The 57427-nt window shown below is 72.1% G+C and carries 50 protein-coding genes, 2 tRNA genes and 1 riboswitch (2 of these 53 only partly in view); of the genes, 32 read left to right on the top strand and 20 right to left on the bottom strand.

Annotation, left to right across the window (positions count from 1 at the left end):
- A protein-coding gene (locus B086_RS41920) for a protein kinase domain-containing protein (protein WP_051115805.1) crosses the window boundary here: on the top strand, positions 1-611 show its final stretch. Its footprint begins 664 nt before the window's first position; the window shows 611 of its 1275 coding nt (coding positions 665-1275); its start codon lies beyond the left edge, outside the window; it ends in the stop codon at positions 609-611.
- Positions 612-762: 151 nt separating this feature from the next.
- Here B086_RS41920 and B086_RS0110110 read toward each other — a convergent pair.
- A tRNA-Ser gene (locus B086_RS0110110) sits at positions 763-847 on the bottom strand.
- Between the two features lie 210 nt (positions 848-1057).
- On the opposite strand from B086_RS0110110, the gene B086_RS0110105 reads away from it, so the two are divergent.
- Positions 1058-2575: an MFS transporter gene (locus B086_RS0110105; protein WP_234029286.1), complete on the top strand. Its 1518-nt coding sequence runs from the start codon at positions 1058-1060 to the stop codon at positions 2573-2575.
- 99 nt (positions 2576-2674) lie between these two features.
- Here B086_RS0110105 and B086_RS0110100 read toward each other — a convergent pair whose 3' ends face one another.
- Positions 2675-4270 carry a S1C family serine protease gene (locus B086_RS0110100; RefSeq protein ID WP_018566298.1) on the bottom strand — a complete coding sequence of 532 codons (1596 nt, stop codon included), beginning with the start codon at positions 4268-4270 and terminating at the stop codon, positions 2675-2677.
- 257 nt (positions 4271-4527) lie between these two features.
- On the opposite strand from B086_RS0110100, the gene B086_RS0110095 reads away from it, so the two are divergent.
- From B086_RS0110095 to B086_RS0110085, 3 genes are all read left to right on the top strand, one after another.
- The gene (locus B086_RS0110095) at positions 4528-5355 is read left to right on the top strand and encodes a glycerophosphodiester phosphodiesterase (RefSeq protein ID WP_018566297.1); all 828 of its coding nucleotides are present in this window, start codon (positions 4528-4530) and stop codon (positions 5353-5355) included.
- A gap of 278 nt (positions 5356-5633) precedes the next feature.
- Positions 5634-6188, top strand: a complete 555-nt coding sequence (locus B086_RS39675; protein WP_234029285.1) for an ATP-binding protein — start codon at positions 5634-5636, stop codon at positions 6186-6188.
- Positions 6189-6714: 526 nt separating this feature from the next.
- Complete coding sequence (locus B086_RS0110085; RefSeq protein ID WP_018566295.1) at positions 6715-7680, top strand: DUF5926 family protein; 966 nt, start codon at positions 6715-6717, stop codon at positions 7678-7680.
- Between the two features lie 264 nt (positions 7681-7944).
- Here B086_RS0110085 and B086_RS0110080 read toward each other — a convergent pair whose 3' ends face one another.
- Together B086_RS0110080 and B086_RS0110075 are read right to left on the bottom strand one after the other, a co-directional pair.
- Positions 7945-8646 carry a hypothetical protein gene (locus tag B086_RS0110080; protein WP_018566294.1) on the bottom strand — a complete coding sequence of 234 codons (702 nt, stop codon included), beginning with the start codon at positions 8644-8646 and terminating at the stop codon, positions 7945-7947.
- A gap of 53 nt (positions 8647-8699) precedes the next feature.
- Positions 8700-9365, bottom strand: a complete 666-nt coding sequence (locus B086_RS0110075) for a bifunctional DNA primase/polymerase (RefSeq protein ID WP_018566293.1) — start codon at positions 9363-9365, stop codon at positions 8700-8702.
- A gap of 502 nt (positions 9366-9867) precedes the next feature.
- Between B086_RS0110075 and B086_RS0110070 the strand changes: the two genes are divergently transcribed.
- From B086_RS0110070 to B086_RS0110060, 3 genes are all read left to right on the top strand, one after another.
- On the top strand, positions 9868-11415 hold the full coding sequence (locus B086_RS0110070; protein ID WP_199790733.1) for a PP2C family protein-serine/threonine phosphatase: 1548 nt from the start codon (positions 9868-9870) through the stop codon (positions 11413-11415).
- A gap of 111 nt (positions 11416-11526) precedes the next feature.
- Positions 11527-12984, top strand: coding sequence for an aminopeptidase P family protein (locus B086_RS0110065; protein WP_018566291.1), 1458 nt, complete (start codon positions 11527-11529; stop codon positions 12982-12984).
- 71 nt (positions 12985-13055) lie between these two features.
- Positions 13056-14423: a PLP-dependent aminotransferase family protein gene (locus B086_RS0110060; protein WP_018566290.1), complete on the top strand. Its 1368-nt coding sequence runs from the start codon at positions 13056-13058 to the stop codon at positions 14421-14423.
- A 67-nt stretch (positions 14424-14490) separates the two neighbouring features.
- On the opposite strand, the gene B086_RS0110055 is transcribed toward B086_RS0110060, so the two are convergent.
- Positions 14491-14937, bottom strand: a complete 447-nt coding sequence (locus tag B086_RS0110055) for an ATP-binding protein (RefSeq protein ID WP_018566289.1) — start codon at positions 14935-14937, stop codon at positions 14491-14493.
- 225 nt (positions 14938-15162) lie between these two features.
- Here B086_RS0110055 and B086_RS0110050 point away from each other — a divergent pair, with 225 nt between their 5' ends.
- The 9 genes from B086_RS0110050 to B086_RS0110010 all read left to right on the top strand — a co-directional run bounded on the left by B086_RS0110050 (position 15163) and on the right by B086_RS0110010 (position 25440).
- Positions 15163-16089: a hypothetical protein gene (locus B086_RS0110050; RefSeq protein ID WP_018566288.1), complete on the top strand. Its 927-nt coding sequence runs from the start codon at positions 15163-15165 to the stop codon at positions 16087-16089.
- 223 nt (positions 16090-16312) lie between these two features.
- On the top strand, positions 16313-17056 hold the full coding sequence (locus tag B086_RS0110045) for a YcnI family protein (RefSeq protein ID WP_018566287.1): 744 nt from the start codon (positions 16313-16315) through the stop codon (positions 17054-17056).
- 116 nt (positions 17057-17172) lie between these two features.
- Positions 17173-17823, top strand: a complete 651-nt coding sequence (locus B086_RS0110040; RefSeq protein WP_018566286.1) for an SCO family protein — start codon at positions 17173-17175, stop codon at positions 17821-17823.
- The gene (locus B086_RS0110035) at positions 17820-18296 is read left to right on the top strand and encodes a copper chaperone PCu(A)C (RefSeq protein WP_018566285.1); all 477 of its coding nucleotides are present in this window, start codon (positions 17820-17822) and stop codon (positions 18294-18296) included. Before B086_RS0110040 ends, B086_RS0110035 begins: the two co-directional genes overlap by 4 nt.
- 13 nt (positions 18297-18309) lie before the next feature.
- Positions 18310-20364 (top strand): copper resistance protein CopC, encoded by a 2055-nt coding sequence (locus tag B086_RS0110030; RefSeq protein ID WP_018566284.1) that lies wholly within the window; start codon positions 18310-18312, stop codon positions 20362-20364.
- A 6-nt stretch (positions 20365-20370) separates the two neighbouring features.
- The gene (gene efeB / locus B086_RS0110025) at positions 20371-21744 is read left to right on the top strand and encodes an iron uptake transporter deferrochelatase/peroxidase subunit (RefSeq protein ID WP_018566283.1); all 1374 of its coding nucleotides are present in this window, start codon (positions 20371-20373) and stop codon (positions 21742-21744) included.
- Positions 21745-21824: 80 nt separating this feature from the next.
- Positions 21825-22757 (top strand): prephenate dehydratase, encoded by a 933-nt coding sequence (gene pheA, locus B086_RS0110020; protein ID WP_018566282.1) that lies wholly within the window; start codon positions 21825-21827, stop codon positions 22755-22757.
- Between the two features lie 572 nt (positions 22758-23329).
- A complete protein-coding gene (serS, locus tag B086_RS0110015; protein ID WP_018566281.1) occupies positions 23330-24607 on the top strand; it encodes a serine--tRNA ligase in 1278 nt (425 codons plus the stop codon).
- The gene (locus B086_RS0110010; RefSeq protein WP_018566280.1) at positions 24604-25440 is read left to right on the top strand and encodes an HAD family hydrolase; all 837 of its coding nucleotides are present in this window, start codon (positions 24604-24606) and stop codon (positions 25438-25440) included. The genes serS and B086_RS0110010 overlap by 4 nt, the downstream gene beginning before the upstream one ends.
- A gap of 115 nt (positions 25441-25555) precedes the next feature.
- On the opposite strand, the gene B086_RS0110005 is transcribed toward B086_RS0110010, so the two are convergent.
- From B086_RS0110005 to B086_RS0109985, 5 genes are all read right to left on the bottom strand, one after another.
- Positions 25556-25640 (bottom strand) — tRNA-Ser (locus B086_RS0110005).
- A gap of 415 nt (positions 25641-26055) precedes the next feature.
- Entirely contained in the window at positions 26056-26775 is a 720-nt protein-coding gene (locus B086_RS0110000; RefSeq protein WP_018566279.1) for an ABC transporter permease, read from the bottom strand.
- Positions 26776-26786: 11 nt separating this feature from the next.
- Complete coding sequence (locus tag B086_RS0109995; protein WP_018566278.1) at positions 26787-27698, bottom strand: ABC transporter ATP-binding protein; 912 nt, start codon at positions 27696-27698, stop codon at positions 26787-26789.
- A complete protein-coding gene (locus B086_RS0109990; RefSeq protein WP_026252276.1) occupies positions 27695-28612 on the bottom strand; it encodes an ABC transporter permease subunit in 918 nt (305 codons plus the stop codon). The genes B086_RS0109995 and B086_RS0109990 overlap by 4 nt, the downstream gene beginning before the upstream one ends.
- Positions 28602-29573: an ABC transporter ATP-binding protein gene (locus tag B086_RS0109985; protein WP_026252275.1), complete on the bottom strand. Its 972-nt coding sequence runs from the start codon at positions 29571-29573 to the stop codon at positions 28602-28604. The genes B086_RS0109990 and B086_RS0109985 overlap by 11 nt, the downstream gene beginning before the upstream one ends.
- A gap of 275 nt (positions 29574-29848) precedes the next feature.
- On the opposite strand from B086_RS0109985, the gene B086_RS0109980 reads away from it, so the two are divergent.
- From B086_RS0109980 to B086_RS0109960, 5 genes are all read left to right on the top strand, one after another.
- Positions 29849-31612: an SDR family oxidoreductase gene (locus tag B086_RS0109980; RefSeq protein ID WP_018566275.1), complete on the top strand. Its 1764-nt coding sequence runs from the start codon at positions 29849-29851 to the stop codon at positions 31610-31612.
- A gap of 174 nt (positions 31613-31786) precedes the next feature.
- Positions 31787-32335, top strand: a complete 549-nt coding sequence (locus tag B086_RS0109975) for an RNA 2'-phosphotransferase (RefSeq protein WP_018566274.1) — start codon at positions 31787-31789, stop codon at positions 32333-32335.
- Positions 32336-32346: 11 nt separating this feature from the next.
- Positions 32347-32808 carry a hypothetical protein gene (locus B086_RS0109970; RefSeq protein WP_018566273.1) on the top strand — a complete coding sequence of 154 codons (462 nt, stop codon included), beginning with the start codon at positions 32347-32349 and terminating at the stop codon, positions 32806-32808.
- A gap of 41 nt (positions 32809-32849) precedes the next feature.
- Complete coding sequence (locus tag B086_RS0109965) at positions 32850-33752, top strand: LLM class flavin-dependent oxidoreductase (protein WP_018566272.1); 903 nt, start codon at positions 32850-32852, stop codon at positions 33750-33752.
- Between the two features lie 91 nt (positions 33753-33843).
- The gene (locus B086_RS0109960; protein ID WP_026252273.1) at positions 33844-34752 is read left to right on the top strand and encodes a Cof-type HAD-IIB family hydrolase; all 909 of its coding nucleotides are present in this window, start codon (positions 33844-33846) and stop codon (positions 34750-34752) included.
- A 46-nt stretch (positions 34753-34798) separates the two neighbouring features.
- On the opposite strand, the gene cydD is transcribed toward B086_RS0109960, so the two are convergent.
- From cydD to B086_RS0109945, 3 genes are read right to left on the bottom strand one after another with little or no spacing between them, the layout of a single operon-like run.
- Complete coding sequence (gene cydD, locus B086_RS0109955; RefSeq protein ID WP_078531041.1) at positions 34799-38335, bottom strand: thiol reductant ABC exporter subunit CydD; 3537 nt, start codon at positions 38333-38335, stop codon at positions 34799-34801.
- Positions 38336-38387: 52 nt separating this feature from the next.
- The gene (cydB, locus tag B086_RS0109950) at positions 38388-39392 is read right to left on the bottom strand and encodes a cytochrome d ubiquinol oxidase subunit II (protein ID WP_018566269.1); all 1005 of its coding nucleotides are present in this window, start codon (positions 39390-39392) and stop codon (positions 38388-38390) included.
- A gap of 18 nt (positions 39393-39410) precedes the next feature.
- Complete coding sequence (locus tag B086_RS0109945; RefSeq protein ID WP_026252272.1) at positions 39411-40919, bottom strand: cytochrome ubiquinol oxidase subunit I; 1509 nt, start codon at positions 40917-40919, stop codon at positions 39411-39413.
- A gap of 203 nt (positions 40920-41122) precedes the next feature.
- Here B086_RS0109945 and B086_RS0109940 point away from each other — a divergent pair, with 203 nt between their 5' ends.
- Positions 41123-41551 carry a cyclophilin-like fold protein gene (locus tag B086_RS0109940; protein WP_018566267.1) on the top strand — a complete coding sequence of 143 codons (429 nt, stop codon included), beginning with the start codon at positions 41123-41125 and terminating at the stop codon, positions 41549-41551.
- Between the two features lie 81 nt (positions 41552-41632).
- Here the strand turns inward: B086_RS0109940 and hisC are convergent, their stop codons facing one another.
- Positions 41633-42712, bottom strand: a complete 1080-nt coding sequence (hisC, locus tag B086_RS0109935) for a histidinol-phosphate transaminase (protein ID WP_018566266.1) — start codon at positions 42710-42712, stop codon at positions 41633-41635.
- 446 nt (positions 42713-43158) lie between these two features.
- Here hisC and B086_RS0109930 point away from each other — a divergent pair, with 446 nt between their 5' ends.
- From B086_RS0109930 to B086_RS0109920, 3 genes are all read left to right on the top strand, one after another.
- A complete protein-coding gene (locus B086_RS0109930; protein WP_078510031.1) occupies positions 43159-44271 on the top strand; it encodes a LacI family DNA-binding transcriptional regulator in 1113 nt (370 codons plus the stop codon).
- Positions 44272-44454: 183 nt separating this feature from the next.
- Entirely contained in the window at positions 44455-45558 is a 1104-nt protein-coding gene (locus B086_RS0109925) for a metallophosphoesterase (protein ID WP_267880884.1), read from the top strand.
- Positions 45559-45740: 182 nt separating this feature from the next.
- On the top strand, positions 45741-46607 hold the full coding sequence (locus B086_RS0109920; RefSeq protein WP_018566263.1) for a hypothetical protein: 867 nt from the start codon (positions 45741-45743) through the stop codon (positions 46605-46607).
- Between the two features lie 78 nt (positions 46608-46685).
- Here B086_RS0109920 and thiC read toward each other — a convergent pair whose 3' ends face one another.
- On the bottom strand, positions 46686-48476 hold the full coding sequence (gene thiC, locus B086_RS0109915; protein ID WP_018566262.1) for a phosphomethylpyrimidine synthase ThiC: 1791 nt from the start codon (positions 48474-48476) through the stop codon (positions 46686-46688).
- A riboswitch (TPP riboswitch) is annotated at positions 48469-48646 on the bottom strand. Its footprint overlaps the gene before it by 8 nt.
- Before the next feature lie 71 nt (positions 48647-48717).
- Between thiC and B086_RS0109910 the strand changes: the two genes are divergently transcribed.
- Complete coding sequence (locus tag B086_RS0109910) at positions 48718-50109, top strand: YibE/F family protein (protein ID WP_026252270.1); 1392 nt, start codon at positions 48718-48720, stop codon at positions 50107-50109.
- A gap of 99 nt (positions 50110-50208) precedes the next feature.
- Here the strand turns inward: B086_RS0109910 and B086_RS0109905 are convergent, their stop codons facing one another.
- The 4 genes from B086_RS0109905 to B086_RS0109890 form a co-directional block, all read right to left on the bottom strand.
- The gene (locus B086_RS0109905) at positions 50209-50646 is read right to left on the bottom strand and encodes an SsgA family sporulation/cell division regulator (RefSeq protein WP_018566260.1); all 438 of its coding nucleotides are present in this window, start codon (positions 50644-50646) and stop codon (positions 50209-50211) included.
- 98 nt (positions 50647-50744) lie between these two features.
- Complete coding sequence (locus B086_RS0109900; protein WP_018566259.1) at positions 50745-51518, bottom strand: IclR family transcriptional regulator; 774 nt, start codon at positions 51516-51518, stop codon at positions 50745-50747.
- 320 nt (positions 51519-51838) lie between these two features.
- Entirely contained in the window at positions 51839-52051 is a 213-nt protein-coding gene (locus B086_RS0109895) for a DUF5326 family protein (RefSeq protein ID WP_018566258.1), read from the bottom strand.
- Positions 52052-52229: 178 nt separating this feature from the next.
- Positions 52230-52547 (bottom strand): cupin domain-containing protein, encoded by a 318-nt coding sequence (locus B086_RS0109890; protein WP_018566257.1) that lies wholly within the window; start codon positions 52545-52547, stop codon positions 52230-52232.
- Positions 52548-52595: 48 nt separating this feature from the next.
- Between B086_RS0109890 and B086_RS0109885 the strand changes: the two genes are divergently transcribed.
- The 5 genes from B086_RS0109885 to B086_RS0109865 all read left to right on the top strand — a co-directional run bounded on the left by B086_RS0109885 (position 52596) and on the right by B086_RS0109865 (position 57043).
- A complete protein-coding gene (locus B086_RS0109885) occupies positions 52596-52973 on the top strand; it encodes a phage holin family protein (protein ID WP_018566256.1) in 378 nt (125 codons plus the stop codon).
- Between the two features lie 155 nt (positions 52974-53128).
- Positions 53129-54313 carry a cystathionine gamma-lyase gene (locus B086_RS0109880; protein WP_018566255.1) on the top strand — a complete coding sequence of 395 codons (1185 nt, stop codon included), beginning with the start codon at positions 53129-53131 and terminating at the stop codon, positions 54311-54313.
- Between the two features lie 197 nt (positions 54314-54510).
- Entirely contained in the window at positions 54511-55416 is a 906-nt protein-coding gene (locus B086_RS0109875; protein ID WP_018566254.1) for a LysR family transcriptional regulator, read from the top strand.
- A gap of 83 nt (positions 55417-55499) precedes the next feature.
- Positions 55500-55982: an NUDIX domain-containing protein gene (locus tag B086_RS0109870; RefSeq protein ID WP_018566253.1), complete on the top strand. Its 483-nt coding sequence runs from the start codon at positions 55500-55502 to the stop codon at positions 55980-55982.
- A 194-nt stretch (positions 55983-56176) separates the two neighbouring features.
- The gene (locus B086_RS0109865; RefSeq protein ID WP_026252269.1) at positions 56177-57043 is read left to right on the top strand and encodes a GNAT family N-acetyltransferase; all 867 of its coding nucleotides are present in this window, start codon (positions 56177-56179) and stop codon (positions 57041-57043) included.
- Between the two features lie 86 nt (positions 57044-57129).
- Here the strand turns inward: B086_RS0109865 and B086_RS0109860 are convergent, their stop codons facing one another.
- A protein-coding gene (locus B086_RS0109860; protein WP_018566251.1) for a GlcG/HbpS family heme-binding protein crosses the window boundary here: on the bottom strand, positions 57130-57427 show its 3' portion. It continues 125 nt past the right edge of the window; 298 of the gene's 423 nt are visible here — the last part of the coding sequence; its start codon lies beyond the right edge, outside the window — the gene reads right to left on this strand; the stop codon is at positions 57130-57132.

Raw genomic sequence — 57427 nt, 5'->3', positions numbered from 1 at the left:
ACGCGGCGCTGCTGTACCACCACGTCCACACCGCTCCCCCTCTCCTGGCCGAGCTGGGAATCGCCGTTCCCGAACCGGTGCAGGAATTGCTCTCCAGCGCTCTGAGCAAGGACCCGGAGGGCAGACCAGCCACAGCCCGCCAGATGCGTCGCCTCGTTCTCGACGCCCTGGACTCGGCCGACACCGCCCCGCCACGAAATGCACCCCGCCCGCGCATCCCCGTCCGGCCCGCGTATGCACCCGCACAGCCGCCACCTCCCCTTGCTTCCACCACCCCCATGGCACCACCGTCCCCAGCCATTCCCGGAAGCCTGAAGACCGGCCTCGTCGCCGCCGTTCCCGGATACTTCGCCGGCACGATCGGTTTCTCGCAGATCTTCTCCGCCGGACTCACTCCGACGGCCACCGTCGTCTGCGCCTACACACTGGGCTACGGGCCGATGTACCTGACCGTCCTGTTCGGCCTGGCAGTCGGCACCTCTCACGCCCGTACAGCGGCCCGGCGCACACGGCGGCACTCCTCGGCTGTCGCCTGCCTCGTCGTCAATGGCCTATGGAGCGCCTACCACCTTGGCACCTGGCTGTTCGGATTCCCCCTGCTGTACCTCTGATGACGTGACGCCTGCTGCGCCTATGCACATCAGCCGGTCCGGCGGGCATCCGTCGCGGGCAGGGAACCACGGGGAGTCGCGGCGCCGGACAGGCACCGCCCAGCACCACGGCCCCCGACCGTCTCACCTGGTCAGGGGCCGTCCGTTCAAGCGGTGGGTGTGGGATTTGAACCCACGGTGACTCGCGCCACGACGGTTTTCAAGACCGTTCCCTTAGGCCGCTCGGGCAACCCACCTGGGCCTCGCCCACCGGGGCGGGGCGGGTACAGCGTACCGGCCGCGGGCGGGGGGCCGAGGGTGTGGGGCGCGGCGGGGGAAAACCGGTGGCTCCGGCGGGCGGGCGGTGGATAGCCTGCGCGGCCGTGACTGATCGTCTGAAGGCTTGCGGAGAGGCGTGTTCGTCCGGGGGACGGTGTGCCGGTGAGGGTGGTCAGGGGCGGGCGGCCGTGGCTGACCGGGGCGGGGTGGCGTCCGGGGGCGCCGGGGAGACGTTGTTCTCGCGGACGCATCTGGCGGCCACCGCCAGTTTCTCGCTGGTGATGTTCCTGACCGGGTTCGCGGCGCTCGCGGTGGTGCCCACACTGCCGACGGCGGCCCGGGATCTGGGCGGGGTGTCGCTGTTCCCGCTGGTCGCGGGCTGCTTCGTGGCGGCGAGCCTGCTGGGCGGGGTCCTCGGCGGGCACTGGGCGGACCGTTCGGGCGCGCGCGGGCCGCTGGCCGCCGGCATGGCGCTGACCGTGGTCACCCTGGTCGTCTCGGCCACCAGCACCTCGATCTGGCAGCTGGCGGCCGGGCGCTTCCTGGACGGGCTCGCCGCCGGTGCGGTCGCGGTGTCCGTCAACGCCGCCATCGGACAGGCGTATCCGGAGCGCCTGCGTCCGCGTGCGCTGGCGCTGATGAGCGCGTGCTGGGTCATCCCGTCGCTGACGGGGCCGCCGCTGGCCGGGCTCGTCTCCGCGTGGTGGTCCTGGCGCGTGGTGTTCTACGGCCTCGCCGTCCTCACGGTGCTGCCGGCGCTGGTCCTGATGACCGTCCTGCGCGGCCCCTCCTGGCGGGGCGCGGCCGAGGTGCGCGAGGACCGGGCCGCCCGCCCGCCGCTGCTGCTCGCCGCCCTGGTGAGCCTGGGCGCGGCGCTGGGGCAGTACGGCGTGTCGGGCTGGGACGTGCGGCATCTGCTGTTCGCGGCCGCTGCGCTGTGCCTGCTCGTGGTCTGCGCGCCCCGGCTGCTGCCCGTCGGCACCTGGCGGGCGGCCCGGGGCCTGCCGGCCACGGTGCTGCTGCGCGGCCTGGCGTCCGGCACGTACTTCACGATCGAGGCGTTCGTACCGCTGATGCTGATCGCGGAGCGCAAGGTGGCCCCGGTGGTGACCGGCCTCGCCTTCACGGGCGCCGCCGTGGTGTGGGCCGGGGCGTCGTGGGTCCAGGGCAGGCTGCTGGAGAACCGGCCCCGGCACCGCCTGGTCGCCGCGGGTGCCGTCGTCATGACGGCCGCGGTCGCGCTCGCCGTGGCGGGCACGCTGCCCGGGGTGCCCGCACTCACCGCGGCCTCGTCCATGATCGTCGCGGCGGTCGGCATGGGGCTGCTGGATCCGTCGCTGACCGTGCTGTCGCTCGCCCACAGCCCGCGGGACCGGCAGGGCCGTGCCAGCAGCGCGATGCAGACCAGCCAGAACCTCGGCCAGATCTCCGTGATGGCGCTGTACTCCGTGGTGCTCAACGCCTGCCTGGGCGCCGGCGCTTCCGGCCTGGCCGGGTACGGGGCCGCCTTCGGGCTGCTGGCGGTGCCCACGCTGGTGATCGCCGTGCTCGCCGGGCGGGCTCGCGGGACCGGGGGGACGGCGTCGCGGACCGTGGTCGGGTCCGGGGCGGCGGACAGCCCCGGGGCGGACCCGGGCGCCCGCACGGATCCGGGAGACGGGGCGAGCAGCAGTCCTGCCGGTGGTTCGGGCACCGGCGTGCCGTGAGCCGGGAAACGGCCGCTGCCCGCGCCGCCGCCCGTCCGGGGCGGCGGCGCGGGCAGCGGGCACGCGCGCGTGGGGCGCGCGTGGGCGTGTGCGCGTGCGTCAGCTCGCGCTGTCGCCGATCCGGGACGCCAGCGTCACGTCGACGGTGTGCTCCTTGCCGTCGCGCTTGAAGGTGATCTTCACCGTGTCGCCGGGCTTGTGGGTCCAGATCTCGCCGATGAGGGTCGGACCGGAGTCGACCACCGTGTCGTCCAGCTTGGTGATGACGTCACCGGACTTGAGGCCCGCCTTGGCCGCCGGGCTGCCCGGCTCCACCGCGGCGCCGCCGCCCGCGCCCTGGTCGGAGATGGTCGCTCCGCCGGCCCCGTCCTGCGAGGTGGCGACGGAGGCGCCGATCTTCGCGTAGACCGGCTTGCCCGTCTTGATCAGCTGCTGGGCGACGTACTTGGCCTGGTTGATCGGGATGGCGAAGCCCAGGCCGATCGAACCAGACTGCCCCGAACCGCCCAGACCGCCACCACTGCCGGAGGACTGGATCGCGGAGTTGATGCCGATCACCGCGCCGCGCGCGTCGAGCAGCGGGCCGCCGGAGTTGCCGGGGTTGATCGAGGCGTCGGTCTGAAGGGCGCTCATGTAGGACGCCTTGCTGTCGCTGCTGCCGTCGCTGGAGGCGACCGGGCGGTTCTTGGCGCTGATGATGCCCGTCGTCACCGTGTTCGACAGGCCGAAGGGCGCGCCGATGGCGATCGTCTCGTCGCCCACGGCCACCTTGTCGGAGTCGCCGAGGGCGAGCGGCTTGAGGTCGGAGGGCGCGTTCTTGAGCTTGATCACCGCGACGTCGTAGCCCTGGGCGTGGCCGATGATCTCGGCGTCGTACTTCCTGCCGTCGGGGAAGGTGGCGGTGAGCTTGCCGCCGTCGACGGCGTCGGCCACGACGTGGTTGTTGGTGACGATGTGGCCCTGGGTGTCGAACACGAATCCGGTGCCGGTGCCGCCCTGGCCGTTGGTGCTCTCCGCCTCGATGGTGACGGTGCTCGGCAGCGCCTTGGCGGCCACGCCCGCGATCGAGTTCGGATCGCGCTTGACCTGGGAGGCGCCCGCGTCGGAGGCGGCGACCGTGGTGGAACCACCGTCGTCGTTCTTCGCCAGCGTGTAGCCGAGGCCGCCGCCCAGGCCGCCCGCGACCAGCGCGGCCACCAGGACCGCGGCGATCAGACCGCCGCGCCGGCCGCGCGGCTTCGGCGCGGGCTGCTGGTACGCCGCGCCCCAGCCCGCGCCCCCGGCGCCACCGGCCGCGCCCGCGCCGCCGTCCGCGTACGACGGCACGGCGGGGGGCTGGGGCGGCGGCCAGGAGCCGTCGACGGGCGCGCCGGGGACCCCGGCGCCCTGCGGCTGCTGCGGGTGTCCGGCCGCGGGGAAGCTCTGTGTGGGCCCCTCACCGGCGGTTCCCGGGCCGCCCTGGACCGCCGGGGGGACCACCGGGTGGGCGCCCGCGTCGGCGGGTGCCGCCGACGGAACCGCCGGTGCGGTGTCCTGCTGCGGGGCGCCCGGCACATACGGAGGCGTGCTGGGCGGCGGGGGCGTGGGGGCACCGCCCTGGGGAGCGGGCGGCTGGGAAGCTGCGGAGGTCTCCACCGGCACGGGAGGTGCGGACGGGGCCGGGGGTACCTCGGTGCCCTCGTTCTCGGTGCTCACAGCTCTTCTCCTCGATCCACGGCTGTTGTTGTCGGTCGCACTCGTCACGCTCGTCCTGGCTGCCGACGACCCGGCGTGCTCCAGCTGTGCAGGTGCATCTGTACGTGGTCAGCTTTTCCCACAGGCCGTCAGAGCACCATAAGCCGAGGCTGTGGGTCTGCCACCACTCCTTATACGGGTCATCTCGCAGTAAACGGACACACTATCGACACCTTCCCGTGGCCACACCCGCTCCGCCGCGGTGGCACCATGACGCGGTGACCCACGCACGGCAGCATCACATCCAGGTCGTCGCACACCGCGGAGCCTCCGAGGCCGCGCCGGAGCACACCCTTGCCGCCTACCGGACGGCGATCGAGGACGGCGCGGACGCCCTCGAGTGCGACGTGCGGCTGACCGCGGACGGCCACCTCGTGTGCGTGCACGACCGCCGCGTCAACCGTACGTCCAACGGCCGCGGCGCGGTCTCCGCCCTGGAACTCGCCGACCTGGCCGCGCTGGACTTCGGCTCCCGGCACTCCCGCGCCCCCTGGCGCGGCCGCGACGAGGAGCCCGACTGGGTCGTACGCCCCGAGGATCCGGAGGACACCTCCGTCCTCACCCTGGAGCGGCTGCTGGAACTCGTCTCCGACGCGGGACGGCGGGTGGAGCTGGCCATCGAGACCAAGCACCCCACGCGGTGGGCCGGCCAGGTCGAGGAGCGGCTGCTCGCCCTGCTGAAGCGGTTCGGCCTGGACGCGCCGCCCGCCCCCGCCGAGTCGCCGGTGCGGGTGATGAGCTTCTCGGCGCGTTCCCTGCACCGGGTGCGGGCGGCCTCCCCGACGCTGCCGACGGTCTACCTGATGCAGTTCGTCTCGCCCCGGCTGCGCGACGGGCGGCTGCCGGCCGGGGTCCGGATCGCGGGTCCCTCGATCCGTATCGTGCGCGGGCATCCGGGGTACGTCGAGCGGCTGAAGGCAGCCGGGCACCAGGTCCACGTGTGGACGGTGAACGACCCCGAGGACGTCGCTCTCTGCGCGGACCTCGGCGTCGACGCCATCATCACCAACCGTCCGGGCCCCGTCCTGCGCCAGCTCGGCCGCTGAGGGGCCCCACAAGCCGCCGACAAGCCGCAGACAGGCCGCCGGCAGGCCACCGATCGGCCACTGATCGGTCACGGGCCTTGACCTCCTGCCCGCCGCTCCAGCAGGCTCCGGTTCAAGCCACTTCGACGGTATTCGGCCATGTGGTGACAGGGAGTGCCCCGGCGCGTTCGCTGCGTGTTCGATCCTCGTGAATGCGTCGTCGGGCGCTGGATGGCCGGTTTCCGGCTCAGGCCGATGGGGCATCCACACCGTGGCGTGGGGCGAAGGAGGTCTCGGGGGTGGCGTTGGTGGTGGCACAGGAGGTGCCCACGTCGTCGTGCATGGCCGTACCCCATGGCCCTGCGGGCGTGGGGGAAGCAAGACACCGGATGCGCGAGCAGTTGCGCAGGGGTGGTGTGGCGGAATCGGTCGTCGACGACGCCGTTCTGGTCCTTTCCGAACTGCTGAGCAATGCGTGCAGGCACGGCCGGCCGCTGGGCGACGCCCTGGCCGGCGACGGGGACGTCCGGGCCGCGTGGCGCGTCGACGCGGCGGGCCGGCTGGTCGTCGAGGTGACGGACGGCGGCGGCCCGACCCGCCCGGCCCCGGCCACCCCGTCGGTCACCGCGCACGGCGGCCGGGGGCTGAACATCATCACGGCCCTCTGCGACGACTGGGGGGTGCGGGACGACGTCCGCGGCGAGGTCACCGTGTGGGTGATCGTCCACGACGACGTCCACGACCCGGACGCCGGTCATCGCCGGGACGGCTTCGCCGGGCGCGTCGCGGCACCCGCGGCGGTGGCCGCCCTGCCAGAGCTGGGCTTCGCCGGGCCCTTCGGCGACCTGGGCTGACCCGCCCCGGCCGACGCGGCGGGACACGCGGGCTCACGGGCACGCGGGCGGGGGACTCCGGCGCGTGCGCCCGCCCGTGCGCAGGGCGTGCGCGTGCGCGTCCCGGGCCGGGCGCCCGCGTCCGGCCGGACCCCGCGCGGAGGTCGAGCGGCGTTCCCGCGCCGGTGCCTCCACGCCCACGTTCCCGCACCGGCGTTCCCCGGCACGGGCGCCTCCCGTGCGTCCGTTCCCGCGCGGGCGTTCCCCGTACGCGCGCACGTGCCGCCGTCCCCATGAGCCCGCGGGGCTTCCGTACAGTGCGTCCGTCCCACCCGCCCACAGGGCTTCCCTACGGTGCGTCCGCCCCACCTCGCCCCGCCCCGCCCCCGCCGCCCCTGCCCCAGGTGCCCCGCACGCCTCCGTACGCCCCGCCGCGCGCGGCCGGGTTGTCCACAACGCCCGCCCCGTCCACAGCTTCCCGTCGCGGAGGGTGTGAACGACTAGGCTCGCGCCCGTACAAGACGAGCCGTAACCGGGAGACACCCAGATGGCCAAGAAGCGACCCCAGACGAAGGCCAAGCGCCCGCAGCTCACGGACGGAGAGATCCCGGTCGTCGGCGCCCGCGAACCCTGCCCGTGCGGCAGCGGCCGGCGCTACAAGGCCTGCCACGGCCGGGCCGCGGCGCACGCGGCGACCGAGCTGGTGCAGCGTCCGTTCGAGGGCCTGCCCGGCGAGTGCGACTGGGTGGCGCTGCGCGAGCTGGTCCCCGCGGCCACGGCCGAGCTGACGCTCAAGGACGGCCTGCCCGAGGGCGTGCCGTCGGTCCGGCTGGCCACCGTCCTGCCGATGGCCTGGCCCGCGCTGCGCCGCGACGACGGCTCGGTCCTCATCGGCCTCCAGAACGACACGGCGTCCGGCGACATCAGCCGCGACCTCGCCGACACCCTCCTGCGCGCGCTGGAGGCCGAGCCCGGCAACCCGGTGCAGGGCCGCCGTGCCCCGGCCGACGGCCCCCGGCTCCAGGACCTGCTGGACCCCGAGGCCCCCTTCGCGCCCGAGGTGCACGAGGGCTTCGAGTTCTGGGTCCCGGACGCGGGGAACGCGGCGCCGGAGGTGGCCGCCTCCCTGGAGCGGGCCAACGCCGCGGCGATCCCGACCGTGCGCCTGGAGGGCGTGGACTCGGCCTACTGGTGCGAGACGCCGGAGAAGAACCACCTGCGCTGGGTCATGCCGCACCCGGAGGAGCAGCTTCTGGACGCTCTGGCGCGGCTGCACGCCGCGGGTGCCTCCAGCCTCGGCGAAGGGACCCGGCTGGTCGGCTCCTTCCGAGCTCACGGGCTCACCGTGCCCGTCTGGGACCTGCCCCGCGGGGTCGGTGCGCAGGACGTGGAGAAGCCGGCCGCCGAGTTCGCCGAGCGGCTGGCCGGGGCGCTGGCCGCGGACGCGCCGCTGACCCCCGAGGAGCGCCGGGCCCGCGGCGGGCTCACCAACCGGCAGGTCACGCTTAGCTGAGCCGGGGGCCCACCGGCCGTGCTGACCGACCGGTCAGCCGGACGCCCCGCGCGGAACGGGTAGCTCCGGTTTCAACTCCCGGTCCGCGCGGGCCAGTCGGTGTGACCGGAAAGACGGCACACCGGGTGACTGGAAAGCCGGGATCGAATTTGCGAACCGCCGATCTCTTGTTACCGTTCCAGTAGCCCGGTTGCTGGTGCATCCCCCGTCGCCAGCAACCGGGTCTTTCCATGTGCACCGTCGATCACCGAGCGCAGTCGCCCGTCAACCCCCCGTTTTCGCAGGTGAGTTGGATCCGGAGCGCAGCAGCATCGGCCCGCTTCCCGGGCGCCCGGCGAACTCGGTGACGGCCGTGTAGGCGCCCGGAGCGCCACGGGTGTGCTCCCGGGGCGTGTCGCACGTCCCGGGTTCGTCGCCGCCGTCCAGCGCGCAGTGGATCCGCAGGGTGCGCTCGTCCGGGCCCATGAGGGTCAGCGCGGCGTCCAGGGCCCGGCCGGTCGCGTTGCGGTAGTAGGTGCGCGCCCAGGTGTCCGCACCCTGGGTCAGCACACAGGTCTGCGCCTCGACACCGCCGGGCGAGGCGACCTCGGGGCCGCAGCGGGTGGCGGTCGCCAGTCCCAGCCCGAGCAGGAACGGCGTACGGGTGGGCGCGGCGGTCGGCATCTTGCCGTCGGCGGCCGGGCGGTCCGGCGCGGCGGACGAGGCGGCGGCACTTCCCCGGCCGTCCGGGCCACCCGGGGCTCCCGGAACGCCCCGGTCGCCGACCTGGCCCGCGGACGCCACGGCCAGCGGCAGCGCGACGGCGCACACCACGACGCCGATGAGGGCGTACAGCCGGACCCGCCGGGGATCGGTGCCGTCCGTACGCTCCGCCCCTCGGCCCCGGCGGTCGCCGCGTCCGCGCGGACCGCCGTCTCCGCGTCCGCGCGGGTGACCGCTTCCGTGTCCCTCGGGATGGCGCAACATAAAGGGAAGATAACGACCAGAACGGGCGGTTGCCCCCGGCGCGCCCGACACCCCTACAACTCGGGCGCGCTCACACCCTTCCGAGTGAGGGCGTCCACCACCGCGTCCACCACGGCCTCCACGCCGGGCACCCAGGGGGAGGCCGAGCCGGGCAGCGGGGCGCGCTCCCAGCGCACCGGGCCGGCCCCCGTCTCCGAGGGCGGCAGGGCGATGTAGCCGCCCTCACCGTGGAAGCGCAGCGAGCCGGGCACGAAGTCCTTGGCGTAGAGCAGTTCGCCGAGCTGCTCCAGGGAGTAGGGCTCGACGAGGATGGACCAGCGCGCGGACGAGGCGACGACCGGGCCGAGCCGCATGCCCGCCCGGTCCAGGGTGCGCAGGGCGCTCGCCGCCGCCAGCGCCGGCAGGCTCACCGCGCAGGGCGCCTTGCCGCCGGTGGCCAGGACGATCGGCGCGGCGGGCCGGTTGGTCCACCACCAGCGGACCATCCGGGCGTCGGTGGTCGCCGCGAGCAGGCCGGGGTCGAAGGGGTGTGCGCCGGGCACCGTGCACTCGGGGTCGGGGCAGGCGCAGCACTCGGGCCGCCGCGCGTCCCTCGCCACGCCCGGGAGCACCGGCCACTGCCACTGGGCGGCGAAGGTCAGGGCCGCGTCGATCGGCTCGGGCCTCCCGTCACCGCGCCTGGACAGGAGCCTGCGTCGCCTTCCGGGGATCTCGCGCATGAGCGCTCGTCCTTTCCGTTGCACCGCTGGCAACACCGTGGACCACATCACACCATGTGTCGATCACTTCACTGGGCGTACCTGTTGGCGCATCACACCCCTGCCGTCAGCACGGGGAACCCTCTGGGCCGGGCACCGGCTGCTTTTGCTGCGCAGCCCTGCCCATACGCGTCTCTCAGGAGCATGGGCGTGGCGCGGGGTGGCGGAGTGTGGCGTTTTGCTGTCGCGCGTTCTGCTCTCCGCCGCCGTCACGCGAGGATGGGGCACGGCCGTCGGTGGATAGGACGCCCGGGTCCGTCGCCAGGTTCCGGGCAGCTCCCAACCACCCCTGGTCTTCTCCGAGTACGTACCCATCACGACCGCTGTGACGCTCTGTGGAGCGAAACCAGTCGACCGCAATAAGCCGTTACCCGAGGCAGTTTCAAGCCAACTTCGTTGATACGCAAGAGTCCAGGCACATCACCACGGCAGGCCCGCTGACACCAGGAATCCCAGCAGGACAATGCTGGACATCCCCTCACGAGTGCGTGTACATGTGGAGACACTGCTGGCGGCGCAGAATGACATGGGGGTTTGCGATGCTTTTGAGCAGTACGCACCGGCCGGAAAGCCGGACGCCATGAACGCCCCGCACCCTCCGAAAGTGGCCGGAATCGATTCAACGGTTCCCGCACCCGCACACACTGTCGCGCCCGTCCCCCCTGCCCCGGACGCCTCCTCCGCCGCCGGCGCGAGCAGCGCGCACTCCGCGCACACCGCCCACCCGCCGGGCGCCCTCCTCCAGGACCGGCTCGCCGGCTGGGTCTCCGACCTCACCACGCTGCACGAACTGACGGAGCGGCTGGCCCGTACGAACCGGCTCGACGCCGCGCTGGAGGAACTGCTGCACGCCGGGGCCGCCCTCGTGGGCGCCCGGCGCGGCCTGGTCGTCCTCGAACCGGACGACGGACTCGGCCCCGACACCACCGTCGGGCTGGGGCTGGCCCGCGCCGACCTGGGCCACATCGAGACCGTCCCGCGCGCCTCCATGCCCTACGGCGCCCTGCTGGACACCGCGGCGGGACTGCCCGGCGGCGACGCCGAGATCGTGCGCGCCGACCTGTTCGCCGAGGAGGGCCTCGACCCCCGCCACCGCGAGGTGGCCGCCCGGCTCGGCTACGCGGCGGGCTACGCGCTGCCCCTGTCCACCGAGGCCGCCGGCCGGCTCGGCGCCGCGACCTGGCTCTACGACGAGCCCGCCGAACCCGACGGACGACAGCGCCATCTGGCCGGTCTCTACGTCCGCTTCGCCACCGAGCACCTGGCCCGGCTGCTCGAAGGCGAGCGCACGCGCGCGTGCATGGCGACGATGTACGAGGAACTGCTGCCGTCCCGGCTGCCGCGGGTGCCCGGTGTCCGGCTGGCCGCCCGGCACCGCACCGGCCCGCGCGGCGGCGGCGACTGGTACGACGCGCTGCCGCTGCCCGACGCCGCGCTCGGCCTCGCGGTCGGCTCGGTGACCGGTTCCGGGCCCGGCGCGGTCGCCGCGATGGGCCGGCTGCGCGCCTCGCTGCGGGCGTACGCGGTGATGGAGGGCGAGGACCCCGTCGCCGTCCTGTCCGACCTGGAGCTGCTGCTGCGGCTGACCGAGCCCGCCCGCTCCGCCACCGCCCTGTTCGCCTACTGCGAGCCGGAGCTGGGCCGCATCACCGTGGCCGGAGCGGGGCACTGCCCGCCGCTGGTGCTCGGCGAGCGGCGCACCGAGTACGTGGAGACGACCGTGTCCGCGCCGCTCGGCATGCTCGCCTGCTGGGAGGCGCCCAGTGTGGAGTTCCAGGTCGGCGCAGGCGAAACGGTGCTGCTGTACACCGACGGGCTGCTGCACCGCACCGGCGACCCCGCCGACCGTGCCGTCGCACGGCTGCGCGCCGCCGCGGCCGGGGTCCCGCGCGCGGTGCGCCACGACCCGGACGCGGTCGCCGACCATGTGCTGCGCACCGTCCTGCCCGACGGCCTGGACGTGACCGACGGCAGGGAGGACGTGGCCCTGCTGGCGGCCCGTTTCGAGTAGCTCCCCCGGCACTCCGGGTCACCGTCGCGCCCGTGGCGGACGCTCTCCTCGGACCCTTTCCGTACGACCGTACGATGGGAGTGGTCCAGTGCCGTATCAAGGAGGAAGACCGTGGCGAAGGAGCTCCCGGAGACCCCGGAGACTGCCGAGGAAGAGCCGATCAAGCAGCGCAAGAACGGCCTGTACCCGGGCGTGTCCGACGAGCTGGCCGAGAGCATGAAGTCCGGCTGGGCCGACACCGAGCTGCACGAGCTGGAGCCCGTCGAGCAGGCCGCGCACACCGCCCGGCGCCGCGCCGCGCTCTCCGCGCGCTTCCCCGGTGAGCGCCTGGTCGTCCCCGCGGGCAACCTGAAGACCCGCTCCAACGACACGGAGTACTCCTTCCGCTCCTCGGTCGAGTACGCCTACCTCACCGGCAACCAGACGGAGGACGGCGTCCTGGTCCTGGAGCCCACCACGGACGGCCACCAGGAGACCATCTACCTGCTGCCCCGCTCCGACCGGGAGAACGGCGAGTTCTGGCTGGACGGGCAGGGCGAGCTGTGGGTCGGCCGCCGCCACTCCCTGACCGAGTCCGAGGCGCTGTACGGCATCCCGGCGGCCGACGTCCGCGAGCTGGCCGACGCGCTGCGCGAGGCCACCGGCCCGGTCCGCGTGGTGCGCGGCCACGACGCCGGCATCGAGGCGGCCCTGACCGACAAGGTCACCGCCGAGCGCGACGAGGAGCTGCGCGTCTTCCTGTCCGAGGCCCGCCTGGTCAAGGACGACTTCGAGGTCGGCGAGCTCCAGAAGGCCGTCGACTCCACGGTGCGCGGCTTCGAGGACGTGGTGAAGGTCCTCGACAAGGCCGAGGCGACCAGCGAGCGCTACATCGAGGGCACCTTCTTCCTGCGTGCGCGTGTGGAGGGCAACGACGTCGGCTACGGCACCATCGCCGCCGCCGGCCCGCACGCCTGCACGCTGCACTGGGTGCGCAACGACGGCCCGGTCCGCTCCGGCGACCTGCTCCTGCTGGACGCGGGCGTGGAGACGCACACCCTGTACACCGCGGACGTGACGCGCACGCTGCCGGTCGACGGCACGTACAGCGAGATCCAGAAGAAGATCTACGACGCCGTGTACGACGCCCAGGAGGCGGGCATCGCGGCCGTGAAGCCCGGCGCCAAGTACCGCGACTTCCACGACGCCTCGCAGCGCGTGCTGGCCGAGCGGCTCGTCGCGTGGGGCCTCGTCGAGGGCCCGGTCGAGCGGGTCCTGGAGCTGGGCCTCCAGCGCCGCTGGACGCTGCACGGCACCGGTCACATGCTCGGCCTCGACGTCCACGACTGCGCCGTCGCGCGCACCGAGACGTACGTGGACGGCACGCTGGAGCCGGGCATGGTCCTCACCGTCGAGCCGGGCCTGTACTTCCAGGCCGACGACCTGACGGTCCCCGAGGAGTACCGCGGCATCGGCGTCCGCATCGAGGACGACATCCTGGTCACCGAGGACGGCAACCGGAACCTGTCGGCCGCGCTGCCGCGCCGGTCCGACGAGGTCGAGGCGTGGATGGCGGCCCTGAAGGGCTGACCGGCGAGGAGCGGCCGGGCACCCGAGCGGTGCCCGGCCGTACACATGCCCAGGGGGAGGGTTTCGTACAGGTGAACGGCTTCTTGCCCGGTGCCGGGGTGGATCTGCACCTGGAACCGGACGCGGCGGCGGGCCGCCGGGCCGGACTGGAGAAGGCGCTCAGGGCCGCGGTGCGGGAGGGGCGGCTGGCTCCCGGGGCCAGGCTGCCCGCGACCCGGCGTCTCGCGCTGGAACTGGGCGTCTCGCGGGGCACCGTGAAGGCCGCGTACGACCAGTTGGTCGCCGAGGGGTACCTGACGGCGCGGCAGGGCTCGGGCACCCGGGTCGCCGCGCTGCCCGCCGTGGACGCGGAGCAGCCCGGAGCGGCGGCACGCGCGCGTGCGCCCCGCTTCGACCTCAGGCCCGGCAGCCCGGACGTGGGCGCGTTCCCGGCGGCCGCCTGGCTGCGGGCGCTGCGCCGCGCCATCGCGACGGCGCCCTCCCTGGCGTACGACTACGGCGACCCCCGGGGGCGCATCGAGCTGCGCGCCGCGCTGTCGGGGTACCTGGGGCGGGCCCGCGGGGTGGTCGCGCCGCCGGAGCGGATCGTCATCACCTCCGGATACGTGCAGGGGCTGGCCCTGCTCACCCGGGTGCTGGACGGCGCCTCCGTCGCCATGGAGGACCCCGGGCTGCCCTTCCACCGGGACGTGGTGCGGCACAACGGCGGCGCCGTGGTGCCGGTCCGGGTCGACGAACGCGGGGTGCGCGCGCAGGACCTGGGCGAGCAGGCGGCCGTCGTGGTCACCCCCGCGCACCAGTACCCGACCGGCGTCACCCTGCATCCCGAGCGGCGCCGGGCGCTCACCGACTGGGCACGCGCGCGTGGTGCCCTGATCGTCGAGGACGACTACGACGGCGAATTCCGGTACGACCGCCAGCCGGTGGGCGCGCTCCAGGGCATGGCGCCCGGTCACGTCGCCTACCTCGGCACCGCCTCCAAGACCCTGGGACCCGCCCTGAGACTGGGCTGGATAGTGCTGCCGCCGCAGCTGGTCGACGCGGTGGCCGAGGCCAAGCTGCACAGCGACCACCACACCGAGACCATCGGGCAGCTGGCGCTCGCCGAGCTGATCGACAGCCACGCCTACGACCGGCATGTGCGCGCGTGCCGGCTGCGCTACCGGCGCCGCCGGGACCAGCTCCTGGGGCGGCTGGGCGGGCGCCGTCCGGTGCGCGGGATCGCCGCCGGGCTGCACGCCCTGGTCGATGTGGCGGACGAGGAGCGGGTGCTGGCCCGCGCCGAGGAGGCGGGGCTCGCGCTCGGCCGTCTCGGCGAGCACTGGCACACGCCCGGCGCGGGCCACCCGCAAGGGCTCGTCGTCGGCTACGGGACGCCCAGGGAGCGGACGTACCCGGAGGCGCTGGAGGTGCTGGCGAAGGTCCTGGACGGCGCGTGAGGCCGCGCTGACGCCGGGGCGGCGGGGTGGTGCCACCGGGGGGCGGGGGCCGCAGGGGAAGCCGGGGTCAGACCGCCGCCAGCGGAGCGTCGTCGCGCCACTTGAGGATCTTGTCGAAGCTCACCACCGCGCCGCCCCGCTCCGGCTCGTTGCCGATGTGGACATGGTCGGCCAGCTCGCGGATGAGGCACAGGCCGCGGCCGTGCTCGGCGTCCGTGTGCGGGGGGCGGACCGGCACGCGGGGCCCGCCGCCCGGGAAACCGGGGCCCGTGTCGGCCACCTCGATACGGCACTTCTCCCCGTCGAGGTAGGCGGTCACCCGGTAGTCCTGCGAACCGGCGCCGTCCCCGCCGTGCTCGACGGCGTTCGCGCAGGCCTCGCTCAGGGCGACCGACAGGTCGAAGGAGACGTCGGGGTCGACGCCCGCGGTCTCCATCGTGCCGAGCAGGAGCCGCCGGGCGAGCGGCACGCTCGCAGCGTCACGCCGCAGATGGAGTGACCACCAGATGCTCATGCTCCAGCCTCCTGGCCGCGGCTCGACATACCGATACGTATTGCCCGGCGTGCCCGGCCGTAAGCACCGCGTTGACACGGCGACGCCCGTTCGGCGGATGCGGGGACGGAGGGTATCGGTGTATGCACGGGCGCATACGCCGTGGAAGGTGACCTGTCCGGAGGTACCGCACCTTGTGGACCTGCCGTACGGAGCACGGGTGCCCAGTGGGATGATGAGGCCGCCATGACTGCCCCCCACTCGCGCGCGGCATCCGCCGGACGCGATCTCCGGCTGCTGCGGGCCGCGGTGTTCGCCGCGGTCTGCGTCGTGCTGGCCGCGGCGGGGCACACCCTGGGCTCCTGCGCCACCGTCCCGCTGTGGACGCTGGGCGCGGGTTTCCTGGGGGCGCTCGTGGTCGTCGTACCGCTGGCCGGGCGCGCCCGCTCGCTGCCCGGGATCGCGGCGCTGCTCGCGGCGGGCCAGCTGGTGCTGCACGCGCTGTTCGGACTCGGGCAGCACGGGGCGGGCATGGTGTCCGGCGCGATACCGATGGGCTCGATGGGGTCCATGGGAGCCATGGGGTCCCTGGGCTCGGCGGCCTCGCCGGGCGCGGCGGGCTCCGCGGTGCCGGTCGGGTCCCTGGGCCACCCGGGCCATGTGCTGTCCGACGCCGCGCTGGTGGAGCGGGCCGCGCGGTACCTGTGCGGCACCACCACCGCCGGGATCACCCCGGCGCGGGCCTACCGGATCCTCGTCGACGCCCATGTCTACCCGTCCGGAGCCGCGGCGCCGACCGGCGCGACCGGCCCGGCGGCCGCCCCGCACGGCGCCGGGTCCCTCGCCGCGCTGCTGCCGTCCCTGCCCATGCTGCTCGGCCATGTGCTCGCCGCGCTGGCCGCGGGCTGGCTGCTGCGCCGTGGCGACCTCGCCCTGGTGCGGCTGATCGCGCTGTCGGCGCACGGAGTCGCCGAAGGCGCGCTCGTACGGTCCCTGCGCGGGGCGCTCGCCCTGGTGTGCGCCCTGTGCGCCGGGCTGCCGGCGCTGCCGGGCACGGGCCCGCGCTTCCCGCGCGCCGCCGACCGCGTCCTGCCGCCGCCGACCGCCACCGCCCTCCAGCACACGGTGATCCGGCGCGGTCCGCCCGCCGCCGTCCTCGTCCTCGCCGCCTGACACGACGCGACCAGCACTCCACGGTCCCGGCCCACCCGGCCGGAACGGAGGGGGAGGCCGCCGTCGTGCGGCGTCCCCGCGCGTGCCCGCCCCGCGGGCGGTCCGCACCGGCGTACGTCCCGGTGCGCACGCTCCCTCGCACCCGCCCCGGAGCACGCGCCCTCTCCCGACCACCGGATCCACCGGTCCCACCGGACCCACTCGAAGTGGAGTGTTCTCTGTGATGCAGGCCATCAGCCGCAAGACCTCTCGTCTCGCCACCGTCGGCGCCCTCGCGGGCGCGGCCGTCCTCGCCGTCTCCGTCCCCGCGTTCGCGCACGTCACCGTGGCGGCGGAGGGCGCCGCGGCCAAGGGCGGCTACGCCGTCGTCGACTTCAAGGTGCCCAACGAGCGCGACAACGCCTCCACCACCAAGCTGGAGGTCGCCTTCCCGACCGACCACCCGCTGGCCTCGGTGATGCCGGAGCCGGTCAACGGCTGGAAGGTCGAGGTCACCAAGTCCAAGCTGGACAAGCCCCTGGAGATGCACGGCAAGCAGATCTCCGAGGCGGTCAGCAAGGTCACCTGGACCGCCACCGACGGCAAGGGCATCCTGCCGGGCTACTTCCAGAAGTTCCCGGTGTCCGTGGGCGCGCTGCCCCAGGACGCCGACCAGCTCGTCTTCAAGGCCCTCCAGACGTACTCCAACAAGGAGGTCGTCCGCTGGATCGAGGTCCCGCAGAAGGGCCAGGCCGAGCCCGACAACCCGGCGCCGACGCTCCAGCTGACCGCCGCGGCGGACGACGCCCACGGAGCGGCGGCCCAGAACGCCTCCGCCGGTTCCAAGTCCGCCGAGAGCACCTCCACCGCCGCCGCCGAGAGCGGCAGTGACACCACCGCCCGCGTCCTCGGCGTCGTGGGCATCGTCGTCGGCGCGGCCGGCGTGGCGTACGGCGTGTTCGCCGGGCGCCGCCGCACCGCCGCCTGATCCTGCTCGTCCGTGCCGCGCACCGGGACCGCACGAGGTCCGGGTACGGCCGTCCCCCGCTGTGGGGCGTACGGGCCCGGTGCGCGCCGGAGTTCTCACATCTGGGACATTTTTCTATGCGCAAGAAGACGTTCGCCGCGGCCGCACTGCTCGCCGCCGCGACGATGACCCTGTCCGCCTGCGGCAGCGGCGACGGCGACGAGAAGGCCGCCACCGTCGTCGCCGAGCAGCCCTCGCAGCAGCCCGCGACCGTGCTCGACCAGCCCTTCGAGAAGCCCGACCTGGTGCTGACCGACGTCCACGGCAAGAAGTACGACCTCCGCAAGGAGACCGCGGGCCGGCCCACCCTGATCTACTTCGGCTACACCCACTGCCCCGACGTCTGCCCGCTGACGATGAACAACCTGGCGGTCGCCAAGAAGGCCCTGCCCAAGGCGGACCAGGACAAGCTGCGCGTGGTGTTCGTCACCACCGACCCGGGCCGTGACACACCCGCCGAACTCGGCAAGTGGCTCAACGGCATCGACCCACAGTTCGTCGGGCTGACCGGCGACTACGCCACCATCGAGGCCGGTGCGCGCAGCATCGGCATCACCGTCGAGCCGACCAAGAAGGACAAGAACGGCAAGCTCGTGTCGGTGCACGGCGCCCAGGTCGTCGCGTTCTCCCCGAAGAACGACACGGGTTACGTGGTCTACGACGAGGACGCCACCGTCGGCGACTACACCAAGGGCCTGCCCAAGCTGATCAAGGGACAGAACCCGTGAGGCGCCGGGCGGCGGCCGGACTGACGGCGGTGGCCCTGGCCGGCACGGCCCTGCTGAGCGGCTGCGGCGGCTCGGCCTCCGGCGCCGAGTCCGCCGGGAAGGCCGAACTGTCCGTCAGCGGCGCCTACATGCCCCAGCCGGTGTCCGACTCGATGGCGGCCGGTTTCCTGACGATAGTCAACAAGGGCGGCGCCGACGACGAGCTGACCTCGGTGACCAGTGACGCCGCGGGTTCCGTGACCGCGCACCGCACGGTCGGCCAGACGATGCAGGAGGCGGACCGGCTCACCGTGCCCGCCCACGGCCGACTGGTGTTCAAGAGCGGTGCGAACCACCTGATGTTCGACATGCTCAAGCGCAGACCCGAGCAGGGCCAGACGGTCTCCGTCCAGCTGCACTTCGCCAAGTCCGGCGAGCTGCGGGTCGAGATGCCGGTGAAGCCCGCCACGTACGTCCCCGAGACCGGACACTGAGGGAGGGACCACCTTGACGCCGACCATCACCCCCCGCGTACGGAACCTGGTGCTGCTGTTCCTGGCCGTCGCCTGCGCGCTCCTGGCCGGTGCCGCACCGGCCTCCGCGCACGCCGCGCTGACCGGCAGCGACCCCCGGCAGGGGGCGGTGGTCGCCCAGGCACCCGCCCAGGTCGCGCTGACCTTCTCCGAAGAGGTCGCGATGAACGGCGACTCGCTGCGGGTGCTCGACCCCAAGGGGGCCCGCGTCGACACCGGGAAACCGGCCCACGTCAGCGGCACCACGTACAGCGTGCGGCTGCGCGGCGGCCTGGCCAAGGGCACGTACACCGTCACCTACCAGGTGGTCTCCGCGGACAGCCACCCCGTGGGCGGCGCCTACACCTTCTCCATCGGGGCGCCCTCCAAGACCGCGGTCGTGGCCGGCGGCCAGGACGTGGGCGGCGGGTTCGTCGGCTGGCTGTACGGCATCGGGCGTTATGTGTCGTACGCCGGTTTCATCGTCCTGACCGGCGGTGCCGCCTTCGTCCTGGCCTGCTGGCAGCGCGGCGCCGGGGTGCGGGCCGTGCAGCGGCTCGTCGTCTCCGGCTGGGTCGCGCTCACCGCGGCCACCCTGGCGCTGCTGCTCCTGCGCGGCTCCTACACCACCTCCGGGAAGGCCGGGGACATCTTCGACCTGAACCTGCTCGGCGAGGTGCTCCAGACCAAGACGGGCGCCGCCCTCGTCTCCCGGCTGCTGCTGCTCGCCGCCGCGGCGCTCTTCGTCGCGGTGCTCTTCGGGGCGTACGAGAAGCGGGAGGCCGAGGAGAAGCGGGATCTGACGTTCGGGCTGGCGATCGGGGGCGTTGTGGTGGCCGCCGGGCTGGCGGCGAGCTGGGCCCTGGCCGAGCACGCCTCGGTCGGCCTCCAGCCGGGCATCGCGATGCCGGTCGACGTCGTCCATCTGCTGGCCGTCGCCGCCTGGCTGGGCGGACTCGTCGCGCTGCTGGTCGCGCTCTACCGGGCGCCCGCCGACACCCCGGTCGAGGCCGCGGCCGTACGCCGCTTCTCCCGTCTCGCCTTCGGCTCCGTGGTGGCCCTGGTCGCCACCGGCATCTACCAGTCCTGGCGTCAGGTCGGCTCCTGGTCGGCGCTGACCGGCACCCGCTACGGGCAGCTGCTCCTGATCAAGGCCGGTCTGGTGCTGCTGATGGTCGCGGTCGCCTGGTTCTCCCGGCGCTGGACGGGACGGCTGGCGGACGCGGTGACCGGCGGTGCCGCCGCCCGGACGGCCACCGGTTCCGCCACCGGCTCCGGGCGCGGCTCTGTCACGGGTCCGCGTAAGGCGCCGGTCGGCGCGAAGAAGCCGGTCGGCGCGCGGACGGGTGCGGCGGACGGGGAGACGGGGGGAGACGGCGCCGACGAGGACACTGCGGGAGAGACGGACAGCGGGGCAGCCGGTAAGGCAGGTGCTGCCGGTGAGGCGGGTGCGAAGGCGGGCGACTCCCGCCGGGCCGCCCAGCTCGCCCGGCAGCGGGCCGCCGTGGACGCGGCGCGGCAGAAGCGGCTCCGGGACGGCGACCCGAACCGGTTCGGGCTGCGCCGCTCGGTACTGATGGAGGCCGGTGTCGCCGTCGTCCTGCTCGCCGTCACCACCGTGCTGACCCAGACCGAACCGGGCCGCACCGAGGAGGAGGCCAAGGCGGCCACCGCGTCCTCGTCGTCCTCCGCCGCCTCGTCCTCGACCGGTGCGGCCGCCCTCGACCTGCCGTTCGACACCGGTGGCCAGAACGGCCGGGGCGTCGTCCGGATCGACCTCGACCCCGCACGCGTGGGCGCCAACGAGCTGCACGTCTACGCTCAGCGGCCGGACGGCAAGCCGTTCGACGTCGCCGAGCTGAAGATCGCCTTCACCCTCCCCGCCCAGAAGATCGGGCCGCTCCCCGTAGCTCCCGACCACATCACCATCGGACACTGGGCGGCGGACGGGGTGCAGATCCCCATGGCGGGCGACTGGGAGGTCGCCGTGACCGTGCGGACCTCCGACATCGACCAGGTGACCGTCACCAAGAACGTCAAGATCGGCTGAACCACCATGACCGACCAGTCCGCCCCGAAGAACACCTCCCGGAGCACCCGGGCTTCCCGGTCCTCCGGGGGTTCCCGGTCCTCCGGGGCTTCCGTCCCCGCCGCTGGCTCCGGCTCCGGCTCCGCTTCGGCCGTGCCCGAGCCCAGGGCGGCCGACGCCGCCACCGGGGCGGGCATCTCGCGGCGGCGGCTGCTCGGCACGGCCGGTGCCAGTGGGCTGGTTCTGGGTGCGGCGGGCGCGGCCATCGGTTACACCACCGCGCCCGCCGGTGCCACCCCGCTGACCGCGCTCGGCTCCGATCGGGCTGTGTTTCACGTGAAACACCAGCCCGGGATCACAGAGGGGCTCCAGTCCAGCGGCCATCTCGTCGCCTTCGACCTGACGGCCGGGTCGGGCCGCAAGGAGGCGGCTGCCCTGCTGCGCCGGTGGTCGGGGACCGCCGAACGGCTGATGGCGGGCGAGCCCGCCGCGCACGGTGACACCGGCGTCGCACGGGACGCGGGTCCCTCGTCCCTGACGATCACCTTCGGCTTCGGCCGGTCGTTCTTCGACCGGACCGGTCTGGCACAGCAGCGGCCCGCCGCCCTGGAGCCGCTGCCCGCCTTCTCCTCCGACCGGCTCGACAAGGCCCGCAGCGACGGCGATCTCTGGGTGCAGATCGGCGCCAACGATGCCCTGGTCGCCTTCCACGCTCTGCGGGCCCTCCAGAAGGACGCGGGCAGCGCCGCCCGGGTGCGCTGGCAGATGAACGGCTTCAACCGGTCCCCGGGCGCCACCGCGCGCCCCATGACGGCCCGCAACCTGATGGGCCAGGTCGACGGCACCAACAACCCGAAGCCCAAGGATTCTGACTTCGACCAGCGCATCTTCGTGCCCGGCGGGGGCCGCCCAGCCTGGATGGCGAACGGCTCGTACGCCGTCGTACGCCGGATCCGCATGCTCCTGGATGACTGGGAGAAGCTGTCCCTCCCCGAGCAGGAGAACGTCATCGGGCGCCGCAAGGCCGACGGCGCACCGCTCAGCGGGGGCACCGAGACGACCGCCATGGACCTGGAGAAGCCCGGCCAGGACGGCACCTACGTCGTCCCGGTCAACGCGCACGCCCGCATCACCCGCCCCGACCAGAACGGCGGCGCGGCCATGCTGCGGCGCCCGTTCTCGTACCACGACGGCATCGGCCCGGACGGCACACCGGACGCGGGGCTGCTGTTCATCTGCTGGCAGGCCGATCCGCTGCGGGGCTTCGTACCGGTGCAGCGCAAGCTGGACCGCGGCGACGCGCTGTCACCGTTCATCCGGCACGAGGCGAGCGGACTGTTCGCCGTGCCGGGCGGGGCCGCGCAGGGCGAGTACGTCGGGCAGCGGCTCCTGGAGGGATGACGCCTCGGAAGGCACAGCCCCGGAGGGCACACCCCGTTCGGAAGGGTGAGGGGAGCCGGGGCGGACCTTAGGGTGAGGGCATGTCAGCGAGCTACACCTATCTCGGTCCGGAAGGCACCTTCACCGAGGTGGCGCTCCGCAGACTCCCGGAGGCGGCCACCCGGGAGCTGGTCCCTCAGGTGTCCGTGCAGTCGGCGCTGGACGCGGTCCGCGACGGGGCGGCCGAGGCCGCGTTCGTGCCCATCGAGAACTCCGTCGAGGGCGGCATCACCACGACGCTCGACGAACTGGTCGCGGGCCGGCCGCTGATGATCTACCGCGAGGTGCTGCTCTCGATCACCTTCGCGCTGCTGGTCAGGCCCGGTACCGGGCTCGACGCCATCCGGACGGTCACCGCCCATCCGGCCGCCCAGCCGCAGGTGCGCAACTGGCTGAAGGCGCGGCTGCCCGACGCCCGCTGGGAGTCGGCCGCCTCGAACGCCGACGGCGCCCGGCTGGTCCAGGAGGGCCGTTACGACGCCGCCTTCGCCGGTGAGTTCGCCGCGGCCCGGTACGGGCTCGAAGCGCTGGAGACGGGCATCCATGACGCGGAGAACGCGCAGACCCGGTTCGTTCTCGTCGGCCGTCCCGCACGGCCGGCCGCGCCGAGCGGTGCGGACAAGACGTCCGTGGTCCTGTGGCAGCGGGCCGACCATCCCGGCGGCCTGCGCGACCTGCTGGGCGAGTTCTCCGGCCGGGGGATCAACCTGATGCTGCTCCAGTCCCGTCCCACCGGCGCGGGCATCGGCAACTACTGCTTCTGCATCGACGCCGAGGGGCATATCGCCGACCGCCGGATGGCCGAGGCCCTGACGGGCCTGAAGCGGGTCTGCCCGGAGGTGCGCTTCCTCGGCTCGTATCCGCGCGCGGACATCGGCGCCGCGGACGTGCGGCCCCCGTTCGCCGGAACGTCGGACGAGGAGTTCATGGCCGCGGCCGAGTGGGTGGCACGCTGCCAGGACGGCCGTTTCTAGTCACTTCCGATCGGGTACGACCAGTCCTACCTGCAGATCTTCGTTATCCACAGAAGTTATCCACAGGTCCGCTTCTCGACCTGGGGACAAGTCGACACCAGCAGCCGAGTCGGTCGACAAATCGCCCTTCGGACCCCAGGGCGGGTCATCCAGTGGCAGGTCACCCTTCGTCCACTCGTTTCCCATGGTTCATCTTTTGGGGCGACCCTTTTCCACCCGAAAGTGGGTGTCGAACCCGTTTGGACCGGGAATTCTTGCGGTGCCCCGTACTTCCGGAGTGATCAATTCCGAAGTCCACAGATCTTTCGCACAGCCTGTGGATAACTTTTCCGCAGTCCTGGATTCCTGTGGACAACCGACCCGCCAAGTCCGGTTGCCCACAAGGGAATCCAGTCAACAGGACGGCGGTCGGACGTCCTCTTCCAGGGGGCCGCCGGGGGCTCAATTGACACGGTGCGCAATTCTGCCCTGACCGTGCGTACGGCCCCGCGGAGCGGCGGGCCCGAATCGCAGGGGAGCGGACCCGAATACTGGGTCGTGAGCCGGAACGCCGCACCGGTAGCCTTGAGCACGTGATTGACCTTCGTCTGCTCCGTGAGGACCCTGACCGTGCGCGCGCCTCGCAGCGTGCCCGTGGAGAGGACGTCGCGCTCGTCGACTCCCTCCTGTCTGCCGACGAGCGGCGCAGGTCGTCCGGCGTCCGCTTCGACGAGCTGCGCGCCGAGCAGAAGGCGCTGGGCAAGCTCATCCCCAAGGCCGCCGGTGACGAGAAGGCCGAGCTGCTGAAGAAGGCGAGCCAGCTCGCCGCCGACGTCAAGACGGCCGACGCCGAGCGCGACGCGGCCGACGCCGAGACCCAGGAGCTGCTGCTCCGGCTCGGCAACCTCGTCCACCCCGAGGTCCCGGTCGGCGGCGAGGAGGACTTCGTCACCCTGGAGACGCACGGCACCCACCGCGACTTCGCCGCCGAGGGCTTCGAGCCCCGTGACCACCTGGAGCTGGGCCAGCTCCTCGGCGCGATCGACGTGGAGCGCGGCGCGAAGGTCTCCGGCTCCCGCTTCTACTTCCTCACCGGTGTCGGCGCCCTGCTGGAGCTGGCCCTGGTGAACGCGGCGATCGCCCAGGCCACCGCCGCCGGCTTCACGCCCATGCTCACCCCGGCGCTGGTGCGCCCGCAGTCCATGGCCGGCACCGGCTTCCTCGGCCAGGCCGCCCAGGACGTCTACCACCTCGACAAGGACGACCTGTACCTGGTCGGCACGTCCGAGGTGCCGCTGGCGGCGTACCACATGGACGAGATCATCGACGCGGACCGGCTGCCGCTGCGCTACGCGGGCTTCTCGCCCTGCTTCCGCCGCGAGGCCGGCTCGCACGGCAAGGACACCCGGGGCATCTTCCGTGTGCACCAGTTCGACAAGGTCGAGATGTTCTCCTACGTCGCCCCCGAGGACTCGCGGGCGGAGCACCAGCGGCTGCTGGAGTGGGAGAAGCAGTGGCTGACCTCGCTGGAGCTGCCGTTCCGCGTGATCGACGTCGCCTCGGGCGACCTCGGTTCGTCGGCCGCGCGCAAGTTCGACTGCGAGGCGTGGATCCCGACCCAGGGCAAGTACCGCGAGCTGACCTCGACCTCGGACTGCACCGAGTTCCAGTCGCGGCGGCTGTCCATCCGCGTCCGCGACGGCAAGCAGGTCAAGCCGCTGGCCACGCTGAACGGCACGCTGTGTGCCGTCCCGCGCACCATCGTCGCCCTGCTGGAGAACCACCAGCAGGCCGACGGCTCCGTGCGCGTGCCCGAGGTGCTGCGTCCCTACCTCGGCGGCCGGGAGGTCCTGGAGCCGCTGGCCAAGTGACCGCCACCGCCACCACGGCCGTCGGCGAGAACTCCGGCGGCCTCCCCTACCGGCTGATCGCGACCGACCTGGACGGCACCCTGCTGCGGTCCGACGAGTCGGTCTCGCCCCGCACGCGTGAGGCGCTCGCCGCGGTGACCGCGGCGGGTGCCGCGCACATCGTCGTCACCGGCCGCGCCGCCCCCTGGACCCGGCACGTCCTGGACGACCTCGGCTACCGCGGCCTCGCGGTCTGCGGCCAGGGCGCCCAGGTGTACCACGCCGGCGAGCACCGGCTGCTGACCTCGGTGACCCTGGACCGGCAGCTGGCCGGGGTGGCGCTGGCCAAGATCGAGGCCGAGGTCGGCCCGCTGTACCTGGCGGCAAGCCGGGACGGGCTGGACGGCGAGGTGCTGGTCGGCCCCGGGTACGCCGTGACCGGCACCCTGCCCGCCACCCCGCTGACGGACGCCTCCGAGCTGTGGAGCGCTCCGCTCAACAAGATCTACATCCAGCACCCGACGCTCTCCGACGACGCGCTCGCCGAAGCCGCCCACCGGGCGGCGGGCGGCTTCGTCTCGGTCACCATGGCCGGCGAGGGCATAGTGGAGCTTCTTCCGCTCGGCCTGTCGAAGGCGACGGGGCTGTCACTGGCCGCCCGGCGGATGGGCCTGAAGCCGGCCGACACGATCGCCTTCGGCGACATGCCCAACGACATCCCCATGTTCGCCTGGGCCGCCCACGGGGTGGCCATGGCCAACGCCCACGAGGAGCTGAAGGCGGTCGCGGACGAGGTGACGGCCTCCCACGAGGAGGACGGCATCGCGGTGGTGCTGGAACGGTGGCTGGGCTGAGCCCGGACCATCACGCCGCCCAGCCCGACCAAGCTCTGTGGCCTGTGACCTGCGCCCGGTGTGTTCTCCGGTCGCTGGTCCGCTGGTCCGCTGGTCGCTGATTTTCTGGTCTCTGCGGAGGATGCACGGATCGAACGTGCGCGGGGGTGACCCCGACCACGGCTCAGCAAGCCGGTGCCTTACCGCTCGGCCAACCCTCCGGGTGGGCGGCTCACGCGACACCGGGTCGCGTGCTCGAAGCAGCCGCCCCGGGCAGTGCCCCGTGCGGGGCGGGTTCCACGGAGCGGGTCAGCGCTCCGGACTCCGCCGCGGGCTGCCCTGTCGGGAGCCGGGCGTACTGCCGTGCATGGGCATCGCCTCGCTCCTCTCCCGGTGCATGGGCGCCGGTCCGATCCGGCGCTGCGGACATCACCACTGTGCCCACCGGGCAACCGCGGCGCCACTGAATTTGCCCCGGACGCCCGGCCGTTCGGCGCCGCCCTTGTCGGCAGCGGCCTCGTCGGCAGCGGCCCTGCCGGGCGAGCCGTCGGCCGGGTGAACCGTCGGCCGGGTGAACCGTCGGCCGGGTGAGCGAGGGGCCGCGCCCGCTCGCCCACCCCCGGACATGTCCGGCTCTCACTCCTCGCCGGCGAGGGTCAGGGCCCGCAGCTTCTGCCCCGCGTACCAGGTGGCCAGCACGGTCACCAGCACCAGCAGGACCGTCGCCGTCGTCAGCCCGACCTCGGAGGTCACCAGGTCCCCGCCTGCGACCTTGTGCGCCACGGCCAGGGCCCACTGCTGGACGCTCAGGGTGCGCGCCCCGGGCACCAGGGAGCCGAACAGCGCCTCCCAGACCAGCGCGTAGACCAGTCCGAGGACCACCGCGTGCCGGGAGACCGTGCCCAGCAGGAGGAAGAGGGCGGCGTAGGCGATGGAGGCGACCAGCGCCGCCACCGTGTAGGCCACCGCGACCTGCTGGCCGTTGCCGTTGAGGATCAGTCCGGCGATCAGCGTCGGCACCGCGGAGAACACCATCGTCACGGCGATGGCCACGATCAGCTTGGTGAAGATGATGACCGGCCGCTTCAGCGGCTTGGACAGCAGGTACACCACCGAGCCGTCGTCGATCTCCGGTCCGATGGCGCCGGTGCCGGCGATGACGCCGATGATCGGCACCATCGTGGCGAGGGCGAAACCGCCGAGGACGTTCACCGCGGTCTGGTCGTCGGCGCCGGTGAGGGCGCGGACGGCAACGGCGATGACGATCAGCAGCAGGGGCAGCGCGCCGAGGATGAGGGCCCGGCGGCGGCCGAGCAGAGCCCGATAGGTGAGCCGGGCGACTGTGGGGTCGTACATCGTGGGGCCTCCTACGCCGCGACCAGATACGAGAAGACGGACTCGAGGGACTCGTCGGACGGCGAGACCGTGTGCAGCCGGATGCCGTGGTCGCGGGCCACCTTCGGCAGCAGCGCGGTGAACCGGCCGAAGTCGACGGCCTGGACGCGCAGCGCGCCCTCGGCGAGGTCCACCTCGATGCCGGAGGTCGACGGGTCGGCGATCAGCGCCGCCGCGAGGGCCCGGTCGTCACTGGAGCGCACCAGGTAGCGGTGCGGACGGTCGGTCATCAGGCGGCGGATCTTGCGGAAGTCACCACTGGCAGCGTGCCGGCCGGCGACGATGACCTCGATGTGCCAGGCGAGCTGCTCGACCTCCTCCAGGATGTGGGAGGAGAAGAGCACCGTGCGGCCCTCGTCGCCCATGCGCCGCAGCAGATCCATCAGCTGCATGCGCTGGCGCGGGTCCATGCCGTTGAACGGCTCGTCCAGCAGGAGCAGCGAGGGGTCGTGGACGAGGGCGCTGGCCATCTTCACGCGCTGGCGCATGCCCTTGGAGTAGGTGGAGATCTTCCGGTCCTGCGCGTACTCCATCTCGACCGTGGCCAGTGCCTTCTGCGCGGCCTTGGCGCCCAGGCCGTGCAGTTCCGCGTTGGCGACGACGAATTCGCGGCCGGTGAGGAAGTCGTACATCGCCTCCCGCTCGGGGACCACGCCGATGTGCCGGTAGATCTGCTCGTTGCGCCAGACCGGCTGGCCGTCGAGGGTGACGGTGCCGGTGGAGGGGGCGAGGAAGCCGCCCATCATGTTGATCAGTGTGGACTTCCCGGCGCCGTTCGGGCCGAGCAGGCCGGTGACGCCGGGGCCGACGTTCATGGTGATGTCGTTGACGGCGACCACGTTGCCGAACCAGCGGGAGACGTGGTCGATGCTCAGCGTGGTCACAGTCCCACCTTCTTGTAGCGGCGCAGCAGGAGCCCGTAGGCGGCGGCGATGAGGCCGAGGACGACCAGGACGTAGACGACGCCCTGTCCGCTGCCGGGGCCCGCGGCTCCGGGCGCCGAGGAGGTCGCGCCCAGGAAGGCGGTCTGCACGCCGTCGATGAGGGTGACCGGTGAGAACAGGCCGATCCACGGGATGGCGGAGGTGCTGTTCTGGGCGTCGGCGATGGCTTCGAGCGTGGAGACCGCGCCGTAGGAGATGACGAGCACGGCGATCACCGCGGCGATGCCGAAGCCGCGGCGCGGGGTGATCGCCGCGATCACCAGGCCGATGCCGGCGAAGAGCAGGGAGAGCAGGGCCACGGAGACGAGTCCTTCGGCGAATCCCTTGGTCTGGTCGGCGAAGTCGAGCTTGGCCAGCAGGGCACCCACGTAGAGGACCAGCAGGGGGGCGGCGGTCAGGATGAACAGCGCCGAGGCCAGCGCCGCGTACTTGGCGCGGACGTAGTCGGCGGTCTCGATGGGCCGCGAGAAGTACAGCGGCACGGTCTTGAAGCGCAGGTCGCGCGAGACGGACTGGGGTGCCTGCGAGGCGACGTACAGGCTGATGACGCCCTGCATGATGATGGCGTAGCGCGTGTAGTCGACGGGCAGATCCTTGGCCTTGGTGGCGACCGCGACGGCGACCATGATGGCCGCGGGCACGCACATCACCACGAACAGCAGCATCGGCAGCACCTTGGACTTCACCGAGCGGCCGAGGCCGTAGGCGCCGCGCAGGGACTGCGAGTACAGCGAGCGGCGGGCGTAGGCGCGGCCCAGGCGCGGACCGTCGTAGTTGCGGTAGCCGATGTTGTGGATCCGGGTCTGGTCGCCCGAGGGCGGCACCGGATTGCGCAGGGGCTGCTCAATTGCCATGGCCGACCGCCTCCTTCCGCTGTCCGTCGCGCTGTTCGTCGTCCCGGAAGACCTCCGAGATGTGGTGCCGGCGCTGCTCCATGCGCACCAGGCCGAGTCCGAGGTCCGCGATCACGTCCCGGACCAGGTCGTACGTCTCCTCGCTCTGGGCGGTGAGGAGCAGCACATGGCCCGCGCCGGGCAGTCCGGTGCCGTCCTCGGTCTGCACACCGCGGGCGGTCAGGGCCTCGCGCACCGCGCGGGTGCCGTCCGGGTGTTCGTCGCTGTCGGTGACCTCGACGGCGAGGGTGGTCGTGGTCTGGGTGAAGTCGGTGGTGGAGCTGGAGCGCAGGAGCTTGCCGCCGTCGACCACGACGACGTGGTCGCAGGTGCGCTCCAGTTCGCCCAGGAGGTGCGAGGTGACCAGGACCGAGATGCCGAAGTCGGTGTGGATGCGGCGGATGAGGCCGAGCATGTCGTCGCGGCCGACCGGGTCGAGGCCGTTGGTCGGCTCGTCGAGGAAGACCAGCTGCGGGTCGTGCACCAGGGCCTGGGCGAGCTTGACGCGCTGCTTCATGCCGGTGGAGTAGCCGCCGATGGGCCGGTAGCGCTCCTCGTAGAGCCCGACGTGGCGCAGGGTGTCCGCGGTGCGCTCGCGCGCGGCGGTGGGCGGCAGGCCGGACATGCGCGCCATGTGGACGACGAACTCGGTGGCCGAGACGTCCGGCGGCAGACAGTCGTGCTCGGGCATGTACCCGACCCGCTCGCGGATCTCGGCGCCCTTGGTGGCGACGTCGAGGCCGAGCACCTCGGCGCGGCCCTCCGTGGCGGGGGACAGACCCAGCAGGATCTTGATCAGTGTGGACTTGCCGGCCCCGTTGGCGCCGACGAGTCCGGTCACACCGGGTCCGACGTCCACGGAGAGCCGGTCAAGAGCGGTCACCCGGGGGAACCGCTTGCTCAGGCTTTCGGTCGCGATCACAGTCACGTCGTCGACGATAGTGACGCCCGCCACGCGAGTCGTCAGACCCCAGAGCCGTCTTCGCGTCCCTCTGGAGTATTACGGGGCCCTAGGGGGTGCCGCTCCGAAGTCCTACAGGTTCCGGACAACCCGGCTTTGTGCGACAGGGACGAGCCCCGCGGGGCACCCTATTGACGTTCAGTCTAACAACTGCCACAGTCGCCCACGTCGCATGACAGGCGCGCGTCCCCGGCCGAGGCGAGCGGGGGAGCGTGCCGCCGGGCGGAGGAGAGGTGATGCGCGTGTCGCCGCTGGAGGGCGCGCGGGAACGCCGGGTACGGTCCGGCGAGGTCGAGCTGTGCGTGGCCGAACTCGGGGATCCCGGGCGGCCGACGGTCGTCCTGGTGCACGGCTACCCGGACAGCAAGGAGGTCTGGTCCGAGGTGGCCGGACGGCTGCGCGACCGCTTCCACGTCGTGCTGTACGACGTCCGGGGCCACGGCCGCTCCACCGCCCCGCGGCCGCTGCGCGGCGGGTTCACCCTGGAGAAGCTCACCGACGACTTCCTGGCGGTCGCGGACGCCGTCAGCCCGGACGAGCCGGTGCACCTGGTCGGCCACGACTGGGGCTCGGTCCAGTCCTGGGAGTTCGTCACCGTCGCGCGCACCGAGGGCCGCATCGCGTCCTTCACCTCCATGTCCGGACCGTCGCTCGACCACTTCGGCCACTGGATCAACTCGCGTCTCACCCGCCCCACCCCGCGCCGGGTCGGCCAGCTCCTCGGCCAGGGCGCCAAGTCCTGGTACGTCGGCGTGCTGCACACCCCCGTACTGCCCGAACTGGCCTGGCGCGGCCCGCTCGGCAAGAGGTGGCCGAAGCTGCTCCAGCGCCTCGAACAGATGCCCGCGGGCGACTATCCGACCGCGTCACTGCCCCAGGACGCGGCGCACGGCGCCTGGCTGTACCGGGACAACGTCCGGACACGGCTGCGCCGGCCGCGGCCCGACGCGCGCGCCCACGCGCCGGTGCAGCTCATCGTCCCGGCGGGCGACGTGTTCCTGTCGGAACGGCTGTACGACGGCCTGGAGCAGTGGGCCCCGCACCTGGTGCGCCGCACCCTTCCCGCCCGGCACTGGGTCCCGCGCACCCGGCCCGACCGGCTGGCCGACTGGATCACGGAGTTCGTGGACACCGTCGAGGACGGCCGGCCCGCTCCCGCGGCCACCGGCCGCCACGCCGACCGCTTCGCCGGGCAGCTCGTATTGATCACGGGCGCGGGCAGCGGCATCGGACGGGCCACGGCGCTCGCCTTCGCCGCCGCCGGGGCGCGGATCGTGGCCGTGGACCGGGACGGCGAGGCCGCGGCCCGCACCGCCGGGCTGGCCCTGCCGCTGGGCGCGCGGGCCGCCTGGGCGGAGACGGCGGACGTCTCCGACGAGAGCGCCATGGAGAAGCTCGCCGAGAAGGTCGCCGCCGAGTACGGCGTGGTGGACGTCCTGGTGAACAACGCGGGCATCGGCCTGTCCGGCTCGTTCTTCGACCACACCGCGGCGGACTGGAGAAGCGTCCTCGACGTCAATCTGTGGGGTGTGATCCACGGCTGCCGGCTCTTCGGGAAGCAGATGGCCGAGCGCGGCCAGGGCGGCCACATCGTCAACATCGCGTCGGCGGCCGGCTACCAGCCGTCGCAGGTGCTGCCCGCCTACAGCACGTCCAAGGCCGCGGTGCTGATGCTCAGTGAGTGCCTGCGCGCGGAGCTGGCCGGGCAGGGGATCGGGGTCACGGCGATCTGCCCCGGCTTCGTCAACACCAGCATCACCTCCACGACGCGCTTCGCGGGCGTCGACGCGGAGGAGGAGAAGCGCCGCCAGAAGCGCACGTCCCGGCTGTACGGACTGCGGAACTACCCGCCGGAGAAGGTCGCCGACGCGATCCTGCGCGCGGTCGTCCGGGACGCGGCGGTGGTGCCCGTGACCCCGGAGGCGCGCCTCTTCCACGCCCTGTCCCGCTTCAGTCCGCGCACGCTGCGCAGGCTCGCACGGGTGCGGCCACGTCTGTGAGTTCTGCCCGACGCGCTGCCGGGCAGGCCCGGGGCGGGTGAAATCGCCTGCCCCGGACGCCAGTTGTCCACAGAATCCTCAATCTGCCTGTGGATAACCTCACTTGGCTGTGGATCAAACCTGCCCGGCGAAAAAGTTCAGCGCGAGGCTCGTCTCTCGCGGCAGGCTGGTGGCATGGACGAACAACGCACCGTGAAGGTGTCGAAGTACCTCTCCCGGCATCTGCGCCACCAGCCCGGGAGGATCGGGCTCACGCTCGACGAGGCCGGCTGGGTCGGGATCGAGGCCCTGATCGCGGCGGCGGCCGGGCATCGCTTCCGGTTCACCCGCGAGGAGCTGGACCACGTCGTCGCCACCAACGACAAGCGGCGCTTCGAGATCCGGGGCGAGCGCATCCGGGCCAGCCAGGGACACAGCGTCGACGTGGACCTCGGGCTGCCGCCGGCGACCCCGCCGCCGTACCTCTTCCACGGGACGGTGGGCCGCGCCCTCGACGCCATCCGCGCCGAGGGGCTGCGGCCCATGAACCGGCACGACGTGCACCTCTCGCCCGACCGGGAGACCGCGACCCGCGTGGGTGCCCGCCGTGGCCGGCCGGTCGTGCTCGCCGTGGACGCCGCCGCGATGCACCGCGACGGCCATGTCTTCCGGGTCAGCGCCAACGGCGTGTGGCTGACACAGGCCGTACCGCCGCAGTACCTGCGGTTCGGCTCGGGTCACTGACCCGGTCCGGCATGATCGTGGGCATGGACCGTCATCTCGCCACGACCGAAGCCGCCGTCACCGCCTGTCGTGCCCTCGCCGCCGCCTACGCACGCGAGATCGAGGTGACCCACGACATCGGCGCCGACCAGACCTCACGACGCAGCTCCGTGGGGGTCGGCGTCACCACCGACCCGGACGGTTCGCTGCCGCACGAGGCGTTCGTCGAGTTCGGCGGGCTGCCCCGGCTGACCGTGCAGCTCTATCCGGAGGACGACGCCCTGATCACCGTCGAGGGCGTCCGTTTCCACGATGTGCCCCGCGACGACGTCCCCGCATTCCTGCGCTCCGTCCTGGAGGGCACCGCGTTCGTCAAGGCGCGGCGTTTCCCGCCCGGCTACCGCCTGGTCGTCCCCCTGCCCGGCGACCGCACGTACAAGGAACTGATCCCGATGATCGGTCTCACCTCGTGGCTGAGCAGCCACGTGCGGTGACCCGTTTCACGTGAAACACGCGGGGCCCTAGGCTCGGTGTCATGAGTCTGCGCCTGAGCACCGTCATCCTCCCCTACCGCCGGTGGCACGAGGGCGGCCGTGCGGCGTGGACCCGCGCCGAGCAGCTCGGATTCCACACCGGCTACACCTACGACCATCTGTCCTGGCGCAGCTTCCGGGACGGCCCGTGGTTCGGTGCCGTGCCGACCCTGACCGCCGCGGCGGCCACGACCGAGCGCATGCGCCTGGGGACCCTGGTGACCTCGCCGAACTTCCGGCACCCGGTCACCCTCGCCAAGGAACTGATCTCGCTCGACGACATCTCCGGCGGCCGGCTCACGCTGGGCATCGGGGCGGGCGGCACCGGCTTCGACGCCACCGCGCTCGGGCAGGAGCCGTGGACACTGCGGGAGCGCGCCGACCGGCTGGCCGAGTTCGTACCGCTGCTGGACCGGCTGCTGACCGAGGACACGGTGTCGTACGAGGGCGACTTCTACTCGGCGCACGAGGCGCGGAACATCCCCGGCTGTGTGCAGCGGCCCCGGCTGCCGTTCGCCGTGGCCGCCACGGGTCCGCGCGGGCTGCGCCTGGCGGCGCGGTACGGGCAGGCGTGGGTGACCACCGGCGATCCCCAGCTGTACGAGGAGGGCACGCCGGAGCAGTCCGTCCAGGCGCTGCGCGGCCAGGTGGAGAAGCTCGGTGCCGCGTGCGGGGCGGTCGGACGGGACGTGAGCGGTCTGGACAAGATCCTGCTCACCGGATTCACCCCGGACCGGGGGCGTCCTCTGGAGTCCCTCGACGCTTTCGTCGACTTCGCGGGACGGCACCAGGAGCTGGGGTTCACCGAGATCGTCCTCCACTGGCCGATCCCGGACTCCGATTTCGCCGCGGACGAGAAGGTCTTCGAGCAGATCGCCACGGACGCCCCCGCTCAGCTGGCGTGACCGAAGCCCGCTCGGCCGGCGTGACCGAAGCGACGTCTCACCTGTGCGCAGACCCGCACGATCGTGCGAGGCGATACGGGACAATGAGGCGGTGACCTCAGCGACGCGACAGCCCGAGCCCCCGGCCTCCTCCCAGCTCTCGACCTCGCTCGCGCGGGGAGCGGCCCCCGCCGTCCCCCCGCGGCTGATCGCAACCGATCTTGACGGAACGTTGCTGCACGACGACAAGTCGGTCTCCCCGCGCACGGTCGCCGCCCTCGCCGCCGCCGAGGAGGCCGGTATCGAGGTCTTCTTCGTCACCGGCCGCCCGGCCCGCTGGATGGATGTCGTCAGCGAGCATGTGCACGGCCACGGCCTGGCGATCTGCGGCAACGGCGCGGCCGTGGTCGACCTGCACGGCGGGCCGGGCGCCCACCGTTTCGTCAAGGTGCGGGACCTCGCCCGGGAGAACGCGCTGGAGACCGTGCGGCTGCTGCGCGACGCGGCACCCGGCACCGCGTACGCGATCGAGCAGACGTACGGATTCCATCAGGAGCCGGACTATCCGAAGCTGCACATGGAGGCGCCGGACACCCTGGCGCCCGCCGAGGAACTGCTGGCGCCCGACGGCGCCACCGCCCGGTACCCGATCCTGAAGATCCTCGCCTCGCACCCGACGATCGACCCCGACGCCTTCCTCACCGTGGCCCGGCTCGCGGTCGGTGACCGCGCCACCGTCACCCGCTCCAGCCCCAGCGCCCTGCTGGAGATCAGCGGACCCGGTGTCTCCAAGGCCAGCGCCCTCGCCCTGTGCTGCGCCGACCGCGGCATCTCCCACGAGGAGGTCGTCGCCTTCGGCGACATGCCCAACGACATCGAGATGCTCACCTGGGCCGGCCGGTCCTACGCCATGGGCAACGCCCACCCGGACGCCGCCGCCGCCGCGACCGGACGCACCGCGGCCAACAACGACGACGGCGTCGCCCTCGTGATCGAACGGATCCTGGCCGAGCGGCGCTGACGGCAGCCGCCGACGGCGCGCCGGGTCCGGCACGCCGTCGGCTCTTCTACCGGGCCGCCACCAGCAGTTCGGCCGCCGACTCCCGCTCGGCCATGCTCCGCAGCGGACCGGGCAGGGCGAGCAGTTCCGCGTACGGTCCGCGCTGGACCACTCGTCCCTCCGCCAGGACGATCACCTCGTCCACGGCGTCGAGCCCGGCCAGCCGGTGCGTGATGAGCAGCGTCGTACGGCCCTCGGTGGCACTCAGCAGATCGGCGGTGAGCGCGTCGGCGGTCGGCAGGTCCAGATGCTCGGCCGGCTCGTCGAGGACCAGGACGGGGAAGTCGGCGAGCAGGGCACGGGCCAGCGCCAGCCGCTGCCGCTGGCCACCCGACAACCGGGCGCCGTGCTCCCCGACGAGCGTGTCGAGACCGTCGGGCAGGCTGTCGGCCCAGTCCAGCAGCCGGGCACGGGCGAGCGCGGCCCGCAGCGCGGGCTCGTCGGCGTCCTTCCTGGCCAGCAGCAGGTTCTCCCGCACCGAGCTGTCGAAGAGGTGGGCGTCCTGGGCGCACAGGCCCACGAACCGCCGTACGGTGTCGCCGTCCAGGGAGCGGGCGTCGACCCCGCCCAGGCGGTAGGTGCCCGACGCCGGGTCGAGGAACCGCAGCAGCACCTGGGCGAGGGTCGTCTTGCCGGCCCCGGACGATCCGATGACCGCGACCCTGCGGCCCTCCTCCAGGGTGAGGTCCAGTCCGGCCAGCGCGTCCGTCTCCTGGCCCGTGTGCCGGGCCGTGAGGGACCTCACGGTGAGCGGGAAGGGCGTCGCGGGCTCCGGGTGCGCCGCCTCCGGCTCGCGGACGGGCTCGGGGGCGTCCAGGATCTCGTACACACGCTCGGCGCTGCGCCGCACCCGCTGGCGGTGGCGGACGGCGAGCGGCATGCCGAGGACGGCCTCGAAGGCGGCCAGCGGGGTGAGTACGACGACGGCCAGGGCCACGCCGTTCAGCCGCCCCTCGGTGACCGCCTGGGCGCCGACGAGTGCCGCCGCCGTCACGGTCAGGCCCGACAGGAGGGCGGTGAGCCCGTCGCCGAGCGCGGTCGCGGTGGCGGCGCGCGAGGCGATCCGGGTCAGTACGCCGTCGGCGCGGCGGGCCTCGGCGGTCCGCGCGGGCAGCGCGCCGGCGACCGTCAGCTCGGCGGTCCCGGTGAGCAGGTCGGTCACACGGGTCGCGAGGACACCGCGGGCGGGAGCGAGCCGCCGCTCGGCCCGGCGTGCCACGGCACCGGTGATCACCGGGACGCCCGCCCCGGCCGCCAGCAGTCCCGCGGCGAGGACCGCACCGGCCTCGGGCAGCAGCCAGGCCGTGAAGGCGACGGAGGCGGCCGACACGGTCACCGCCGCACCGGCGGGCAGCAGCCAGCGCAGCCAGTAGTCCTGGAGCGCGTCCACGTCGGCGACGAGCCGCGACAGCAGATCGCCCCGGCGGGTCCGCCGCAGCCCGGCGGGAGCCAGCCGCTCCAGCCGCCGGTAGACGGCCACGCGGGTCTCGGCCAGCATCCGCAGCACCGCGTCGTGCGACACCAGCCGCTCCGCATAGCGGAAGACGGCCCGGCCGATACCGAAGGCCCGCGTGGCCGTGACGGCCACCATCAGATAGAGCACCGGAGGGTGCTGCGACGCCCGGGAGATCAGCCAGCCGGAGGTGGCCATCAGTCCCACGGCGCTGCCGAGGGCGAGGCTGCCGAGCAGCATGGCCAGGGCGAGGCGGCCGCGGCGGCGGCCGCAGGCCGCACGGACACGGGCGAGAACGCCGCCCGCCGCCGGGACAACGCCGCGCCCGGTCGCCTGTTCCTCCGCGAGGGGCGCGGCCGGTCCGGCCGTCGTCTCCCGCGCCGCCGTCGCCTCTGCCGCCTCTGCCCCGTCTCGCACGGCCGCCGCTGCCGTGTGCGTCCGGCCCCGTGTCTCGGTGCCTTCCAGGTGCACCACCCGGTCCGCGGCCTCCAGCAGCGCGGGCCGGTGCACCACGAGCAGCACCGTGCGTCCCGCGGACAGGCGCCGTACCGCTTCCACGATGCCGGCCTCGGTCTCCCCGTCCAGCGCCGCCGTCGGCTCGTCGAGCAGCAGGACGGGACGGTCGGCGAGGAAGGCACGGGCGAGCGCGAGCCGCTGCCGCTGGCCCGCGGACAGCCCCGTGCCGTCCTCGCCCAGAACGGTCCCGGTACCGTCCGGCAGGGCGTCGACGAACGTCAGCGCGCCCGCGTCGGCCAGCGCCGCGCGGACCGCGGCGTCGTCCGCGCCGGGCCGGGCGAGGCGGACGTTCTCCGCGATGGTCCCGGCGAACAGCTGGGGCCGCTGCGGCACCCAGGCGATGTGCGAGCGCCACTGCTCCGGGTCGATGTCGGACAGGTCGGTGCCCGCGACGCGTACACGGCCCGTGGTGGGCCGGAGGAACCCCAGCAGGACGTTCAGCAGCGTCGACTTGCCCGCACCGCTCGGCCCGACGAGCGCCACGGTCTCGCCCGCCTCCACCGTGAAGGACACCTCGGACACGGCGTCCGCCGACCGCCCGGGATAGCGGACACCGACGCCCTCGAAGGTGAGGGCCCCGGCGGGGACGGCCGCCGTGCCGGACTCCGGCACCGGCGTCCCGAGGACGTCGAAGATCTCCTCGGCCGCCGCCAGCCCTTCGGCCGCCGCGTGGTACTGCGCGCCCACCTGACGCAGCGGCAGATAGGCCTCGGGCGCCAGCACGAGGATGACCAGGCCGGTGTACAGGTCCATGCCGCCGCTGACGAGCCGCATCCCGATCGTGACGGCGACCAGGGCGACCGACAGCGTGGACAGCAGTTCCAGCGCGAAGGAGGACAGGAAGGCGATGCGCAGCGTACGCAGGGTCGCCCGCCGGTATTCGTCGGTGATGCGCCTGATCGACTCGGCCTGCGCCTTGGCCCGGCCGAACACCTTCAGGGTCGGCAGGCCGGCCACCACGTCCAGGAAGTGCCCGGACAGCCTGGACAGCAGACGCCACTGCCGGTCCATACGGGACTGTGTGGCCCAGCCGATGAGCATCATGAAGACGGGGATGAGGGGCAGGGTGCCGACGATGATGGCCGCCGACACCCAGTCCTCGGTGACGACCCTGGCCAGTACCGCCACCGGGACGACCACCGCGAGTCCGAGCTGCGGCAGATAGCGGGAGAAGTAGTCGTCCAGGGCGTCGATCCCGCGCGTGGCCAGCGTGACCAGCGAACCGGTCCGCTGCGCGCTCAGCCAGCCGGGGCCCAGCGCCGTGGCGCGGGCGAGCAGCCGCCCGCGCAGCTCGGATTTCACCGCAGCGCTCGCCCGGTGCGCCGCCAGCTCGGTGAGCCAGGAGACCAGCGCCCGGCCGCAGGCGACGGCCACCAGAAGCAGCAGGGGGGTGCGGAGGTCGGCGACCGGCATCCGGTGCTGGAAGGCGCCGACCACCACTTCCGCGATGAGCATGGCCTGGGCGATGACGAGCCCGGCGCCCAGAGCGCCCAGGCCAATGACGGCCATCAGGAAGAACCGGGTGGCACGGGCGTAGTGGAGGAGACGCGGATCGATCGGTTTCACGTGAAACATGCCCTTCGGCCCACCGGGGTGCGTTTCACGTGAAACGCACCCCTCACCGGACTCAGTGCGCGGCTTCGGCGATGTGCTGCGTGCCGATCCGCTTGCGGAACACCCAGTACGTCCATCCCTGGTAGAGCAGGACGACCGGCGTGGCGATCCCCGCGCACCAGGTCATGATCTTCAGGGTGTAGGGGCTGGACGAGGCGTTGGTGACCGTCAGGCTCCAGTCCGCGTCGAGCGTGGACGGCATGACGTTCGGGAACAGCGACAGGAAGAGCATCGCCACGGCGGCCACGATGGTGACGCCCGACAGGGCGAAGGACCAGCCCTCACGCCCTGCCTGATTGGCCACCAGCGCGGCGACCAGGGCGGCGACCGCGACGACGAGCGCCACCAGGCTCCGGCCGTTGCCCGAGTCGGCCTGTGTCCACAGCAGGAAGGCCAGCGCCACCACGGCCGTCACCAGACCCACGCGCAGCGCCAGAGCGCGGGCCCGTTCCCGGATCTCCCCCACGGTCTTCAGTGCCGTGAACACCGCGCCGTGGAAGGTGAAGAGCGTCAGGGTGACGGCGCCGCCGAGGAGCGCGTACGGGTTGAGCAGGTCGCCGAAGCTGCCGACGTACTCAAAATTACGGTCGATCTTGACGCCTCGGACGATGTTGCCGAAGGCCACGCCCCACAGGAACGCGGGGATCAGCGAGCACCAGAAGATCGCGTGCTCCCAGTTGCGCTGCCAGTTCTCCTCGGGCCGCTTGGCGCGGTACTCGAAGGCGACACCGCGCACGATCAGGCAGACCAGGATGATCAGCAGCGGCAGGTAGAAGCCGGAGAACAGCGTGGCGTACCACTCGGGGAAGGCGGCGAAGGTCGCGCCGCCCGCGGAGAGCAGCCACACCTCGTTGCCGTCCCAGACCGGGCCGATGGTGTTGATCAGCACCCGCTTCTCGGTCCGGTCGCGGGCCAGCAGCTTGGTGAGGACACCGACTCCGAAGTCGAAGCCCTCCAGGAAGAAGTAGCCGGTCCACAGGACGGCGATCAGGACGAACCAGACGTCGTGCAGTTCCATGACGGTGCCTTCCTCGGCCTAGTAGGAGAAGGCCATCGGCTTGTCGGCGTCACGGTGGTCGCCGCCGATCTTCGTGGGCGGGTTGAGGTCGGCCTCCGTCAGCTCGGGCGGTCCGGCCTTCACGTACTTCACGAGCAGCTTCACCTCGATGACGGCGAGGATGGCGTACAGCGCCGTGAAGACGGTCATGGAGGTGAGGACCTCGCCCTGGGAGACACCGGGGGAGACCGCGTGCCGGGTCTGTAGCACGCCGTAGACGACCCACGGCTGACGGCCCATCTCGGTGAAGATCCAGCCCCAGGAGTTGGCGATCAGCGGGAAGCCCAGGGTCCAGATGGCGACGAGCCAGTACAGCCGGCCGAGCTTGGGGCTGAGCGCCTTGTTCTTGAAGAGGACCAGATGGGGAACCTCGTCCTCACCCACCCGCAGATGCTGCGGCAGCATGAACTTCTTCCGGGTCAGCCAGAGCCCGGCCAGTCCGATGGCGAAGGAGGCCATGCCGAAGCCGATCATCCAGCGGAAGGCCCAGAAGGTGACCGGGATGATGGGCCGGTAGTCGCCCGGACCGTACTTCTGCTGCTCGGCCTTGTTGGTGTCGTTGATACCGGGGACGTAGGAGTGGAAGTCGTCGTCCGCGAGGAAGGACAGTATTCCGGGGATCGACAGCTCGACGGAGTTGTGCCCCTTGCTGACGTCGCCGTACGCGAAGACCGAGAACGGTGCGGAGTTCTGGCCGTCCCAGAGGGCCTCGGCAGCGGCCATCTTCATGGGCTGCTGCTTGAACATGACCTTACCGAGCGTGTCGCCGCTGATCGCGGTGAGCAGACCGGCGACGACGACCGTGATCAGCCCCAGCCGCAGCGAGGTCTTCATCACGGAGACGTTCTTCTTGCGGAACAGGTGGAAGGCGGCGATGCCGACCATGAAGGCGCCGCCGGTCAGGAAGGACGCGGCGAGTGTGTGGAACGCCTGGGCGACCGCGGTGTTCTGGGTCAGTACGGCCCAGAAGTCGGTGAGTTCGGCGCGCCCCTTGGCCTGGTTGATCCGGTAGCCGACCGGGTGCTGCATCCACGAGTTGGCCGCGAGGATGAAGTACGCCGACAGGACCGTGCCGATCGAGACCATCCAGATGCAGGCCAGATGGATCTTCTTGGGGAGCTTGTCCCAGCCGAAGATCCACAGACCGATGAAGGTGGACTCGAAGAAGAACGCGATCAGCGCCTCGAAGGCGAGGGGAGCCCCGAAGATGTCACCGACGAAGCGGGAGTAGTCCGACCAGTTCATGCCGAACTGGAACTCCTGCACGATGCCGGTGACCACGCCCATGGCGATATTGATCAGGAAGAGCTTGCCCCAGAACTTGGTCGCCCTGAGGTACTTCTCCTTCTCCGTGCGCACCCAGGCGGTCTGTAGCCCGGCCGTGAGGGCGGCCAGGGAGATCGTCAGGGGAACGAACAGGAAGTGGTAGACGGTCGTGATGCCGAACTGCCAGCGCGCCAGTGTCTCCGGCGCCAAAGCCAGGTTCACGTCGTCACTCTCCTTACGTCGCCGTGCCCTACGGCGGCGGTTTGCCCTGGTGTGACCTGCACAACAGTGCAGCAATCGGACTAGCTTGTGAACGCGTTCACATTCACAAGCAATTATGACGCACGCCCGCCCGGCGTCCGAAGGGGGGTCCCTTTCCGGCCAGCCCCTTGGCAGGAGCTTCAACATATTGTTGAATCCGCGGCATGCGGACACAGCCCGGACAGCCGACACAGCCCGGACAGCCCACGCCACCGACGCGGATACGGATCTCCTGGCCGGCGGGGCACCTCACCGCGGCCCTCGACGACACCCCGACCACGCGGGCACTCGCCGGTGAACTCCCCCTCGTCTCCACCGCCCGCACCTGGGGCGAAGAGGTCTACTTCGACACGGGCACACGTGTTCCACGTGAAACGGACGCCCGGCAGGTCGTCGAGCCCGGCACGGTCGCCTTCTGGACCGACGGCGACGCGCTGGCCCTGCCCTACGGGCCCACGCCCCTCTCACGGGGCACCGAATGCCGTCTCGCAAGCCCGTGCAACGTCCTCGGCCGGATCGACGGCGACCCGCGCCGCCTGGCGACGGTGCGCGACGGCGACCCGGTACGTGTGGAACTCCTCACGTCCCCCTGAGGGCCGCACGGCTCCCGGGAACGGCCGGAAACGACCGCTCGCCGGGGACCGGCGGCCCTCAAGGACCTGTCGTCCCCGCTCTCAGACCTCCTTGAAGAACGTCTCGGCCGTCTTCAGGAAGATGTCGTTCGCCTCGGTCTCCGCGACGGTCACCCGCACCCCCTCGCCGGGGAACGGCCGCACGACCACGCCCGCACGCTCACAGGTCTCGGCGAAGGCCGCCGTGCGCTCCCCCAGCCGCAGCCACACGAAGTTGGCCTGCGTCTCGGGAACGGTCCAGCCCTGGGCACGCAGCGCGTCGACCACGCGCGTGCGCTCGCACACCAGCGAACCCACCCGGCCCAGCAGCTCGTCCTCCGCCCGCAGGGAGGCGATCGCCGCTTCCTGCGCCAGCTGGCTCACTCCGAAGGGCACGGCCGTCTTGCGCAGCGCCGCCGCGACCGGCTCGTGGGCGATGGCGAAACCCACCCGCAGTCCGGCGAGGCCGTACGCCTTGGAGAAGGTGCGCAGCACGCAGACGTTGGGCCGGTCCCGGTAGAGCACCGCGCCGTCCGGCACCTCGGGGTCCCGGATGAACTCGCGGTAGGCCTCGTCCAGCACCACCAGCACATCGCCGGGCACCCGGTCGAGGAACCGTTCCAGCTCGGCCCGGCGCACCACTGTGCCGGTCGGGTTGTTCGGATTGCACACGAAGATCAGGCGGGTGCGCTCGGTGATCGCGTCCGCCATCGCGTCCAGGTCGTGCACATCGCCCGGCGTGAGCGGCACCTTCACCGAGGTCGCGCCGCTGATCTGCGTGATGATCGGATACGCCTCGAAGGACCGCCAGGCGTACATGACCTCGTCGCCGGGACCGCTGGTGGCCTGGATCAGCTGCTGGGCCACGCCGACGGAACCGGTGCCGGTGGCCACGTGCGCGGCCGGCACGCCGAAGCGCTCGGCCAGCTCGTTGACCAGATCGGTGCAGGCCATGTCCGGGTACCGGTTGAAGGAGGAGGCCGCCGCCGTCACCGTCTCCATGACACCGGGCAGCGGCGGATAGGGGTTCTCGTTGGAGGACAGCTTGTACGCCACCGGGCCGTCGCCCGCGGCGGCCTTGCCGGGCTTGTAGGTGGGGATGCCTTCCAGCTCGGCGCGCAGCTTCGGGTTCGTCTCGCTCACCGCAGTCCTCCTCATGGCCACCACCGACATCCAATACTCCATACCTTATGAGGATTGGGCGCTGCTGCGAATGGGTCGGAAGCCATCACCTCGGACCGGTTCCGCACCCGCCGCCCGCCGCACGGACGGCCGCGCGGCCCTCCGTGCGACATCACGGGCGTCTTCGTACGAATATGTACGAATGAGGGGCGCATCTCACATATATCTATGCGCCGGTGGCTTGCGCCGTGGCGCGCGTCGCTCGTGCAGGTGAGTTGAGACCTCTTCGAGACCTCCAGGGCTCGACAGGCCCATGGGTGTCGTCGCATCACGTCCTGGCATGAAATCGCTTAACTGACTCACTTTCTAAGGCAGTTGACCCTTTATGACCATGCAGAAACGTGCCTGTCAATGCGTGCATATGCGTCCGCACTACCCCACCGCATGAGCCCTACTATCGGCTCGCCATGACAGCAGCAGGGAAGCACCAGGTGAGCCGCGCGGATACCTCTCGTCGAGGCAGCCGGCCGGGTCGGGCGGGCATCAGAGACGTGGCCGCCGCCGCCGGAGTCTCCATCACAACCGTCTCCGATGCCCTCAACGGCAAGGGCCGGCTCCCGGACGCCACCCGCCGCCATGTCCGTGAGGTCGCCGACCGGCTGGGGTACCGCCCCTCGGCCGCAGCACGCACGCTCCGTACCGGGAAGTCGGGCCTCATCGGCCTGACCGTGACGACGTACGGGGATGAACCTTTCACCTTCACCGAGTTCGCGTACTTCGCCGAGATGGCGCGGGCCGCCACCTCGGCCGCGCTCGCCCGCGGCTACGCGCTCGTCATCCTCCCGGCGACCTCGCGCCACGACGTGTGGTCGAACGTCGCCCTGGACGGCACGGTCGTCATCGACCCCTCCGACCAGGACCCGGTCGTCAGCGAGCTGGTCCGGCAGGGCTTACCGGTGGTGAGCGACGGCCGCCCGGCCGGCGCCCTCCCGGTCACCGCCTGGGTCGACAACGACCACGAGGCCGCCGTCCTCGACATCCTCGACCACCTCGCCGAGGCCGGCGCCCGCCGCATCGGCCTGCTCACCGGCACCACCACCGACACGTACACCCATCTGTCGACGACCGCCTACCTGCGCTGGTGCGAGCGCGTCGGCCAGGACCCGGTCTACGAGTCCTATCCCGCACACGATCCGTGCGCGGGCGCCGTCGCCGCCGACCGGCTGCTGGCGCGCCCCGACCGGCCCGACGCCGTCTACGGGCTGTTCGACCCCAACGGCACGGACCTGCTCGCCGCCGCCCGCCGCTACGGCCTGCGCGTCCCCGACGATCTGCTGCTGGTGTGCTGCAGCGAGTCCACGGTCTACGCCAACACCGAGCCGCCGATCACCACGCTCTCCCTCAAACCGCGCCGCATCGGCACCGCGGTGGTCCAGCTCCTCATCGACGCCATCGAGGGAGTCGAGTCGGACCAGCCGGTCGAGCAGGTCATACCGACCGAGCTGATCGTGCGCACCTCCTCGCAGCGGCGCCCGCCGCGCACGACCGTCAGCCCGCCCCGGTCACCGGAGGAGCAGTAGGAGCGTCGCGCCGCGGGCCCGCCGAAGAGTGTCCAAACGGGGCGAAAGCCACGGTGAACCTGAGTCCCGTTCCGATTCACCACCCCTGGGTCATCACACGGCGCGATCCGCATTCCTATGATGGGCGCACGACACCGCGGGCCGCTGCGACCAGGCAGTCCGAAGCGGTGCAGACGCGGCGCGATGGTGGAGGGGTCGATGACTCAGGGGGCCGGTCAGGGACCCGAGGTGGAGCGGACGGCGACACTGCGCGACTTCCGCGTGCCCGCGTACATGAACGAGGCCGGTCCGTACCCCACCGGCGCGCCTCCCGCCGAGAGCGCGCCGCCGCACGAGGAGGAGCGCCCGGCGCCCGAGGAGGGCTACCCGGACGTGTACACGCCGACCCAGCGCGACCTGCCCGTCATCCACCGCGGCGACACGGTCCAGGTGACGGTGGACCCCGTCGCCGCGCAGGCCCCGGCCGGGCCCGGACCCCTGTTCGTCGTCGGCGACGTGCACGGCTATCTCGACCAACTGGTCGCCGCGCTCCAGGAGCAGGGACTCGTCGACGCCGCGGGCCAGTGGTGCGCTGGCACCGCGCGGCTGTGGTTCCTCGGCGACTTCACCGACCGCGGCCCGGACGGCATCGGCGTCATCGATCTGGTGATGCGGCTGTCCGCCGAGGCGGCGGCGGCCGGCGGCTACTGCAAGGCCCTCATGGGCAACCACGAGCTGCTGCTGCTGGGCGCCAAGCGGTTCGGCGACACCCCCGTCAACTCCGGTGCGGGCACCGCCACCTTCCAGGCGGCCTGGCTGCTCAACGGCGGCCAGAAGTCCGACATGGACCGCCTCCAGGACCACCACTTGCAGTGGATGGCCCGCCTCGACGCGATGGAGGAGGTCGACGGCTACCTCCTCGTGCACTCCGACACCACCTCCTACCTCGATTACGGCGACTCGATCGAAGCGGTCAACGACACGGTCCACGACACCCTCACGCGCAATGACGCGGACGAGTGCTGGGACCTGTTCCGCAAGTTCACCAAGCGCTTCTCCTTCCGTGACGAGGGCGGCGCCGACGCCGTGCGCTCGCTGCTCGGCACCTACGGCGGCGCCCGCATCGTGCACGGCCACAGCCCCATCCCCTATCTGCTGGGCGAAGTCGGCTCCGAGGACGGCGACGAGGCCGCGGGTCCCGTCGTGGAGGGACCGCACGTCTACGCCGAGGGCCTCGCCATCGCCATGGACGGCGGCGTGACCATGGCCGGAAAGCTGCTGGTCCAGCAACTTCCGCTGGACGTCTGATCGTTCGACGGCCACCCCGTCGGTGCCGGGCCCGGCCGCGGCCCGGCACGCAATTTGTGGAAACCCCCTGTCACCGCGCACCGTCGCGGCTCTACCATCGGTTTATCCGTAGCAGGCTCCCCTCCGTTTCTGCCCGACGGCTCGCTGTCATGCGAGCCCCAAGCCCTACGGAGCATCGGGGGATGCACATGAACAGCGTTCCGCAGCACCTGCTGAGCGAGGACCGCCGGGAGTACGAGCGGATCCTCGATGAGGCGCTGCGCTCCGCCCCACACCACCTGGAAGCGACCGCCGTCGGACAGCGGCTCACCACCGAACAGCTGCGCACCATGGCGCTCAACGCCACCGCCCTGATCACCGCGGCCGCGGCGACCGAGTACCACCACTACGTGACGGTCCGCGAAAAGCTGCGTCGGCCGGCACCGGCCGGAGCGCCGGCCGTCCGGGACCCCGGCACCGCAGAACCGGACCCGGCCGCGCCGGAACTCGCGGCCACCGCCGGCGAGGCCGTGGAGACCGGCGGCGCGGGGGCCGCCGCGGTGGTCGCGGTTCTCGCCCCCGTCCTCGCCGGGATCGCCGCCGCCCTCTTCCTCCTCGTCGGCTACGCCCTGAAGGCCCTCGACCCGGCACCGGCCTTCGCGCAGAGTCTGGTCACCGTCGGCTGGGTGTTCGGCGCCGTGACCGCGGCGGCCCTCCTGGCGGCCGGTGTGGCACTGCTGGCCACCGCGCTGCGCAACCGGCCCGCACCGGACGCCGTGCCGTACGGCGTCCTCGACGAGGACCTCGCACGGGCCCGGGACGCCTGGCGCGAGGCCCTGCTCGAACGGGGCCTCCTGCCGTTCCTGCGCGAGGCCCTCGCGGCCTCCGCCGGTGCGGCGCCGCACCGCGTGGACCCCGCGGCCCCGAGCGGCCGGATGCCGCATCTGGGCTACGGCCGCCCCGGCTTCAGCAGCCCGGACGACGGGGCGGCCCCGGGCTCCCGTCCGAGCTACTCCAGCCCGGACTTCTCCAGCCCGGACTTCGGGGGTCCGGAACACCGCCCGGAGTGAGCGACCGGACCGGTGCCGGACGGGGACGGGATCCGCCGCCCCCTCCGGCACCGGCAGCCGCCGGCTGTCACACCGGTCTCACTCCGCGATCGGCAGGTACACCCGGTTGCCCGCCGCGGCGAACTCCTTCGACTTCTGGGCCATGCCCTCCTCGATGTCGGTCTCGGCCCGGCCGGTGCCGTGCTCGCGGCGGATGTCCTGCGAGATCTTCATCGAGCAGAACTTCGGACCGCACATGGAGCAGAAGTGGGCGGTCTTGGCGGGCTCCGCCGGAAGGGTCTCGTCGTGGAACTCCCGGGCCGTGTCCGGGTCGAGGGCCAGGTTGAACTGGTCCTCCCACCGGAACTCGAACCGGGCGTCGGAGAGCGCGTCGTCCCATTCCTGGGCTCCCGGGTGCCCCTTGGCGAGGTCGGCCGCATGGGCGGCGATCTTGTAGGTGATGACGCCGGTCTTGACGTCGTCACGGTTGGGCAGGCCGAGGTGCTCCTTGGGCGTGACGTAGCAGAGCATGGCCGTGCCCCACCAGGCGATCATGGCGGCGCCGATACCGGAGGTGATGTGGTCGTACGCCGGGGCGACGTCGGTCGTCAGCGGGCCGAGCGTATAGAACGGAGCTTCATCGCAGATCTCCTGCTGAAGGTCGATGTTCTCCTTGATCTTGTGCATCGGGACATGTCCCGGGCCCTCGATCATCGTCTGTACGTGGAAACGCTTGGCGATCGTGTTGAGTTCCCCGAGCGTGCGCAGCTCCGCGAACTGTGCCTCGTCGTTGGCGTCCGCGATGGATCCGGGCCTGAGGCCGTCGCCGAGCGAGTACGTGACGTCGTAGGCGGCGAGGATCTCGCAGAGTTCCTCGAAGTTCTCGTAGAGGAACGACTCCTTGTGGTGCGCGAGGCACCAGGCCGCCATGATCGAGCCGCCGCGCGAGACGATGCCGGTCTTGCGGTTCGCGGTCAGCGGCACATACGCGAGGCGTACGCCGGCGTGGACCGTCATGTAGTCCACGCCCTGTTCGGCCTGCTCGATGACCGTGTCCTTGTAGACCTCCCAGGTCAGCTCCTCGGCCCTGCCGTCGACCTTCTCCAGGGCCTGATAGAGCGGCACCGTGCCGATGGGGACGGGGGAGTTGCGCAGCACCCACTCGCGTGTGGTGTGGATGTTGCGGCCGGTGGAAAGGTCCATGACGGTGTCGGCGCCCCAGCGGGTCGCCCACGTCATCTTCTCGACCTCCTCCTCGATCGAGGAGGTGACCGCAGAGTTGCCGATGTTGGCGTTGACCTTCACCAGGAACCGCTTGCCGATGATCATCGGCTCGATCTCCGGGTGGTTCACATTGGCCGGGAGCACCGCACGGCCGGCGGCGATCTCCTCACGGACGACCTCGGGGGAGACGTTCTCCCGGAGGGCCACGAACTCCATCTCGGGGGTGATCTCCCCGCGGCGCGCATAGGCCAGCTGCGTCACCGCCTGTCCGCCGCGCCCCCGCCGCGGCTGGCGCGGCCGGCCGGGGAACACCGCGTCGAGGTTGCGCAGTCCTCCGCGCGGCGAGGTGTGCTTGATCCCGTCGTCCTCGGGACGGACGGGACGGCCCGCGTACTCCTCGGTGTCGCCGCGGGCGATGATCCAGTTCTCCCGCAGCGGCGGCAGACCGCGCCGGACGTCGGTGTCCACGAGCGGGTCGGTGTACGCGCCCGAGGTGTCGTAGAGGGTGACCGACTCCCCGTTGGTGAGGTGCACCTGACGGACCGGCACCCGCAGGTCGGGGCGGGTGCCCTCGACATACGCCTTGTGCCAGCCGATGGATTTCCCGGCCTCCGGGGACTGTTCGTCCTGGACGGAGGCAGGCGTGCGTGCGTCCTTGTTGGTCATGAGACCTACTCCCTACGCCGGCATTACCCGGTAACAGGTTCGGCGGTCGACGCAGCGGCTTCCGTCCGGCGGCATTTCCCGGGGAACGTCGTACGTTCCACGTGAAACATCGCGAAGACGAAGGTCAGCGCCCTCTCAGCCCGGTGCTCCGAGCTCCCGCGTGTGCAAAGGTGCCTCCACGCTAGCGCCATGTGTGGCGCGGTGAACAGTGGGCCCCCGGCGTTCTTGCGATGATCGGTCGGTGACCACGACGCAGCAGTTCCCCCATCCGCCGCCGGAACCACGCCCCGGCCCCGAGTCCGGGCACGGCCATGGATCCGGACACGGTCACGGGCATGCGCACGGCCACAGTCATGGCCCGGCCGCGCCTGTCTCGCAGCACCTCCGCAAGATCATCGCTGCGGTTCTGGTCCCGTTCGCCGCCGCCGTGGTGGTCGGGCTCGTCGTGCTCTGGCCCGGCGGCGCCCCCGCACACCAGCGCACCGGCGTGGGCTTCGACCGGCAGACGCAGCAGGCCACGGTCACCCAGGTGGTGGCGGTGAGCTGCAAGGCGGTGAACACCTCGGGCGACACACCGACCGGCGACACCTCCACCGCCGAGGGCGCCTCCGCCCAGGCGCAGGCGTCCGGCACCTGCAAGAAGGCCACGATCCGCGTCGACACCGGAAAGGACAAGGGGCGTACCTTCACGGAGATCGTGCAGCCGGACCAGTCGCGGCAGTTGCACCAGGGCGAGAGGATCGTGGCCGCCTACGAGCCCGCCGCGCCGAGGGAGTTGCAGTACTCGGTCACGGATGTGAGCCGCGGCTTCCCCATGGCGCTGCTGGCCGGAATCTTCGCACTCGCCGTCGTGGTCGTCGGGCGGATGCGCGGGGTGATGGCGCTGGTCGCGCTGGCCATCAGCTTCGTGGTGCTGGACCTCTTCATCCTGCCCGCGATCCTGCAAGGGTCGAATCCGCTGGTCGTGGCCGTGGTGGGAGCGAGCGCGATCATGCTGATCGCGCTGTACATGTGCCATGGCCTGTCCGCCCGTACCTCGGTGGCCGTACTCGGCACGCTGGTCTCGCTGGTGCTGATCGGCGTCCTGGGTTCGCTGTTCATCGGCTGGGCCTCCCTCACCGGCAACACCGACGACAACACCGGACTGATCCATGGCCTGTATCCGTCGATCGACATGAGCGGCCTGCTGCTCGCCGGGGTGATCATCGGGTCGCTCGGTGTCCTCGACGACGTGACGGTCACGCAGACATCGGCGGTCTGGGAGCTGCACGAGGCCAATCCGGCGATGGGCTGGCGGGGGCTGTACCGCGCGGGCATCCGGATCGGGCGCGACCACATCGCGTCCGTCGTCAACACCCTGGTCCTGGCCTACGCGGGCGCGGCGCTGCCGCTGCTGCTGCTCTTCTCGATCGCGCAGAGCAGCGTGGGGACGGTGGCCACCAGCGAACTCGTCGCCGAGGAGATCGTGCGCACGCTCGTGGGCTCGATCGGCCTGGTCGCCTCGGTGCCGGTCACCACGGCGCTGGCGGCTCTCGTCGTCGCGGCCGACCGGCCGCAGCCGGTGGCCGCCCCTGCCGCGGCGGGGCTGCCCGCACCGGCGCGCGGCGGCCGGGGCAGGCGCCGCAAACGGTGATCCGCCCCCGGGCGGGACCATGGCCCGCAGGGACGGCGAAAAGGTCACGGACCGTGTGGTGAAGCGTTACTCCTCCGCACACTCGGTTGCCGAAACGCTTCAGCCCGCGCTCTGCTCTTCCGCCAGAATGCGGTCCAGGGCCTCGTCGAGATGCGCGTCGAAGTCCTCCAGAGCGCCCTCCTGGCCCAGCGGGACCAGTTTGTCCGTGCGGTCGAGGAACGCCACCAGGGGCGCGGTGGAAGACCGGAACAGCGCCCGGTCGGCGCCGACCTGAAGGCGGATCAGTACCTCGGCCAGCTCCTCGTTGTCGGCGGGACCGATGCGCACATCGCCGTCGCCGCACGGCCTGCCCACCCCGTCGACCAGCAGTTCCCGGCCGAAGGCCCAGGTGACAGGGGCGTCGCCGGGCAGATGGAAGGTCAGCCGTACGGCATAGGGATCACGGGTCTCGTACCGCAGTTCCACCGGAATGCGGAAGGAGAGCTCCTCGGACACGAGAAAGCTCATCATGACCTCTGCCTGTACGGACTCGCGCATCGCTACCCCGTCATCTGCCGTCGACTGGCCGGGAATGGTCCCCTTGATACTGGTGGCATCTTGCTGAACGTATATGGCAGATCACAAGGAGTGAGTTTTCAGATACTGATAGCGAGCGCGAGGGCGCCGACACGCCGTCCCACCTCGCTCTGGAGCTGCCGCGCCGCGGGCAGCAGCCGGTCGGCCTGGTGCGCGGGGAGCGAGAGCGCCATCGTCGCCGCCGTGGCCCCCACGGTGATCGGCACAGCCGCGCAGACCGTCCCCAGCGCATACTCCTGCCGTTCCGTCACCGGCTGCATCCTGGGCATCCGTTCGAGCCGTCGCAGCAAGGTGTGGTCGTCGCGGACGGTGTACGGCGTGATGGACCGCGCCGGGTAGCGGGACAGATGGTCCCGGCGGGCGCTCTCGTCCAGCTGGGACAGCAGACACTGGCCGATCGCGTGCGCGTGCCCGGTCTCCCGGAAGTCCGCCCACTCCTGGACAGCCGGATTCGCCGGGGTGTCGGAGACGCACACGACCTCGATCTCACCGTCCCGGTACATCGCGTAGTACACCGGGACGCCGATCAGATCGCGCCATTGTGCGAGCGAGTCGACGACCGTGCTGCGACGTTTCTGCGCCGCTCCGCTGCTGCTCAGCCGTTCGGCCGCCGTCCCGAGGAAGAACAGCCCGCGGTCGCGGTACAGATAGCCCTCGTGGACCAGGGTGCGCAGCAGGTGGTAGGCGGTGGGGAGGGCGAGGCCGGTCTCCCGGGCCAGTTGCTTGGCCGGGGCCCCGTGCTCATGCCCCGCGACGGTCTCCAGCAGGCGCATCGCACGCTGCACGGATCCGATGAGGGTCTGTCCCGCCGGGGCGGGAGGCTGCTCCGGCACACCGACGCGCGGGCGCTCCACCGCGGGCGCGGAGCGCGGCTGCGCGGGAAGCCCGGTGGAACCCGACGGCGCCCGGGGACCCGGGGGCGCATGCGGTTCTGCGGGTGCGGTGTCAACCGTGGCCAAGGGTCACTCCCGTAGCGCGAGGGGCAGCCCGTGCGGAGGACACGGGTGGGGGAACGCTGCCCGCGGGGGCCGGCCCCCGCTTCGATTCCCGGACCCTATCCGCCTGTCACCGCTCCAGGACGGCTGTCCGGAAAACTTCCCTCCCGCGGGGGACCCGGCGACGCCCCTCACGGGTCACCGGTGCCCCCTGAGGCTCACCAGTCGCCGCGCGACGACGAACTCGACATGAACTTCCGCACGATGTAGATCAGACCGCCGATCAGCGCCACGAAGATCAGCAGCTTGAACAGCAGACCGATCACGAAGCCGACGACCGTCGCTATCAGGCTGCCGAAGACGACCAGGGCGATGACCGGCACCGCGATCCACTTCACCCACCACGGCAGTCCCGTGAAGACTTCTCGCATTGCCCTCGTCCTTACCTCTCCGCCGGCCCTGCGCCGGGTGCTCGGTGGCCCGCACCGTCCGGTGCCGGGACCTCTCGTACGTCCTGCTTCGATGCTAGGGCCGATGCGGGCCCGGACGGGGCTTCCGCATCCCTTGTCCTCCCCTGACCGTTCCCCTAGGGAACCCTGAGACGGCGCCTCACGCTTCCGGCGGAGAGAACACCACGAGGACCCGCAGATCCTCGCTGATGTGGTGGAACTTGTGGGCGACCCCGGCCGGTACGTAGACCACGCTGCCGCGCGCCACCTCGGTCGTCTCCAGGCCCACCGTGAGGGAGGCGCGGCCGCTCACGACGAAGTACACCTCGTCCTGGCGGTGCGGGTTCTGCGGGTCATGGCCGCCCGCGTCCAGCGCGTACAGGCCGACGGACATGTTCCGCTCCCGCAGGAACTGCAAGTACGCGCCGTCGTTGGCGGCCCGCTCCGCCTCCAGTTCGTCCAGCCGGAATGCCTTCATCACCCTCGCCCGTGTTCGTCGCCGATCTCGTCTGCCACGATCAGACACATGAAGAATTTCGTAGTCAAGACGATCGCCAACGCAGGCGCCCTGGCCGTCGCCGTCTGGCTGCTCGACAAGATCACACTGACCGGGGACAACACGGCCAAGGAGGTCGGCACCCTCATCGGTGTCGCGCTGGTGTTCGGGCTGGTCAACTTCCTGGTCAAACCGGTGGTGAAGGTGCTGACCTTCCCGCTGTTCATCCTGACGCTGGGCCTGATCACCCTCGTCGTCAACGCGCTGATGCTGCTGCTGACGTCCTGGGTCTGCGACAAGGTCGACCTGAGCTTCCATGTCGAGGGCTTCTGGACCGCCGTCCTCGGCGGACTGATCATCTCGGTCGTCTCCTGGGCGCTGCACATGGTCCTGCCGGACGAGGACTGAGCAGGTGCCGGAGGGTCGCGTCCTTCGCCACGGAGGATGCGGCACCGGTCCGGCTGCGGTGTCCTGAGAGGGTGGGTACGGCGAGCCACAGCCTGCTCGCCACGGCGCGAGAGCACGTGCCGCGAGAGCATGTGACATGTGAAGGGACGGACGGCATGAACGATTCCGCTGCGGGTGGCGGAAACGGCGGGGACGGGGTCGCCCGTACGCCCGTCGGTGACGGCACGCGCGCCGTCCGGGCCGGGCTCCCCGAACCGGTCAAGCACGAGCCCACGCTCCCCGGACCGGTCTTCGCCGCCCACTTCCACCTCCCCGGCGACCCGACGGGGCCGTACACCTACGGCCGCGACGAGAACCCGACCTGGACCCTGCTCGAACGCGCCATCGGCGAGCTGGAGGCGCCCGGCGCGCAGGGCGCGGACGGTGTCGAGACCCTCGTGTTCGCCTCCGGCATGGCGGCCGTCTCCTCGGTGCTCTTCTCCCAGCTGAGCGCGGGCGACGCGGTGGTCCTGCCCGACGACGGCTACCAGGCACTGCCCCTGGTGCGCGACCAACTGGAGGCGTACGGCATCGAGGTGCGCACCGCGCCGACCGGCGGGGACGCCCAGTTGGAGGTGCTGGACGGCGCGCGGCTGCTGTGGATCGAGTCCCCCTCGAACCCCGGGCTCGACGTGTGCGACATCCGGCGCCTGGCCGAGGCGGCGCACGCGCGGGGCGCCCTGGTCGCCGTGGACAACACCCTCGCCACCCCGCTGGGGCAGCGGCCCCTGGACCTGGGCGCCGACTTCTCCGTGGCCAGTGGCACCAAGCAGCTCACCGGGCACGGCGACATCCTGCTGGGCTATGTCACCGGCCGCGACCGGCCGGCCATGGCCGCCGTCCGCCGCTGGCGGAAGATCGTCGGAGCCATCCCCGGCCCGATGGAGGCGTGGCTCGCGCACCGCTCGATCGCGACCCTGCAACTGCGCGTCGCCCGGCAGAACACCTCCGCGCTGGCCGTCGCCGAAGCGCTGCGCGGGCGCCCCGAGGTGACGGGACTGCGTTACCCGGGGCTGCCCGACGACCCCGCCCACGCGGTCGCCTCGCGGCAGATGCGGCGCTTCGGCTGTGTGGTCTCCTTCGTGCTGCCCACGCGCGCGCGTGCCGAACGGTTCCTCGACGCGCTGCGGCTCGTGGACGACGCGACGAGCTTCGGCGGGGTGCGCTCCACGGCCGAGCGGCGCGGGCGCTGGGGCGGTGACGCGGTGCCCGAGGGCTTCATCCGGCTGTCCGTCGGCGCGGAGGACCCGGCGGACCTGGTGGCGGACGTCCTGCGGGCGCTGGACGCGTCGGCGCACTGACGGCAGGTGCGGCGGGCGGTCCGAACCTCCCCCCTCGTGGCTCGGACCGCCCTCGGTTCCGCGCGCGAAGAACCGCCCGAACAAGGCTAGTTGACTCTGAGTCAGTGTCCAATCACCGTAGCGACAGGGGCCTATCGACATATTTATAGTGGGGCGGCCGGGGGCTGGACGGGGGCACCGAGAGGGGAGGGCGTTCCGTGGACCTGGCGTTGCTGCGCACCTTTGTGACCGTGCACCGGGCCGGCTCCTTCACCCGGGCGGCAGCGCTGCTCGGCCTCTCCCAGCCGGCCGTCACCTCCCAGATCCGCACGCTGGAGCGGCAGCTGGGGCGGCCCCTGTTCCTGCGCCAGGCCCGAGGCGTGACACCGACGTCCATCGGGGAGGAACTCGCCCACAAGGCCGCTCCGCATCTGGACGCGCTGGTGGAGATCGCCGAGGCGGGCCTCGACGACGAGTCCTCCTTGCGCACGCTGCATCTGGCCGGGCCCCCGGAGTTCACCGCCGAGCGGGCCCTGCCCGCGCTGAGCGAGCTGACCGGGTACGACGGCCAGGGCTTCGCGCTGCGCGCCTCGTTCGGAACCGCCGAGGAAGCCCTGGAGGGGTTGTCCGCCGGCCATCACGACCTGGTCATCAGCACGGCCCAGCCGCGCGGCACCCTGCTCACGGCGACGGCGCTGTGCGACGAGGAGCATGTCCTGGTCGCCGCTCCGCGCTGGGCCCACGGCAACGGCTCCGCCCGGCGCGCGGGCAGGAAGGCGCCCGCCCCGGAGGACGTTCCGGTGATCGAGGTCCATGAGTCGCTGCCGTTCGTCTCCCGCTACTGGGCCTCGGTGTTCGACACCCCGCCGACCGGATCCGGCACGGTGATCGTCGCCGACCTGCGTGCGGTGCTCGCCTGCGCGGTGGCGGGTGCGGGGCTCGCGGTGCTGCCCCGCTATCTGTGCGCCGCAGCCCTGGAGCGCGGGGACGTGGTGGCACTGCACGAGCCGGCGGTGCCGCCGCTGCGGACGTACTTCCTGGTGATTCGGACCGGCACCATGGCCATGCCGCACATCGCGCGGGCCCATGACTGGCTGCTGCGCGCGGCCGCCGACTGGTGCTGAGGACATCAGGGGCATCGCGGCACAACAGCGGCGATGACGTCCCGCGATGTTTCACGTGGAACCAGCGGGGCCACATTTCTCCCATGACCGTCCGACCCGTGGTCAAGCGCACCGCCAGAGCCGTTCTCCTCGACGGTGACGACCTGATCCTGATCAAGCGCACCAAACCAGGTGTCGATCCCTACTGGGTCACCCCCGGCGGCGGGGTCGAACCGGACGACACGACCGTCGTCGAAGCCCTGCACCGCGAGGTCCATGAGGAGCTGGGCGCCAAGATCGTCGATGTGGTCCCCTGCTTCGTGGACACCGTGGAGCACATCGGTGCGGACGGCGGCGCGACCGGAGTGAAGGTGCAGTACTTCTTCGTGTGCCGTCTGGAGTCGATGGATCCCTCCCTGCGGCACGGTCCGGAGGTGGACGAGCCCGCCGGCGAGTACGAGATCGTACGGGTGCCGTTCACCCGGGTCGGCATCGCCTCGGTCCACATGGTCCCCCTGTCGCTGAGGCACTACCTCGACGGGAACATCGAGGGCGTCCGCGCCCTGCACACCCCGGATCTGGGCTGATCACGAGAACCGCGGCCGCACCGCACGGTCACGTTTCACGTGAAACACCCCAACAGCCCCGATCCGGGCCCGGCCCGCGTCGGCCCCCGAGTCGTCCCCCACACCCGCACCCGGCCCGTGACGTGGCCAAAAGCACGTACGTCTCTCCCGAAACAAGTGGACGCCGACGACATCCATCGGACAGCCTGACCTGCGTGTCGACTCCTTCCCCCGCCGCGTGGCCCATTCGTCCTCTGACGCGCCGTGACCTCACCGCCTGCGCCGACCTGTCCGAGAACCGGGGCTGGCCACGGGAGGAACACAAATGGGGCCTCCTCCTCTCCGCCGGGAAGGGGTACGGCATCGACGACCCCGACGGGGGACTGGTGGCGGCCTGCGTCGTCACCGGGTACGGGCCGCAGGACGGACCGGACCTCGCCGCCGTCGGCATGGTCCTGGTCGCCGAGCGTCATGCGCGCCGCGGTATCGGCCGCCGGTTGATGCGGCACATCATCACCGCGGCGGGCACCACACCGCTGACCCTCTACGCCACTCCGAACGGCCGCCCGCTGTACGAAGAGCTCGGCTTCAAGGTCATCGGCCGCTCCGAGATGGTGCGCGGACGGTTCTCACCGGAGCCCCGGCCGGAAGGCCCCGTCACCCGTCCGGCGTCCGCCGAGGACCTCGTCGCGATCCTGCGGCTGGACGAGGAGGTGTTCGGCGCCGACCGGACCCCGGTCATCACCCGGCTGCCCGCGTTCGCCGACCAGTTCCGGGTGGCCGAGGAGAACGGCCGTCTGATCGGCTACGCCGCCGCCTGGCCGAACATGGACACACACGTGGTGGGCCCGCTGATCGCCCGGGACACCGAGACCGCGAAGGCCCTCATCGCTTCTGTCGCCGCCCACACCGACCGCCCTCTGCGCACCGACATCGACGTGCGCCACGAAGAGCTGCGGGAGTGGGCCGCACAGCGCGGGCTGGCCTCCGTCGCCTTCAACTCCGTCATGACGTACGGGATCCCCGAGCTGCCCGGGGACGCGGCGCGCCGGTTCGCTCCGCTGACCGTGGCGGCGGGCTGAGCCGCCCGGTCTCCCCAGACGCCTGAGCGTCGGCCTCCGTCCCCGAGCGGGACAGAGGCCGGCGCTCACCTCCTCTGCGGCCGGTGTCAGGCGAGCTGCTCCAGCGCGGCGACGGCGAAGCCGTGATCCTGCTCCGGCGCTCCGCCGCCGACCCCGATCGCTCCGATCAGGCGGCCGTCCCGGTGTACGGGCACGCCACCCGCGATGAACAGCAGCGGCCGGTCCAGCGCCGTGGGCAGCGTGTGGAAGAGGCCGCCCGGCTGCACGGCGTCGACGAGTTCGGCCGTGGCGGAGTCCAGCTGAAGGGCTGTGTACGCCTTGCGGGTGCTGGTCTCCCCGGAGATCAGGACGGCCCGGTCGTCACGGCGGAAGGCGAGCAGATGA

It is taken from the genome of Streptomyces sp. PsTaAH-124 (genome assembly GCF_000373685.1).
GTDB lineage: Bacteria > Actinomycetota > Actinomycetes > Streptomycetales > Streptomycetaceae > Streptomyces > Streptomyces andamanensis.
The sequence above is the reverse complement of the archived record's forward strand: the minus strand, read 5'-3'. Positions and strand labels throughout refer to the sequence as shown.

What these genes read in the sequence shown, in the direction of transcription:
- B086_RS0110085 (WP_018566295.1), top strand. Translation starts at nt 6,715, where the DNA reads ATGGCCAAGAAGCGACCCCAGACGAAGGCCAAGCGCCCGCAGCTCACG.
- B086_RS0110080 (WP_018566294.1), bottom strand. Translation starts at nt 8,646, where the DNA reads ATGTTGCGCCATCCCGAGGGACACGGAAGCGGTCACCCGCGCGGACGC.
- B086_RS0110075 (WP_018566293.1), bottom strand. Translation starts at nt 9,365, where the DNA reads ATGCGCGAGATCCCCGGAAGGCGACGCAGGCTCCTGTCCAGGCGCGGT.
- B086_RS0110070 (WP_199790733.1), top strand. Translation starts at nt 9,868, where the DNA reads ATGCTGGACATCCCCTCACGAGTGCGTGTACATGTGGAGACACTGCTG.
- B086_RS0110055 (WP_018566289.1), bottom strand. Translation starts at nt 14,937, where the DNA reads ATGAGCATCTGGTGGTCACTCCATCTGCGGCGTGACGCTGCGAGCGTG.
- B086_RS0110050 (WP_018566288.1), top strand. Translation starts at nt 15,163, where the DNA reads ATGACTGCCCCCCACTCGCGCGCGGCATCCGCCGGACGCGATCTCCGG.
- B086_RS0110045 (WP_018566287.1), top strand. Translation starts at nt 16,313, where the DNA reads ATGCAGGCCATCAGCCGCAAGACCTCTCGTCTCGCCACCGTCGGCGCC.
- B086_RS0110040 (WP_018566286.1), top strand. Translation starts at nt 17,173, where the DNA reads ATGCGCAAGAAGACGTTCGCCGCGGCCGCACTGCTCGCCGCCGCGACG.
- efeB (WP_018566283.1), top strand. Translation starts at nt 20,371, where the DNA reads ATGACCGACCAGTCCGCCCCGAAGAACACCTCCCGGAGCACCCGGGCT.
- pheA (WP_018566282.1), top strand. Translation starts at nt 21,825, where the DNA reads ATGTCAGCGAGCTACACCTATCTCGGTCCGGAAGGCACCTTCACCGAG.
- B086_RS0110000 (WP_018566279.1), bottom strand. Translation starts at nt 26,775, where the DNA reads ATGTACGACCCCACAGTCGCCCGGCTCACCTATCGGGCTCTGCTCGGC.
- B086_RS0109990 (WP_026252276.1), bottom strand. Translation starts at nt 28,612, where the DNA reads ATGGCAATTGAGCAGCCCCTGCGCAATCCGGTGCCGCCCTCGGGCGAC.
- B086_RS0109980 (WP_018566275.1), top strand. Translation starts at nt 29,849, where the DNA reads ATGCGCGTGTCGCCGCTGGAGGGCGCGCGGGAACGCCGGGTACGGTCC.
- B086_RS0109975 (WP_018566274.1), top strand. Translation starts at nt 31,787, where the DNA reads ATGGACGAACAACGCACCGTGAAGGTGTCGAAGTACCTCTCCCGGCAT.
- B086_RS0109970 (WP_018566273.1), top strand. Translation starts at nt 32,347, where the DNA reads ATGATCGTGGGCATGGACCGTCATCTCGCCACGACCGAAGCCGCCGTC.
- B086_RS0109965 (WP_018566272.1), top strand. Translation starts at nt 32,850, where the DNA reads ATGAGTCTGCGCCTGAGCACCGTCATCCTCCCCTACCGCCGGTGGCAC.
- cydD (WP_078531041.1), bottom strand. Translation starts at nt 38,335, where the DNA reads ATGTTTCACGTGAAACCGATCGATCCGCGTCTCCTCCACTACGCCCGT.
- cydB (WP_018566269.1), bottom strand. Translation starts at nt 39,392, where the DNA reads ATGGAACTGCACGACGTCTGGTTCGTCCTGATCGCCGTCCTGTGGACC.
- B086_RS0109940 (WP_018566267.1), top strand. Translation starts at nt 41,123, where the DNA reads ATGCGGACACAGCCCGGACAGCCGACACAGCCCGGACAGCCCACGCCA.
- B086_RS0109930 (WP_078510031.1), top strand. Translation starts at nt 43,159, where the DNA reads ATGACAGCAGCAGGGAAGCACCAGGTGAGCCGCGCGGATACCTCTCGT.
- B086_RS0109925 (WP_267880884.1), top strand. Translation starts at nt 44,455, where the DNA reads ATGGTGGAGGGGTCGATGACTCAGGGGGCCGGTCAGGGACCCGAGGTG.
- B086_RS0109920 (WP_018566263.1), top strand. Translation starts at nt 45,741, where the DNA reads ATGCACATGAACAGCGTTCCGCAGCACCTGCTGAGCGAGGACCGCCGG.
- thiC (WP_018566262.1), bottom strand. Translation starts at nt 48,476, where the DNA reads ATGACCAACAAGGACGCACGCACGCCTGCCTCCGTCCAGGACGAACAG.
- B086_RS0109905 (WP_018566260.1), bottom strand. Translation starts at nt 50,646, where the DNA reads ATGCGCGAGTCCGTACAGGCAGAGGTCATGATGAGCTTTCTCGTGTCC.
- B086_RS0109895 (WP_018566258.1), bottom strand. Translation starts at nt 52,051, where the DNA reads ATGCGAGAAGTCTTCACGGGACTGCCGTGGTGGGTGAAGTGGATCGCG.
- B086_RS0109890 (WP_018566257.1), bottom strand. Translation starts at nt 52,547, where the DNA reads ATGAAGGCATTCCGGCTGGACGAACTGGAGGCGGAGCGGGCCGCCAAC.
- B086_RS0109885 (WP_018566256.1), top strand. Translation starts at nt 52,596, where the DNA reads ATGAAGAATTTCGTAGTCAAGACGATCGCCAACGCAGGCGCCCTGGCC.
- B086_RS0109880 (WP_018566255.1), top strand. Translation starts at nt 53,129, where the DNA reads ATGAACGATTCCGCTGCGGGTGGCGGAAACGGCGGGGACGGGGTCGCC.
- B086_RS0109870 (WP_018566253.1), top strand. Translation starts at nt 55,500, where the DNA reads ATGACCGTCCGACCCGTGGTCAAGCGCACCGCCAGAGCCGTTCTCCTC.